65 protein-coding genes and 1 pseudogene (2 of these 66 only partly in view) are annotated in these 53,408 nt (G+C 61.8%); 39 read left to right on the forward strand and 27 right to left on the reverse strand.

Features of this window, described 5'->3' with window-relative positions; genetic code table 11:
* From ACL9RJ_RS25890 to ACL9RJ_RS25920, 7 genes are all read right to left on the reverse strand, one after another.
* Positions 1–151, reverse strand: partial view of a hypothetical protein gene (locus tag ACL9RJ_RS25890; protein WP_017123960.1) — the 5' portion only. It extends 116 nt beyond the left edge of the window; 151 of the gene's 267 nt are visible here — the first part of the coding sequence; its start codon is at positions 149–151; the stop codon falls past the left edge of the window.
* A gap of 66 nt (positions 152–217) precedes the next feature.
* Positions 218–511 (reverse strand): hypothetical protein, encoded by a 294-nt coding sequence (locus ACL9RJ_RS25895; RefSeq protein WP_422765803.1) that lies wholly within the window; start codon positions 509–511, stop codon positions 218–220.
* A 15-nt stretch (positions 512–526) separates the two neighbouring features.
* The gene (locus ACL9RJ_RS25900; RefSeq protein WP_422765804.1) at positions 527–3,322 is read right to left on the reverse strand and encodes a toprim domain-containing protein; all 2,796 of its coding nucleotides are present in this window, start codon (positions 3,320–3,322) and stop codon (positions 527–529) included.
* 3 nt (positions 3,323–3,325) lie between these two features.
* Positions 3,326–3,559 carry a hypothetical protein gene (locus ACL9RJ_RS25905; protein ID WP_017123963.1) on the reverse strand — a complete coding sequence of 78 codons (234 nt, stop codon included), beginning with the start codon at positions 3,557–3,559 and terminating at the stop codon, positions 3,326–3,328.
* Between the two features lie 75 nt (positions 3,560–3,634).
* Positions 3,635–3,997, reverse strand: coding sequence for a hypothetical protein (locus ACL9RJ_RS25910; RefSeq protein ID WP_017123964.1), 363 nt, complete (start codon positions 3,995–3,997; stop codon positions 3,635–3,637).
* Entirely contained in the window at positions 3,994–4,473 is a 480-nt protein-coding gene (locus ACL9RJ_RS25915) for a YmfL family putative regulatory protein (protein WP_275936908.1), read from the reverse strand. The genes ACL9RJ_RS25910 and ACL9RJ_RS25915 overlap by 4 nt, the downstream gene beginning before the upstream one ends.
* Positions 4,474–4,502: 29 nt before the next feature.
* On the reverse strand, positions 4,503–4,703 hold the full coding sequence (locus ACL9RJ_RS25920; protein ID WP_017123966.1) for a DNA-binding protein: 201 nt from the start codon (positions 4,701–4,703) through the stop codon (positions 4,503–4,505).
* A gap of 92 nt (positions 4,704–4,795) precedes the next feature.
* Between ACL9RJ_RS25920 and ACL9RJ_RS25925 the strand changes: the two genes are divergently transcribed.
* A complete protein-coding gene (locus tag ACL9RJ_RS25925; protein ID WP_083875250.1) occupies positions 4,796–5,143 on the forward strand; it encodes a helix-turn-helix domain-containing protein in 348 nt (115 codons plus the stop codon).
* 364 nt (positions 5,144–5,507) lie between these two features.
* Here the strand turns inward: ACL9RJ_RS25925 and ACL9RJ_RS25930 are convergent, their stop codons facing one another.
* The 3 genes from ACL9RJ_RS25930 to ACL9RJ_RS25940 all read right to left on the reverse strand — a co-directional run bounded on the left by ACL9RJ_RS25930 (position 5,508) and on the right by ACL9RJ_RS25940 (position 8,667).
* A complete protein-coding gene (locus tag ACL9RJ_RS25930) occupies positions 5,508–5,756 on the reverse strand; it encodes an ogr/Delta-like zinc finger family protein (RefSeq protein ID WP_017123968.1) in 249 nt (82 codons plus the stop codon).
* Positions 5,757–5,822: 66 nt separating this feature from the next.
* A complete protein-coding gene (locus tag ACL9RJ_RS25935; RefSeq protein WP_377650689.1) occupies positions 5,823–6,701 on the reverse strand; it encodes a phage portal protein in 879 nt (292 codons plus the stop codon).
* A complete protein-coding gene (locus ACL9RJ_RS25940; RefSeq protein ID WP_017123970.1) occupies positions 6,613–8,667 on the reverse strand; it encodes a terminase large subunit domain-containing protein in 2,055 nt (684 codons plus the stop codon). The genes ACL9RJ_RS25935 and ACL9RJ_RS25940 overlap by 89 nt, the downstream gene beginning before the upstream one ends.
* A gap of 163 nt (positions 8,668–8,830) precedes the next feature.
* On the opposite strand from ACL9RJ_RS25940, the gene ACL9RJ_RS25945 reads away from it, so the two are divergent.
* From ACL9RJ_RS25945 to ACL9RJ_RS26065, 25 genes are all read left to right on the forward strand, one after another.
* Positions 8,831–9,748 carry a GPO family capsid scaffolding protein gene (locus ACL9RJ_RS25945; protein WP_017123971.1) on the forward strand — a complete coding sequence of 306 codons (918 nt, stop codon included), beginning with the start codon at positions 8,831–8,833 and terminating at the stop codon, positions 9,746–9,748.
* A gap of 1 nt (position 9,749) precedes the next feature.
* The gene (locus tag ACL9RJ_RS25950; RefSeq protein WP_017123972.1) at positions 9,750–10,769 is read left to right on the forward strand and encodes a phage major capsid protein, P2 family; all 1,020 of its coding nucleotides are present in this window, start codon (positions 9,750–9,752) and stop codon (positions 10,767–10,769) included.
* Positions 10,766–11,488, forward strand: a complete 723-nt coding sequence (gene gpM, locus ACL9RJ_RS25955; RefSeq protein ID WP_103032904.1) for a phage terminase small subunit — start codon at positions 10,766–10,768, stop codon at positions 11,486–11,488. Before ACL9RJ_RS25950 ends, gpM begins: the two co-directional genes overlap by 4 nt.
* Positions 11,489–11,585: 97 nt before the next feature.
* Complete coding sequence (locus tag ACL9RJ_RS25960; protein WP_017123974.1) at positions 11,586–12,047, forward strand: head completion/stabilization protein; 462 nt, start codon at positions 11,586–11,588, stop codon at positions 12,045–12,047.
* The gene (locus ACL9RJ_RS25965) at positions 12,044–12,487 is read left to right on the forward strand and encodes a phage tail protein (RefSeq protein ID WP_017123975.1); all 444 of its coding nucleotides are present in this window, start codon (positions 12,044–12,046) and stop codon (positions 12,485–12,487) included. The genes ACL9RJ_RS25960 and ACL9RJ_RS25965 overlap by 4 nt, the downstream gene beginning before the upstream one ends.
* On the forward strand, positions 12,477–13,154 hold the full coding sequence (locus ACL9RJ_RS25970; RefSeq protein WP_017123976.1) for a phage virion morphogenesis protein: 678 nt from the start codon (positions 12,477–12,479) through the stop codon (positions 13,152–13,154). The genes ACL9RJ_RS25965 and ACL9RJ_RS25970 overlap by 11 nt, the downstream gene beginning before the upstream one ends.
* A gap of 11 nt (positions 13,155–13,165) precedes the next feature.
* Entirely contained in the window at positions 13,166–14,278 is a 1,113-nt protein-coding gene (locus tag ACL9RJ_RS25975; protein ID WP_017123977.1) for a DUF2586 domain-containing protein, read from the forward strand.
* Between the two features lie 7 nt (positions 14,279–14,285).
* A complete protein-coding gene (locus ACL9RJ_RS25980) occupies positions 14,286–14,735 on the forward strand; it encodes a phage protein (protein WP_017123978.1) in 450 nt (149 codons plus the stop codon).
* Positions 14,735–14,947, forward strand: coding sequence for a TraR/DksA family transcriptional regulator (locus ACL9RJ_RS25985; protein WP_017123979.1), 213 nt, complete (start codon positions 14,735–14,737; stop codon positions 14,945–14,947). Before ACL9RJ_RS25980 ends, ACL9RJ_RS25985 begins: the two co-directional genes overlap by 1 nt.
* Entirely contained in the window at positions 14,944–15,336 is a 393-nt protein-coding gene (locus ACL9RJ_RS25990) for a D-Ala-D-Ala carboxypeptidase family metallohydrolase (RefSeq protein ID WP_017123980.1), read from the forward strand. The genes ACL9RJ_RS25985 and ACL9RJ_RS25990 overlap by 4 nt, the downstream gene beginning before the upstream one ends.
* Positions 15,336–15,551 (forward strand): hypothetical protein, encoded by a 216-nt coding sequence (locus ACL9RJ_RS25995; RefSeq protein WP_017123981.1) that lies wholly within the window; start codon positions 15,336–15,338, stop codon positions 15,549–15,551. Before ACL9RJ_RS25990 ends, ACL9RJ_RS25995 begins: the two co-directional genes overlap by 1 nt.
* A complete protein-coding gene (locus ACL9RJ_RS26000; RefSeq protein ID WP_017123982.1) occupies positions 15,541–15,903 on the forward strand; it encodes a DUF1353 domain-containing protein in 363 nt (120 codons plus the stop codon). Before ACL9RJ_RS25995 ends, ACL9RJ_RS26000 begins: the two co-directional genes overlap by 11 nt.
* Before the next feature lies 1 nt (position 15,904).
* A complete protein-coding gene (locus tag ACL9RJ_RS26005) occupies positions 15,905–16,159 on the forward strand; it encodes a hypothetical protein (RefSeq protein WP_017123983.1) in 255 nt (84 codons plus the stop codon).
* The gene (locus tag ACL9RJ_RS26010; protein ID WP_017123984.1) at positions 16,152–16,439 is read left to right on the forward strand and encodes a putative phage tail assembly chaperone; all 288 of its coding nucleotides are present in this window, start codon (positions 16,152–16,154) and stop codon (positions 16,437–16,439) included. Before ACL9RJ_RS26005 ends, ACL9RJ_RS26010 begins: the two co-directional genes overlap by 8 nt.
* 20 nt (positions 16,440–16,459) lie before the next feature.
* On the forward strand, positions 16,460–16,603 hold the full coding sequence (locus ACL9RJ_RS26015) for a DUF6890 family protein (RefSeq protein WP_377650686.1): 144 nt from the start codon (positions 16,460–16,462) through the stop codon (positions 16,601–16,603).
* A gap of 6 nt (positions 16,604–16,609) precedes the next feature.
* Positions 16,610–18,595 (forward strand): phage tail tape measure protein, encoded by a 1,986-nt coding sequence (locus ACL9RJ_RS26020; RefSeq protein ID WP_017123986.1) that lies wholly within the window; start codon positions 16,610–16,612, stop codon positions 18,593–18,595.
* Positions 18,592–18,909, forward strand: coding sequence for a DUF2590 family protein (locus ACL9RJ_RS26025; protein ID WP_017123987.1), 318 nt, complete (start codon positions 18,592–18,594; stop codon positions 18,907–18,909). The genes ACL9RJ_RS26020 and ACL9RJ_RS26025 overlap by 4 nt, the downstream gene beginning before the upstream one ends.
* Positions 18,906–20,087: a baseplate J/gp47 family protein gene (locus ACL9RJ_RS26030; protein WP_422765805.1), complete on the forward strand. Its 1,182-nt coding sequence runs from the start codon at positions 18,906–18,908 to the stop codon at positions 20,085–20,087. The genes ACL9RJ_RS26025 and ACL9RJ_RS26030 overlap by 4 nt, the downstream gene beginning before the upstream one ends.
* Positions 20,074–20,598 (forward strand): phage tail protein, encoded by a 525-nt coding sequence (locus ACL9RJ_RS26035; RefSeq protein ID WP_017123989.1) that lies wholly within the window; start codon positions 20,074–20,076, stop codon positions 20,596–20,598. Before ACL9RJ_RS26030 ends, ACL9RJ_RS26035 begins: the two co-directional genes overlap by 14 nt.
* Before the next feature lie 8 nt (positions 20,599–20,606).
* Positions 20,607–22,202 (forward strand): phage tail protein, encoded by a 1,596-nt coding sequence (locus ACL9RJ_RS26040; RefSeq protein WP_422765806.1) that lies wholly within the window; start codon positions 20,607–20,609, stop codon positions 22,200–22,202.
* A 10-nt stretch (positions 22,203–22,212) separates the two neighbouring features.
* On the forward strand, positions 22,213–22,758 hold the full coding sequence (locus ACL9RJ_RS26045) for a hypothetical protein (protein ID WP_017123991.1): 546 nt from the start codon (positions 22,213–22,215) through the stop codon (positions 22,756–22,758).
* Positions 22,759–22,778: 20 nt separating this feature from the next.
* Positions 22,779–23,681, forward strand: coding sequence for a hypothetical protein (locus tag ACL9RJ_RS26050; RefSeq protein WP_422765823.1), 903 nt, complete (start codon positions 22,779–22,781; stop codon positions 23,679–23,681).
* Positions 23,678–24,211, forward strand: a complete 534-nt coding sequence (locus tag ACL9RJ_RS26055; protein WP_422765807.1) for a DNA-binding protein — start codon at positions 23,678–23,680, stop codon at positions 24,209–24,211. Before ACL9RJ_RS26050 ends, ACL9RJ_RS26055 begins: the two co-directional genes overlap by 4 nt.
* Positions 24,208–24,912: a hypothetical protein gene (locus tag ACL9RJ_RS26060; protein WP_422765808.1), complete on the forward strand. Its 705-nt coding sequence runs from the start codon at positions 24,208–24,210 to the stop codon at positions 24,910–24,912. The genes ACL9RJ_RS26055 and ACL9RJ_RS26060 overlap by 4 nt, the downstream gene beginning before the upstream one ends.
* On the forward strand, positions 24,885–25,862 hold the full coding sequence (locus ACL9RJ_RS26065; RefSeq protein ID WP_422765809.1) for a hypothetical protein: 978 nt from the start codon (positions 24,885–24,887) through the stop codon (positions 25,860–25,862). The genes ACL9RJ_RS26060 and ACL9RJ_RS26065 overlap by 28 nt, the downstream gene beginning before the upstream one ends.
* 1,051 nt (positions 25,863–26,913) lie before the next feature.
* Here the strand turns inward: ACL9RJ_RS26065 and ACL9RJ_RS26070 are convergent.
* From ACL9RJ_RS26070 to ACL9RJ_RS26080, 3 genes are all read right to left on the reverse strand, one after another.
* Positions 26,914–27,165 carry a hypothetical protein gene (locus tag ACL9RJ_RS26070; protein WP_422765810.1) on the reverse strand — a complete coding sequence of 84 codons (252 nt, stop codon included), beginning with the start codon at positions 27,163–27,165 and terminating at the stop codon, positions 26,914–26,916.
* Positions 27,166–27,704: 539 nt separating this feature from the next.
* On the reverse strand, positions 27,705–27,920 hold the full coding sequence (locus ACL9RJ_RS26075) for a hypothetical protein (protein ID WP_422765811.1): 216 nt from the start codon (positions 27,918–27,920) through the stop codon (positions 27,705–27,707).
* A 671-nt stretch (positions 27,921–28,591) separates the two neighbouring features.
* Positions 28,592–30,001, reverse strand: coding sequence for a DUF2252 domain-containing protein (locus ACL9RJ_RS26080; RefSeq protein WP_017123942.1), 1,410 nt, complete (start codon positions 29,999–30,001; stop codon positions 28,592–28,594).
* Between the two features lie 210 nt (positions 30,002–30,211).
* Between ACL9RJ_RS26080 and ACL9RJ_RS26085 the strand changes: the two genes are divergently transcribed.
* From ACL9RJ_RS26085 to ACL9RJ_RS26095, 3 genes and pseudogenes are all read left to right on the forward strand, one after another.
* Positions 30,212–30,679, forward strand: a complete 468-nt coding sequence (locus tag ACL9RJ_RS26085) for an anti-virulence regulator CigR family protein (RefSeq protein ID WP_422765812.1) — start codon at positions 30,212–30,214, stop codon at positions 30,677–30,679.
* Between the two features lie 287 nt (positions 30,680–30,966).
* A pseudogene (locus ACL9RJ_RS26090) lies at positions 30,967–32,001 on the forward strand (HAMP domain-containing protein); the annotation flags it as partial.
* 24 nt (positions 32,002–32,025) lie between these two features.
* Positions 32,026–32,856, forward strand: coding sequence for a methyl-accepting chemotaxis protein (locus tag ACL9RJ_RS26095; protein WP_377650683.1), 831 nt, complete (start codon positions 32,026–32,028; stop codon positions 32,854–32,856).
* A gap of 16 nt (positions 32,857–32,872) precedes the next feature.
* Here ACL9RJ_RS26095 and ACL9RJ_RS26100 read toward each other — a convergent pair whose 3' ends face one another.
* Positions 32,873–33,826, reverse strand: coding sequence for an alpha/beta fold hydrolase (locus tag ACL9RJ_RS26100; RefSeq protein ID WP_422765813.1), 954 nt, complete (start codon positions 33,824–33,826; stop codon positions 32,873–32,875).
* 98 nt (positions 33,827–33,924) lie between these two features.
* Positions 33,925–34,419: a DUF1543 domain-containing protein gene (locus ACL9RJ_RS26105; protein ID WP_017123946.1), complete on the reverse strand. Its 495-nt coding sequence runs from the start codon at positions 34,417–34,419 to the stop codon at positions 33,925–33,927.
* Positions 34,420–34,572: 153 nt separating this feature from the next.
* Between ACL9RJ_RS26105 and ACL9RJ_RS26110 the strand changes: the two genes are divergently transcribed.
* The 3 genes from ACL9RJ_RS26110 to ACL9RJ_RS26120 all read left to right on the forward strand — a co-directional run bounded on the left by ACL9RJ_RS26110 (position 34,573) and on the right by ACL9RJ_RS26120 (position 37,336).
* Positions 34,573–35,484 (forward strand): LysR family transcriptional regulator, encoded by a 912-nt coding sequence (locus ACL9RJ_RS26110; protein ID WP_422765814.1) that lies wholly within the window; start codon positions 34,573–34,575, stop codon positions 35,482–35,484.
* 143 nt (positions 35,485–35,627) lie between these two features.
* Positions 35,628–36,827: an NAD-dependent formate dehydrogenase gene (locus tag ACL9RJ_RS26115; RefSeq protein ID WP_017123948.1), complete on the forward strand. Its 1,200-nt coding sequence runs from the start codon at positions 35,628–35,630 to the stop codon at positions 36,825–36,827.
* Positions 36,824–37,336, forward strand: a complete 513-nt coding sequence (locus tag ACL9RJ_RS26120; protein ID WP_422765815.1) for an HPP family protein — start codon at positions 36,824–36,826, stop codon at positions 37,334–37,336. Before ACL9RJ_RS26115 ends, ACL9RJ_RS26120 begins: the two co-directional genes overlap by 4 nt.
* A gap of 21 nt (positions 37,337–37,357) precedes the next feature.
* Here the strand turns inward: ACL9RJ_RS26120 and ACL9RJ_RS26125 are convergent, their stop codons facing one another.
* Complete coding sequence (locus ACL9RJ_RS26125; RefSeq protein ID WP_422765816.1) at positions 37,358–37,786, reverse strand: TOBE domain-containing protein; 429 nt, start codon at positions 37,784–37,786, stop codon at positions 37,358–37,360.
* 149 nt (positions 37,787–37,935) lie between these two features.
* Between ACL9RJ_RS26125 and ACL9RJ_RS26130 the strand changes: the two genes are divergently transcribed.
* Positions 37,936–38,277: a DUF6388 family protein gene (locus ACL9RJ_RS26130; protein WP_422765817.1), complete on the forward strand. Its 342-nt coding sequence runs from the start codon at positions 37,936–37,938 to the stop codon at positions 38,275–38,277.
* A 21-nt stretch (positions 38,278–38,298) separates the two neighbouring features.
* Here ACL9RJ_RS26130 and ACL9RJ_RS26135 read toward each other — a convergent pair whose 3' ends face one another.
* Positions 38,299–38,502 (reverse strand): hypothetical protein, encoded by a 204-nt coding sequence (locus tag ACL9RJ_RS26135; protein ID WP_370591014.1) that lies wholly within the window; start codon positions 38,500–38,502, stop codon positions 38,299–38,301.
* 436 nt (positions 38,503–38,938) lie between these two features.
* Here ACL9RJ_RS26135 and ACL9RJ_RS26140 point away from each other — a divergent pair, with 436 nt between their 5' ends.
* Entirely contained in the window at positions 38,939–39,457 is a 519-nt protein-coding gene (locus ACL9RJ_RS26140; protein ID WP_103032903.1) for a DUF4142 domain-containing protein, read from the forward strand.
* Here ACL9RJ_RS26140 and ACL9RJ_RS26145 read toward each other — a convergent pair.
* Positions 39,442–39,729 (reverse strand): hypothetical protein, encoded by a 288-nt coding sequence (locus ACL9RJ_RS26145; protein ID WP_177118906.1) that lies wholly within the window; start codon positions 39,727–39,729, stop codon positions 39,442–39,444. The genes ACL9RJ_RS26140 and ACL9RJ_RS26145 overlap by 16 nt on opposite strands.
* Positions 39,730–39,944: 215 nt before the next feature.
* On the opposite strand from ACL9RJ_RS26145, the gene ACL9RJ_RS26150 reads away from it, so the two are divergent.
* Positions 39,945–40,205 (forward strand): DUF1652 domain-containing protein, encoded by a 261-nt coding sequence (locus ACL9RJ_RS26150; protein ID WP_017123955.1) that lies wholly within the window; start codon positions 39,945–39,947, stop codon positions 40,203–40,205.
* A 25-nt stretch (positions 40,206–40,230) separates the two neighbouring features.
* Here the strand turns inward: ACL9RJ_RS26150 and ACL9RJ_RS26155 are convergent, their stop codons facing one another.
* The 3 genes from ACL9RJ_RS26155 to ACL9RJ_RS26165 form a co-directional block, all read right to left on the reverse strand.
* Positions 40,231–40,611 (reverse strand): Rho termination factor N-terminal domain-containing protein, encoded by a 381-nt coding sequence (locus tag ACL9RJ_RS26155; protein WP_177118907.1) that lies wholly within the window; start codon positions 40,609–40,611, stop codon positions 40,231–40,233.
* A 64-nt stretch (positions 40,612–40,675) separates the two neighbouring features.
* A complete protein-coding gene (locus ACL9RJ_RS26160; RefSeq protein ID WP_177085043.1) occupies positions 40,676–41,014 on the reverse strand; it encodes a hypothetical protein in 339 nt (112 codons plus the stop codon).
* Between the two features lie 96 nt (positions 41,015–41,110).
* Positions 41,111–41,410 (reverse strand): DUF6388 family protein, encoded by a 300-nt coding sequence (locus tag ACL9RJ_RS26165; RefSeq protein ID WP_177085041.1) that lies wholly within the window; start codon positions 41,408–41,410, stop codon positions 41,111–41,113.
* Between the two features lie 194 nt (positions 41,411–41,604).
* Here ACL9RJ_RS26165 and ACL9RJ_RS26170 point away from each other — a divergent pair, with 194 nt between their 5' ends.
* Complete coding sequence (locus ACL9RJ_RS26170; protein ID WP_212810714.1) at positions 41,605–42,321, forward strand: HAD-IA family hydrolase; 717 nt, start codon at positions 41,605–41,607, stop codon at positions 42,319–42,321.
* Between the two features lie 144 nt (positions 42,322–42,465).
* Here the strand turns inward: ACL9RJ_RS26170 and ACL9RJ_RS26175 are convergent, their stop codons facing one another.
* A complete protein-coding gene (locus ACL9RJ_RS26175) occupies positions 42,466–43,665 on the reverse strand; it encodes an MFS transporter (protein ID WP_017125847.1) in 1,200 nt (399 codons plus the stop codon).
* 105 nt (positions 43,666–43,770) lie between these two features.
* On the opposite strand from ACL9RJ_RS26175, the gene ACL9RJ_RS26180 reads away from it, so the two are divergent.
* Entirely contained in the window at positions 43,771–44,661 is an 891-nt protein-coding gene (locus tag ACL9RJ_RS26180) for a LysR family transcriptional regulator (RefSeq protein WP_212810715.1), read from the forward strand.
* A gap of 98 nt (positions 44,662–44,759) precedes the next feature.
* On the opposite strand, the gene ACL9RJ_RS26185 is transcribed toward ACL9RJ_RS26180, so the two are convergent.
* Positions 44,760–45,518 (reverse strand): 3-oxoacyl-ACP reductase family protein, encoded by a 759-nt coding sequence (locus ACL9RJ_RS26185; protein WP_017125849.1) that lies wholly within the window; start codon positions 45,516–45,518, stop codon positions 44,760–44,762.
* A gap of 139 nt (positions 45,519–45,657) precedes the next feature.
* On the opposite strand from ACL9RJ_RS26185, the gene ACL9RJ_RS26190 reads away from it, so the two are divergent.
* Positions 45,658–46,584: a LysR substrate-binding domain-containing protein gene (locus ACL9RJ_RS26190; RefSeq protein WP_422765824.1), complete on the forward strand. Its 927-nt coding sequence runs from the start codon at positions 45,658–45,660 to the stop codon at positions 46,582–46,584.
* 66 nt (positions 46,585–46,650) lie between these two features.
* Here ACL9RJ_RS26190 and ACL9RJ_RS26195 read toward each other — a convergent pair whose 3' ends face one another.
* A complete protein-coding gene (locus ACL9RJ_RS26195) occupies positions 46,651–47,385 on the reverse strand; it encodes an aspartate/glutamate racemase family protein (protein ID WP_177085035.1) in 735 nt (244 codons plus the stop codon).
* Positions 47,386–47,458: 73 nt separating this feature from the next.
* Positions 47,459–48,994 (reverse strand): NCS1 family nucleobase:cation symporter-1, encoded by a 1,536-nt coding sequence (locus tag ACL9RJ_RS26200; protein ID WP_042935248.1) that lies wholly within the window; start codon positions 48,992–48,994, stop codon positions 47,459–47,461.
* A 485-nt stretch (positions 48,995–49,479) separates the two neighbouring features.
* On the opposite strand from ACL9RJ_RS26200, the gene ACL9RJ_RS26205 reads away from it, so the two are divergent.
* Complete coding sequence (locus ACL9RJ_RS26205; protein WP_042935249.1) at positions 49,480–50,532, forward strand: Ldh family oxidoreductase; 1,053 nt, start codon at positions 49,480–49,482, stop codon at positions 50,530–50,532.
* On the opposite strand, the gene ACL9RJ_RS26210 is transcribed toward ACL9RJ_RS26205, so the two are convergent.
* Complete coding sequence (locus tag ACL9RJ_RS26210; protein WP_422765818.1) at positions 50,529–51,440, reverse strand: hypothetical protein; 912 nt, start codon at positions 51,438–51,440, stop codon at positions 50,529–50,531. The two genes, ACL9RJ_RS26205 and ACL9RJ_RS26210, sit on opposite strands and share 4 nt — an antisense overlap.
* A protein-coding gene (locus tag ACL9RJ_RS26215; protein WP_422765819.1) for a dermonecrotic toxin domain-containing protein crosses the window boundary here: on the reverse strand, positions 51,437–53,408 show its 3' portion. It continues 2,282 nt past the right edge of the window; the window shows 1,972 of its 4,254 coding nt (coding positions 2,283–4,254); its start codon lies off the right edge, out of view; it ends in the stop codon at positions 51,437–51,439. The genes ACL9RJ_RS26210 and ACL9RJ_RS26215 overlap by 4 nt, the downstream gene beginning before the upstream one ends.

Genomic DNA, 53,408 nt, shown 5'->3' on the forward strand with positions numbered 1-53,408 from the left:
TCTGGCTGAGGTTTTCCAGGTGGGCCCGTGATTCCGGGGTTTTGTGGACTAGGTAGCCGATGACGGCGGCGCCGATGATCGCGGTGACCACCAGGTGCCTTGCCGGTGTGATAGCCTGCGTGCCGCTGCTGCTTTGGTGCTGTGCTTGCATGGTGTTGCTCCTCTGTGGTGGTTGGTGTCGGGGAGCTGCAACTCCTCGACACCGTTTCTTTCAAGATCAGTCCTTACGGGCCAGGTGGATCACCAGGTCATCAAAAAACGGCTCATGCTCAGCACATGATTGCCACTCCAGCACCCTCAGAATCTGCTGCCTGCTGCAGTCGTCCACCAGGATTTCACGCTGGCCACCTGCTGCCCGGACCTCCAGAATCTCCAGTAAGCCTTCCTCCCCATAAGCACCCGCCTGGATGATCGGCGCGCTTTGCCCTGTGAAGTCCAGACGGTCCTGAACTGACTGCAGCTTGCTTGTTTTGCCGTCGCCGGCATTGCCCATAAACACTTGGATCTGCATCGGTCTTGCTCTCCTTTACGCCTTGAATGTCCAGCACTTCACCGTTGTCGGCCGAGGTGGCGAACAGGGATTTCGATGGTTGAATGCGGCCCGCGCGGCGCTGTGCACGGCCTTGTTGCTGTCCAGGAACTTGCGGGAGCGGGACTCCTTGAGCAGGTCGCGCAAGGTGCCCACGTCCGCCAGCTTCTGCTTGTGTTCTGCAGCTCGTTCGCAGAATTCGTTGAGGTTGATGGCGATCACGGTCGGATCGCTGCTGTGGTCGACCACGGGATCTTCGCTGAGGGATTCGAGGTAGTCGTAGACCTCCCAGAACTCGGCAACGGCCGTATGGTCGGAGCTGATCGAGGCCTGGCGCTCGATGGCCATCCGGACGATCTGGCGCTGGGTAGCGGCGATCTGTGGCTGACTCAACTTCAGGACCAGGCCCAGGCTGTCCAGCAGGGCGAGCAACTGAGCGTGATTCTTGCTGATCCGCTCAACGCGGATGTACCCGCGCAGGTCATAACCACAACTGCTGCAGTTGCCCTGGTCGCTGATGTAGGCTGTGTCACAGGCGAAACAGTGAGTGTGCAAGCGGCGCAGCTTCGATTCATGTTCGGGCATGCCCTGGGCGAACAGATCGATCACCGCGGACTCTTTGCCGACTGCCCGTAACAGGAAATGGCTCAACGTGTCGCCATTCAGTGCGTTGAGCTGGTCTGCAGCTGCACGGCTTTCGGGGGTGACGACCGGACGAACGAAGTGCAGTTTCACGATGCGCGTCATGATCGCCTCATGGGCGACCACTGCCGCGTTCTGGCTGATGGCGATCGTTCCGCGAAATGGCGGTTCATATGTCTCGTTGCCGGCGGTCTTGACGCCTTTCGTGGCGAGGGTGCCACCGCCGAAAAAGTCTTTCAGCTCGTCCCACTCGAAGGTTTTCGCGTGGGCCCGGTCCTCGCTATGACGGTCCGCTTCAAGGAACACCACCGGCATGCCTGACACCTGTCCCATCAGGCGAGAGCGCCCGGCTTTGGTCGACTTCATCGGGTCAAACCCTTCGTATCCCTCGCGGCCGAGCAGCTTCCACAGCAGGTTGAGCAGGGTCGTTTTGCCGGAGCCGGCTTCACCGGTGGCTTCCAGGAAGGGGAACGACTGGTAGCGGGCACGGATCTGCTCGCAGAACAGCGACCCGAAAAAGAACACCAGGGCGACAATTCCCTGGGCGCCGAAGCACGTCCACAGTAACTGCAGCCATTTCTCGTCGAAACCCTTCGCCTCGCGCTGCAGTTTGATGGTGACCCCCTTCTGAAGGGTCTTCAGACGCAGCTTGCCGAACTCGAAATAGTCTTCGCTGTTGACCTTGTAGGTGGTGCCGTCCTTGATCGCGAGATCGCCGTAGACGTAACAAGCGTGTTCCTTGCTGTAGCCCACGTAGTCGATGGTCGACACGGTCTTGATGCCGTACAGCTGATCCTTCATGAGCTTGTCGAGCTGCTGGCCGCTGCCGGTGAACATGGCGCCGGCAGCCATACCAAGTAGCCGCTTCTTGAACTCGCTCGCGGCCGACAGCTGTCCGCTAGTGAAGGTGTTTTTCACGCTCTCCGAGTCGTGGGGGAAGTCGACGCGCAGGTAGTACCAGGACTCATCCGTCACCTCGTTGCGCTGGAAATACAGGGCTTGGGGGTAGCAGTTGGCGATCTCTACCACGCTGCCGGATTGCTGCAGAGCCTTTTCGCGTTGTTGCGATTGATTGAGCAACTGATCGTCTTGCTGTTCGCTATCCTCCAGGTCCTGCATGGCCCGGTTGTACTTGTCCAGGTCCAACTTGAACCAGTACAGCCGATTACCGAAGCCCAGGTGGAATTCCCCACGCTTGTTCCACTCGTACATCAGCAACGCCTTTTCGGCGGCGCTTTCAGCCAACAACAGGGCACCCTGGTGGCGGGCCTGCTTGAGGTCTTCAGCGATCTGTTCAGCACGCTTTTTCTCGTCCTGGATAAAGCCCCAGCGCTGATGCAGATCGTTCCAGTCGGTCTTGCGACCGTCACGCTGGGGGATCTGCGCCGCCTCGCAGACGAAGCCCAGGGCGCGCGCATCCCGAGCCCAGCGCCGGGTGTACACGTGGGCGCCAGGCTCGTTATCGAGAGCCCAAATCAGCTTCGGGAGTTTCCCTTGGTGGGCCTCGGTCAAGGCCTTGAGTGAATCCACGGGGAATGCATTCGACGACATAGCCGACACGGCCGCGATGTCGTTGTGCACCAGGGCGATGGCGTCGAAGATTCCTTCGACGATCCAGATTTCCTTCGCTTCTAATAGGTCAACGCAAGGTGGGCACCACCAAGTGCCGCGATAGCTGTCCTTGGACTTGAAGCGGGCCTTCATCTTGCCAAACCGGTGCGGCTGATCGATCAGGCGTTCCCACCAGCCTCCTTTCTCCAGGGCGAACCGCACAGTGGCGCTGCCGGCGTCGTGTTCGCGGGAGTAGAAGCTTTCTTGGGTGAACCACCCCTGGATCAGCTCAAAGCGAAAGCCCCGGGCAAACTCCAAGTAGGCGCGTGCGGTGGCATTGGGGTGTTGTTCGGTGGCGGGGGCTCGCTTGCTCCAGTCCTCGAACAGATCGTCGTACAGCTCCTTCACGTGCAGGGTATGGCCGCATTTTTCAGGTCGGCCACAGATCACCATCCATGGCGTATCGAACCTGGAGTACAGCTCTTTTTTCTTGCACTTGGGGCAGGTGCCACCGCGCATATAGTCGGTGCCGGTACGGTGCTTCAGCCCGAAGTCGGACTGGAGGCGTTGCAGCACGTCGTGACGGAGGTCGTCTTTCATGGGTTACTTCACTGCTTTGAGACTGAGAGATAGGGCTGCCATCAGGCGTTTTTGTGCGGCCATCACTGGCGTTTTTGCGAGGATCGAGCTGTGCCGTTCATCTGTCGGGATATACCGGTACTCGTCCGCGTACCAGTAGTCGTTGAGGCTCAAACGGTATTGCTCACGCATGTACGCCAGCAGGGCCTGAGCCTCTGCCGGGGGCATCTGAGCGTTGAGAACTACGGCGTTTACCATGGTGAAACCTCGATTTCGGGCGCAGCTCACCCAAACCCACGGGGTGCGGGGCAGGCGTTTGTTTAGGAGTGGGTGTTACGAGAAGGTGGCGCGATAACGCCCGTTGTCCGGCGCTTTCAGAATTCGCTCATAGATCTCGTTGACCGGAACGCACCAGCAGTACCCTTTGACCGGATCCCTGATGACCAGGGCGGTGTCGGTGCTGAAGGTCAGATCGATTCGCTGGCGTAGCGAAATTTCCATGTGCTCGATGTGAGCCTGCGAGGCCAGCCGCGTCGCCAGCGGCTCAGCAACGTTGAAACTGCTGACCAGGTGACTGATCGTGCGATCGAGGAGTACAGAAATATCGCTGAGGTGCTCGCCTTGATGGCGCTCGAGGAAGGCGAGGGCGGCGGTACGAATGCAGTCCTGATAATCCGCGTTAACTTGGTTGGTCATTGTGCTTTCCCCGATTTGGCGCGGTAGAGATCGATGGCGGCATATACCTCGGCGGTACGTGCTGCCAAATGCAAGGTGTGGGCATTGAGGATCAGCTGTGCTTCATCCTCGGTGATCACTCCATCTTCGAGTGCCTGGGCAATGATCTGGTCGACCGTTCCCTGTTTGGCCGAACTCTGCATGGCGCGGGCATACATCTCCACGTTGTCCAGGCTCCCTGGATCTGCAACTGGTACGAACATGCCGCCGTACATCGACGCCACGTAATTGGCGAAGTGCTGGGTGCCTGTCTCTTGCTCCAACTGGAAGACCTGGACGTCAGTCAGGGGGCGGCAGTTGTTGTTCTCATAGGCGTGGTTGTCGAACTTCTTCAGCGACAAGCCGATTCGAGCTGCAGCGCATTCACGCCCGCCCGGGTAGGTGCAAATAATTGCACTGACAACTTCCCGCCGCGTTTTTAGAACCTTGGTTTTCATCTTCTGCTGTTCCCTCAGTGAGTTGGCCATTACTGTTCGATCACGCCGTCCTTGATCCCCAGCAATACGGCGGCGCGATGTGCCTCCCCCCGGCGACCTTTGATCCGACCGTTCAATAGGTCGCTGACTAAATTTTTGTTCAATTCGTGTGTGCGACTGAACTCCGCGATGCTGACTCCCTTGCGATCAAGCTCAGCACGGGCTTGCTCGGGCGTAACGGTGGCGGGCATGATGTCTACTCTGTTCGTTTGTGGTTGTTTCTGTTTGTCTGTGGTGATTCTTGGTCAATATTTTGATCAAGTCAATGGTGGTGGATAAAAAAATGCTCATAGCTGATGGAGTAGGTGATCGCCTAAGGGAAGAGCGCGAGCGCTTAGGTCTGAACCAAACTGATTTTGGTACGTTGCTTGGAGTCAGTAGGGGAACTCAGAAAAACTACGAGCTTGGCGCGAATTCGTTGGATCTGCGCTACGTCGCCGATCTTGTGGAACATAGAGTTGACGCGGGCTACGTGCTGACTGGGCATCGTTCGCCACCGCCAGGACAGGGACTTGATCCTGTGGAGGCGGATCTTGTCGAAATGTACAGGTGCTTGACACCAGATGATCAAAAAACTGTACGTCGCATCGTTAAGTCGATGGCGGCCGAGGCAGTAGAAGCTCCGAAGTAAGTTGTAACTAGTTGTGTCGCACACCTGAAATACCTCCGTCAGAAAGCCAATGGCTGCCCGATAACGTCTGTTCAGCAAAATGCATCAATGGAGCGGTACGCATGTTGGACAGCACAAAGCTTGAAGTAAGTTGTCGTGAGTCAGTTGGTAATCAGTGGCTTGAACTGACAGACTCGGAAGTACGCCTTATCAGGCTTTATCGACAAATGTCTGAAAGTGATCGTAAACAAATTCGACGTATTTCCGGATATCTCGCAGAACCTGTTGAAAGCGAATGACTCTGTTGTCCCGAGTTAAAGCTCGGGCTTCCTCAGGGCCGCATGACCAAGCGCGGCCCCTTATGCTGTCGGTGCCTTGAGCCTGTTCATGCTGCGCCCAACCGATCGAAAAGTTCCTGTTGCTTCGCCCTTGGCATATCTCTTAAGCGATCAAACAGCATTCTTTCGTATGATTGAGCCGAAGGGCTGAGCGTATGAGAAAACGTTAAGTTCGCCACCCAGGTATGCCCACAAGTTGCGTCTAGGCACTGGCAGTACAACTTCGCGAAGTCCCGTGACAACTCTTCTCTCGAAGCAATCCGCCCTTTATGTCCGCACTTGCATACAACTCTCATTGTGTCCCTCCCCAGGGGCAGCCTATAGCCACTATTTTGCCATAATGCGTAGTGGTATTGGCTCTATTAGCCAGATTGGGTAGTGCTTTCAACTGGTATATTGGCTGATGTCCAGGTGAAGCGCCTGTCTTCTCGCAACGTGTCGTTGACTTGGTTGAACAGCTGACAGATCGGCCGGATTTCGTTGCTGGTGTACACCCGATCGATCTTCTCGATGTCGCCGAAACCACCGCTGTTCTCCGGAATGATCCCGGCCAGCGCCGGGTTCATGCGCCAGGCCGCGATCACGTCATTGCGGGTGATGTTCTTCACCTTCTCCAGCTCGTCCTTGGCCTGGAAGTCGCCCACGGGAATGATCTGAATCGCGTTTTCCTTGCCATTCGGGATGTTCACGAACATCGAGCGGAAGTTACCCACACCCTTACTCGCGCTGATCTGTGCCTGCAGGTTCTCTTCGTCTTCCTCGGTCAGGTCCGGATCGTTGGTGTAGAAGATGTAACCGGCGTGCGCGCCGTTGCTGTAGTAACGCCGGCGGAACAGGGTCGCGGCTTCGTTGAGTAATAGCGCCTGCATGCCGCCCAGGTAGTCCGGAACGCCGTAGATGTTCTGTTCAACGTCGTAGTCCAGAACGTGTTCGATTTCGTCCTGGTCGAAGTCCATGAACTTGTTGTCCGGCATCAGCATCCGGAAGCCACCGTCTACCTTGACCCGCATATTGATCGTTGGCAGGTGCTGCAGCTCCAGGACCTGGCCAAATGCGTTGGTGTCGCGGTAGAAAAACGCCTCTCCGAAGACCATGTAGTCGAGGCCGGCCCGGCCCATGGTTTGCGTGCTACAGCCCGCGGATTGAATGAACTCACGCAGCAGCAGGTTGCGCTTGAACTTCGGAATGGCGCCGTGGTGTGCGTTGGCACGCAGCAGCTTGGCCAGGCCCGGACGCGACACCGGCGGCTTGTAGATCTCGCCGTCGTCGCTGGGGAACACGCCCAGGTACTCGCCGATGTTGCCCGACAGCACCTGTTCGGGCTCTCCGAAGGTGAATGTCCGCATTGGCTGTGGCTGTCGCGCCTGCTGGGCGACCTTGCGATTGTGTCGTGGCTTGGGCATGGCTTCCGCTCGTAAGGTAGCGGCTCCGGCGCCGCTTGTTCGTGTTCAAAGGTTCGTTGGCCAGGGCGTGCATCACCGCCCAGGCGATATCGGCGTGGCCGGTGGCGTCGGTGCGTGACGCGCTGTAGGTGACCTGGCCACTGTTGGTGGTGCCACGCTTGATGGTCAGGAAGGCCTGGGCGATGTCGGTCCAGCCGGCGTCCCACTCGATACGGCTGCCCTGGATCGTGTCCTGCGCCTTCAGCACCAGGGCGTTTTTCGCCTCAAGGCTGTAGTGGATCGGCGTGGCCTTCGCGTAGAAGTCGCGCACCAGGTCGAACACGCCGTAACCCACGCCAGTGACATCGATGCCGATGTGCTGGACGTTGAAGCGCTCGGTGAGCTTCTTGACCTGGGCGGCCTGGTAGGTGAACGAATGCCCACGCCAGCTGTGTTTCTCCAGGATTCGGAACTTCGCCCCGGGTTCCAGCGGCGGCGCGATGACCACGCAGGTGGCATCGTCGCGGGTCCGGCTTGGGTCGTAGCCCAGCCAGACCGGGCTGTTGCCGAACGGCCGATCGTCGTCGGGCTTGTAGTCCTCCCACAACGACAGGTCGGAATAGCAACGCTCCAGGTCCTTCAGACCGAACGCGCTCTGCGTGCTGTCGATGAATTTGCAGTAGAACAGCTGCTGGAACTTGTCTTCGTCGTACTCCAGCTGCAGCTGCTCCAGGTCGAACAGATCGCAGCCGCCGTCGATCGCATCCTGGATGGTGATCGTCTTGCGCCATTGGCCGTCCGGGCACAGCGCGCCAGCGGTGTACGCCGACTCCACCGGCCAGGTGCCGCCGGCCTTTTTGCCGCGCTTGCTGTTGCGGAACTCCTCGCCGGTCCAGAACGGGTAGGCCTGGTGCGACACCGCGCTGGGCGTCGAGAAATAGGTTTTCCGCCACTTCTTGTGTGTGCCCATCGCGCTGGCCACGGTGCTGAGCTTCTCGAAATCGCGGATCCAGAAGTATTCGTCGACGTAGACGTGGCCGTGATAGCCCTGCGCCGTGCTGCTGTTTGTCGACAGGAAGCGCAGTTCGGCGCCGTTGCTGAGCACGATCGGGTTGCCGGTCAGCTCGATGTCGAACCACGATTTTGCGAACTGGATGATGTAGCTGCGGAAGATCTCCGACTGCGATCGGCTGGCGGACAGGAACACCTGGTTGTCGCCGCTGAGTACCGCGTCCATGAACGCTTCGCCGGCGAAATAGTAGGTCAGGCCCACCTGGCGGCTCTTGAGGATGTTGCGGATCCTGCAGGTCAGCGGGTTCTGCTTGGCGGCGAACAGTTCCTGCTGGTAGCGGTACATCTTGCTGATGAACTTATCCAAGAAGTCGACTTCGGTCAGCTCGCTGATGTCGTTCTTGGCCTTCTTCTCCTTTTTCTTGCCTCCACCCTCGCCACGGCCGGAACGTTCGCCACGTGAGCGCTGGCGCGGTTCCTGGGGCTCGCCCTGGTCGTCTCTGGTCGGTACTGCCGCCGGCGCCGGTTTGATCGCCTGTTTCAGTAGCCGTTCGCGAACGGCGGTCAGCCGGTCCAGCTCGTTCAGATCGTCCTTGGACAGACTGCCTACTTTGTCCAGGAGCAGGGTGATACGCCGGCCGACAGCCGTCAGCGGCTCTTCGTCCGACAGCATGTCTTCCCACCCGCCCTGGCGGATCCAGTAGTACACGATCCGGATATTGGGCAGGTTGAGTTGCGCCTGAATTTCCTTTGCCTTGCAGCGGCGCAGAAACAGGCGTTTGGCGGCTTCTTTAACTTCGGTCGAGTAATACATGGGCCGCAGTCTATGCGGCGAAAACGCTGGAAACGCGAGGTTAAATTCCGTGATTCACCTAGATGTCGAATCTAGGAGAAACGCGCATTTGAACCGTTTGTTCGAGGTCGATCGGCTCCCTATCGTGGCGGCTCAAACCACCGATTGAGCGCAGTTATCACTCATGCCCCGTTCCCTTGTCTCTTACTGGAAACGTGTTGCCACCAGCGGTCCTACCGTTGATGGACGCGAGATCACTCCCCAGGAACTGCGCGATATCGCCGAAACCTACAAGCCGTCCAAGTACACGGCGGTGATCTGGTGCGACCACGAACGGTGGTCAGGATCTCACGGCACCGTCTTTGCGGTGCGTCTTGTTGAGGAGGGTGACGACCTGGAGCCAGGTCAGATCGGCCTGGAGGCGCAGCTAAAGCCCAATGACCGACTGCTCTACCTCAACGACCAGGGGCAGAAGCTGTTCTCCAGTATCGAGATTTGCCCGAATTTCGCCGGCAGCGGCAAAGCCTATTTGACCGGCCTGGGCATCACCGACGAACCGGCCAGCCTGGGCACCCAGGAACTCTACTTTTCGAGGAAAACCCACAAGGCAGCGTATTACGCCGCCCCGGTTGAACTTGGCTCCCTGCGTGACCCCCAGCCTCAAAGCGAGCTGCCGAAGTTGTTCGCCATGTTTACCAGTCTGTTCAAGCGCTTCGGCCTTGAAGAGAGCCCCACCGAACCCACCCCCACCGAGAGCAAAACCCCAATGGATGAAGCTACCGCAACGGCCTTAAAAGCCCTGCTGGCGCAGCTGCTGGTCGTCGCTGCCGGCATTCAGGCTGTCGTCGAGCCTGCTGCCGAAGAAGCACCAGAACCCGATCAGGCTCCGATCGACGACGTGAGCGCAGCGGTTGACGAGATCGTCGCTACCGCTGAAGAAGAACGTGAGTTCCGCCGCAAGGGCGGCGCCTCGAACAAGGCGGTTCTGAATGCGCTGGCGAGCCTGCAAAAGCAGTTCACCGCGATCCAGAACACCCCTAATGGTCGCCAACTGCCGCGCAATTCCGGCCCGGTAGCCACTGTCAAGAAGCGGGTGCTCTGATATGGCACAGCCACTGAGCGCCAATGGCGCCGAAAAATACGCCAAGCTGCAGGCCGCCCTTGCAGAAACCTACGGCGTCGAGAGTGCCAGCAAGCAATTCAGCGTCGAACCGTCGGTTGCCCAGGAACTGAACGACTCGATCACCGCCAAGGCCGACTTCCTGGAGCGCATCAACGTCGTGCCAGTGTCGGAGATCAAGGGCGAAAAGGTGTTTATCGGTGTCAACGGCCCGGTTACCGGCCGTACCAACACCAAGACCACCGATCGTGAAGCCAAGGATGCTTCGGCGCTGGAAAACACCACCTACGAGTTGGCTGATACTCAGTCGGACGTCGGGTTGCCGCACGCCAAGATCGACGCCTGGGCCAAGTTTTCGGATTTCCAGGACCGCTATTCTGCCGCCGTGCAGAAGCGTATTGCTCAAGACCGCATCGTGATCGGCTTCCACGGCACGCACGCAGCGAACCAGACTGACCTGGCCGCCAATCCGAAGCTCCAGGACGTGAACAAGGGCTGGCTGCAGCAACTGCGTGAGCAGGCCCCGCAGCAAGTGCTCAAGGAAGGCAAAATTGCTGGGAAGGTCACCCTCGGCGCCGGTGGTGACTACGCGAACCTCGACGCCCTGGTGCACGACACTAAGCAAATGGTCGACGAGATCCTGCGCGAAGACGGCGACCTGGTGGCCATCATCGGCAGCGACCTGTTGGCCGCCGACAAGGCCAAGCTGTACACCAAGCAGGGCGACACCCCGACCGAAAAGGAGCGAATCGAGAACGCACAGGTCATCTCGACCTATGGCGGTCTGCCGTCCTTCAGCGTGCCGAATTTCCCGGTTAACGCCGTGCTGGTCACCAGTTGGGACAACCTGTCGATCTACTTCCAGGACACCAGCTGGCGCAAGCAGACAATCGACAATCCGAAGCGCTCCCGCGTCGAGGACTACAACAGCCGCAATGAAGGCTATGTGATCGAGCAACTGGAAAAGATCGCACTGACCGAAAACGTGGAGCTTGTAGCGTGAGCCTGGCCCTGGCGCACAAACGCCGCGTCCTGGCCCAGGGTGTGACCGCCGCCACCGTGGCGCTGTCGGCGGCTGCCGTTCCGTACTCCCCGGCTGAGGCGTTGAGCAGCCCGGCCAATGCCCGCAAACACCTGGCGCTGCAGGAGGCGGCCCTGGACGAGGACCTGGCGCGACTGAGCGCGATCAACGGTCTGGCGGGACGGCAACTGCTTAAGCGCAGCGAGCTGCTGCCCAAGTACCAGGACTACGTCGCCCGCTATTGCGAATCGGGTCTGAATTTCCCGAACCGAGTCCTTGTGCAGGTCATGGTCTGGTTGTTTGACACCGAGCAGTTCGACGATGGGCTGGAGTTGGCTGAGTTCGCGATCGTCCAGGGCCAACCGATGCCGGAGCGCTTCAAGCGCCGCGACATCCAGACCTTTGTCGCCGACGCAGTGATCGAGTGGGCCTATGCCGAGTACAACGCCAAACGCAGTCCGGAGCCCTACTTGTCGGACCTGCTGACCCGCGTCGACGGCGAATGGCATCTGACTGAGCAGATCCCTGCCAAGTACCACAAGTTGGTGGGAATCCGTGCCATGGAGTCCAAGGACTGGGCTCTCGCGCTTGTTCACTTCGAACGTGCCACCACGCTGTACCCCAAGGTCGGCGTGGACACGCGGATCGAGAACTGCCGACGCGCACTGAAGAAACAACAGGCTGAAACGCCTTCCGAATAACCGACTACCCCCCCCAGCGGGAACCTGTGGACGTGTGTTGACCATTTATGGCCCGCCCCACGAAAAACAGGCTTCCCGCCCTTTTCGAGTGATCAGCATGAGCTTTTCAGGCAAGCCCACCACGGTTGTGGACCAGACCATCGAGAACAACGGCTTTTGGCCCGACCTCTCCCTGGCTGAGTTCCAGAAGGCTTACCGCCTTCCGGGCGAGTACCTGGCGGATCTGCTGGTCACTCAACTCAACATGGCCATGTACCAGGTGAACCAGGATCTACACCGCCTCACTGCCAAGTGGCAGGCGCTAGGCATCACCAACGTGGCCACGGCTGATTCGAGACTACTGCCTGAACGATCGCACCAGGTCGAGTTGTACAAGCGTGCGGTGTACTGCCGCGCCAAAGGCGCCTTGCTGACCGACTTCGCCACCGTTACCCGGCGCGAAAGCGCCGAGAACACGGGCAAGGAAGCCCCTGAGCGCGGCGAGAAGTACCAGGAGTTCAGCCAGCAGGCTGTCCGTGCCCTGCAGGGCCGCAGCCGCATCACGGTGTCGCTGCAGTGAACAAGCTGCGCGCGCTGACCGCGTATCTCCTGGAACAGAACCTGGTGCTTCCGGAGCAGTTGGACAGCTTCACCGAGCAGGTAAGCCTGGACCTGATCTGGAAGCCCAGCGAAAGCGGCATGCACATGGGGGATATGCGCTATCGCGCCGTCCTGGTGATGGAGCGCTTCGCCGAAAGCCCGGTGCTGCTGATGGCCCTGGTCGGCGCCTGGCTTGAATCCTTTGACCCCGATCGGGACGGCTTGCCGGCGCCGAACTTCGCTGTTGAGCCCCTGGACAGCGATCTGTTCGACGTGGAGCTGACCCTGGAGTTCGAAGAGGCCCAGCACCTGGCCGAGGATCCGGACGGCCCGATCAAAGTCGGTGACAAGTACTACGGCCTGACCAAGTTCGAGCTGTGGACCGCTGAACACGGCGAGGTGCGCAGCCATGGCACGTAGCCTTTTCGAACTCGATGCCCGGGGCCAGCTGGGGATCCGCGAGCAATTGGCCTTGCTGAGCCTGCCTCCGCAACTGCGCCGGCGGCTGCTGAACAACGTCAGCAAGCGCGTGCGGAGCATGAGCCGCAAGCGGATCCGCGATCAGCAGAACCTGGACGGCTCGCCCTTCGAGGCTCGCAAAGGCGACAGCAAGGGCAAAAAAAAGATGGAGGCCGGCCTGGGCAAGCTGCTGCAGGTCACCAACGTGAGTCCCGACGCCGCAACCCTGGGCTGGCGTAACGGCTTGACCTCATGGGTCGCCGCGCAACAGCACAACGGCGCGTCCGAGCGCCGTACTGCCGCGCAGATGCGCCGCTGGAACAGGGTGCCCGAAGGTCTGGCCGCCACAGACAAACAGGCCAAACGCCTGCGCAGGCTTGGTTTCAAGGTGCGCCAGGCGGGCAAAAAGACCCTGACCAGGCCGTCCGTGGCGTGGATCAAGGAGCACGTGAACTACGCCAAGGCGGGGCTGCTGATTCGCATCCTCTCCGATGAAAAAGCCGAGAGCACCGGTGCCCAGAGCTGGGAAATCACCCTGCCTAAGCGCCAGTTCCTCGGCAGCAGCGACCAGGAAACCAGCCAGCTGGTTAACCAGGTGCTGCAACAAATCCTGAATTCCACCCGCTAACGAGGCACTGCATGGCACTTGGCAAAGTCAGCGTCAACAATCTCAATCTCGGCCAGGGCGCCGTGACCGAGATCGAGCGCTATTTTCTGTTCATTGGCCCGGGGGCCAAGAGCGTCGGCCAGCTTCTGGCCCTGAACACCGACAGCGACCTGGATGCGGCCCTGGGCCTGCCTGACAGTGACCTGAAAACCCAGGTCAAGGCGGCACGGCTGAATGGCGGCGACCGCTGGGCCTGCCTTGCGGCGCCGATCGGCGCGGACGGCAACTGGTCGAACGCCCTGGAAAAGGCCCAGCAGCAGGGGTTCTCTGTCGAAGCGGCTGTGATCACCGCACCGGTGGCGGCTGCAGCGGATCTGTCGGTCATGCATGACGCCGCTGTCGCGGTCAGCAACACCTACGGCCGTCGCCTGTTCATCATGGCCAGCACCGCCGGCATTGGTGCAGACAAGTCCTGGTCGGAGTACCTGGTGCTGCAGAAGGCGATCACCAAGGATCTCGCCGCGCCGCGTGTCTTGGTTGTCCCCCAGTTGCACGGTAATGACCTTGGTGTTCTTGCCGGGCGCCTGGCCAACGCTGCCGTAAGCATTGCCGACAGCCCCATGCGGGTGGCCACCGGCACCGTCCTGGGCCTGGGCCCAACCCCCAAGGACAAGGAAGGTATCCCGCTGCCGTCCTCGATCCGCGCCGAGCTGGACAAGGCCCGTTTCTCTGTCTCGCAGACCTATCCGGATTACCCGGGCGTGTTCTGGGGCGACGGCAACATGCTCGATGCGCCGGCGAGCGACTTTCAAGTGGTCGAGTACCTGCGCATTGCCGATAAGGCCGCCCGGCAGGTGCGTCCGTTGCTGATCCAGCGCGTTGCCGATCGGCGCCTGAACAACACGCCCAACAGCATGGCCGCCGCTGTCAGCGCCTTGATGAAGCCGCTTCGTCAGATGGCCAAGTCCTCGATCTTCGCCGGTCAGCAGTTCCCCGGCGAGATCGAGGCGCCCAAGGACGGCGACATCGTCCTGGTGTGGAAGAGCAAAACCGTGGTGGAGCTGTTCCTCAAGGTCAAGCCCCTCAACTGCCCGAAAGACCTGACGGCGAACATCGCCCTCGATCTTTCCAACGATTCGGAGTAACCCCCATATGTCCCGCATTGGCGGTAAGAACTTCGACATCAACCTGGGGGATCTCCAGGTCCATGTCGAGAGCTGCACCCTGGATATCACCGACAACAGCGCGGTTGCGCTGACCAAGGGCGTGCCAGACGGCCATGTCGATGGCGACGTAGCCGGTGCCGGCGAATTCGAGTTCGACACCAACAACTTCAATCTGCTGATCGAGGCCGCCCGCTCCGCCGGCAGCTTCCGCCAGTTGGAACCCTTCGATGCGGTGTTCTTTGCCAAGGCCGGCGACGAAGAACTGCGTATCGAAGCCTTCGGCTGCAAGTTGAAGGTGTCCAGCTTGCTCAGTGTCGACCCGAAAGGCGGCGAGAAGTCCAAGCACAAGGTCCAGTTCAGCGTCGGTAGCCCTGATTTTGTCCGTATCAACGGCGTGCCATACCTGGCATCGACCGAGATCGAGGGCCTGCGCTGATGGTCTGCCCGTTTGACCGCGCCCAGGCCCTGGAGCAACGCCAGCGTGACCAGGCGATCGCCGCCCAGTTGGCCACGCCGCGGCCGATCGGGCCGAGCCGTAGCCACTGCCTGGACTGTGACAACCCCATTCCGGAGAAGCGCCAGGCGCTGGGCGGAATCGTCCGCTGCACCCCGTGCCAATCCCTTTTCGAGCAAGGACAACGCCGATGACCCTGCGCACCTGGAAGAACTTTTCCGCCGCTGAGCTGCGCTGCAAGTGCGGCAAATGCAGCAGTGACGGTAGCGAAATGGATCCGGCGTTCATGGACCGCCTGCAGCAGCTGCGCGAGCTGTTCGGCAAGCCCATGGCATTGAGCAGCGCTTTCCGCTGCCGCCGGCATCCGGAAGAGGCCAAGAAGACCGAGCCGGGCGAACACAGCCAGGGACAGGCCGTCGACGTGCGGATTCGCGGTGCCGAGGCGCTGCAGCTGCTGCAACTGGCCTTGAACCTCGGGTTTACCCGGATCGGCGTCAGTCAGCGCGGCAACGCTCGTTTTCTGCACCTCGGCACCGCCCCGGTCGGTGGCCGTCTCCCCAGTCCAATGATCTGGAGCTACTGATGAATCGCCTGTTTATCGCTGTCCTGTTCTTCGGTGTCGCCCTGGTGGGCTGTGCCTTCAGTGATGCCCGCCTGGTCGTGGCCCAGAGTGCCGCCACGTTGGTGGGGGCGTACTGCAAGGCGCCGATGCCGGCCCGGGCGCTGCTGCGTCAGCAGATCGCCGCCGATACCGCGCCGAACAAGGTCCGGGTGGAGTGCGCCGCCGATGCCCTTTGAAAGCGACCTGGAGCTGCGTCACCGGCCCGGCCACACACGGTGGCAGGTGGTCCGGCCGCTGCAGTACGTGACCCTCGACGGTCGCCGTATCCAGGTGCCGATCGGCTACCTGTCGGATCTGGCCAGCGTGCCGCGCCTGGCGCGCTGGTTGATTGATCGGGAGGAACCCGCTGCGCGTCGACCTTCGGTGCTGCATGACCGGATCTACACCCACGAAACCCACCGGTTCACCAAGGCCGAGGCCGACCGGATCTTCTACGACGCCCTGCGCGAGGAGGGCATGAACACCGCATTGGCCTGGCTGATGTGGCAGGCCGTGCGTATCGGCGGCCGTGGCACCTGGAGCGCCTGACATGGAAATGCTGGAGAGACTGATGGCCTTGCTGCCTGAACTGCTGTTGACCGCCGTGATCGGCTTCCAGGCCTTTCTGTTCCGCCAGGTCAGTGAGTCCCGACGCGAACACCTGGAGCTGCGCGTGGAGATCGCCCAGAACTACCCGAAACACAACGACATTGAGCGGGCCATGGACAAGCTTGAGCACAGCTTGCGGGCCCAGCTCGATACCCACTTTAAAACCCTGAACCAACGGATCCGCAACCATGACTGAGACACGCGAAATTACCCTGGAAGTCGGCGCAAAGGACTTCACCTTCACCCTGACGCCCCAGGACATCAGCAAGTACTTCAACGCCATGACGGCCAACAACAAGGTGGCCCCGTCCAACAACCTGTTGATCAACACCGTTAAGCCGGCTGAGCGCGCCGACCTCAAGGTCGTGCTGGCCAACCCGGTGATGGTGATGCAGATCGCCGGCGCGCTCCTGGAAGAGTACTCGCCGGATGTCGAGATCATCGTAAAAAAGCCCTCGACCACGCCGAACGACTGACCGAAGACGGTCTGGGCCAACTGCTGGCCCTGACCCACCGCTGGTTACCTGGAGCCGAACCCACCATAGAAAACATGGGCACGGCCAAATGGTTGGAAGACGAGCATTGGCGGCGGATGGAGTTCGCGGTAGCGAACGGCATCGCCCACGCCCTGAACGGATAGGACTGCATGGCTGATCGTAGCGCCCGCCTGGACTTTATCCTGGCCCTGACCGACAAGGTCACTGCACCGTTGGGCAAGGTGAAAATGGGCTTTGCTGAGCTTGCCGATAAGAGCCAGAAAGGCATCACTCAGATGGGCATCGGCGCTGCAGGCCTGGCCGGTGCGTTCTACGGTATCAGTGAGTCATTAGAGCCGGCCCTGGAGATGAACCGCGCCCTGGGCGAAGTGCGTTCCCTCAGCGTGGCAGAAGATGCCTTGAAGTCGCTGAACCGCTCCGCGCTGGAGTTTTCAGTGAACTACGGGGAGAACGCCCGGGACTTTGTGGCATCGGCGTATAGCATTGAGGGCGCCATCAAGGGTCTGACCGGCAACCAGTTGGCGGTCTTCACCAATGCCAGCAACGTATTGGCCAAGGCTACCAAGTCGGACGCCGACACCATGGGCGCGTACGTGGGCACCATGTACAACCTGTTCAAGGGCCAGGCCGATGCCATGGGCAAGGATGCCTGGGTCGAGCAACTTGCCGGGCAGACCGCCACGGCAGTGCAGCTCTTCCGCACAAGCGGCGATCAGATCGGCGAGGCCTTCAAGGCCGCCGGCGGCCTGGCCAGCACGGCCGGGGTCAGCCTGGCCGAACAAATGGCGGTGCTTGGCACCCTGGGCAGCACCATGGACGGCGGTGAGGCCGGCGGCCTGTACAAGTCGTTCTTCGAGAACATCAGCGGTGCTTCGCAGAAGCTGGGGATGAAGTTCGTCGACCAGCAGGGCAAGTTGCTGCCGATGATGGACATCCTGGACAAGCTCAAGGGCAAGTTCGGCGACCTGTCGATCGAAGCCAACGGCAACAAGCTGCGCGATGCCTTCGGCGGCGAAGCGGCGCGCCTGATCAGCACCCTGATGGCCGATACCGATCGGCTGAAAAATGGCATGGATCGCCTGGGCAGCGTACGCGGCCTGGAGAACGCCGAGAACATGGCCAAGATGATGGTCGACCCTTGGCAACAGTGGTCATCGTTGGTCGAAGGCATGCGGGTGCTATTCGGCCAGGTACTGCTGCCATCGATCACGCCAGTGATGCAGAGGCTCGTCGATACCGGCAAGGTGCTGATGCGTTGGACCGAGATGTTCCCCAACATCACCCGCGTGGTGGGTATCACGACGCTGACAATCCTCGGGATCGTCGCTGCCATGTCGCTCCTGACCTTCATTGTCGGTGTCGCCCGCGTGACATGGTTGGGCCTGGTTACCGTTTGGAAGATCGTTCAATTGCTTCACCTGCGCTCGATCGCGGGATTCCTTCTGCAGGCGGTGGCGATTGGGCTGTACGTGGCCGGCCTGCTTCTCTTCCATACCACGCTCGGCATCATTCGAACCGCCATGTTGCTTTGGCAGGGGGTGATCTGGTTGGTCAACGTCGCGCTGACGGCCAACCCGATCGGCGTGGTGGTCATGGGGATTGCCGCCCTGGTCGCGATCGTGATCGCAGCCGTCTACTACTGGGACGAATGGACCACGGCCCTGATGGAGAGCGAAGCGTTTCAGTGGGTCCTGGACAAGCTGCAGGCGCTGACCGACTGGTTTAACGGGATGGGTGGCTGGGCCGGCATGGCCAAAGGTGCCTGGGACGCGATCGTCCAGGTGTTCTACAAGGCGATCAACGGCCTGATCGAGATGCTGAACAAGCTCCCGGGCGTGAACATCGAAACCCGCTTCGGCGACTTGCCCGAGCTGCCCGGTACCGACGTGGCCATGGGCGCAGCAGAAAGAGCCGTCTCTGCCCAGCAGGCGCAGCAGAACATCAATGCAGCCATTCCCAGCCTCTCGCCGGCGCGACCTAACGCCGTGCCCCCGGGCGGGCTGCTGACCAGCATCCAGAACAACAACAGCAGCCAGAACAAGGGTACCCACGTGGAAAACCTGAACATCCATACCGGCAAGCCAATGACCCCACTGGAGCTGGAAAACATGATGGCCATGGCGGTACCAGGATGAGCGAGTACATCGACCTGCTGATCCGGGACAACGACCTGGTGCTGGATCCGTCGCGTCAGCCGCGGCTGATCGAGGACCGGGCAAGCATCGCCCAGGACATCGCCCACATGATCCGCGACAGCGGCCTGTTGGTGACCCTGGTCGCCGAGCGCGATCGGCTCAGGCAGCGCGACTGCATCCAGCAACTGGAACTGCTGGTGGAGGCGGATGAACGCCTGGTGCCGGGCACCGCGCTGATCACCCAACTGCAGCCCGGCCATTACCTGGTGACGGCGACCACCCTGAAATTCGGCACGATTGAGGTAACGCTGTGAGTGATGTGGATTTCAAGCAGGCACTGAGTGATGCCGGCATCCCGACAACCGAAGCCGGCCTGCGCCAGGCGTGGGAGGCCGAGGTGGCCGCCCAGGACTGCAAACTGAGCAATACCAGTGCCTGGTCACCATTCTGGCGGGTAGTCACCGCCCTGGTGACCAAGCCGGTGCTGTGGATCCTGGATTTCTTCGTTGCCACCGTGCTGCCGAACTTCTTCGTCAAGACGGCTAAGGGCGCCTGGTTGGACATGTTGGCCTGGGCGGTCAACGTTGAGCGCAAGGGGGCGAGCAAGGCCCGGGGCCGCTTGCTGTTCACCCGAACAGTTGCTGGCGGCGCGATGGAGGTCCCGGCCGGCACGGTGGTGCAGTCCGCCGCTATCAACGGCCATGTGTACCAGCTGGTGACCACCGCCCCGGGTTCGTTCACCGACGGCCTGATGCAGCTGGAGATCCCGGTGGAGGCGGTCGACACTGGGTCTGGCTACAACCTGGCCCCGGGGTACTACGCGATTCTGCCAGTCCCGGTGCCGGGTATTGCCCAGGTGGTGAACAAAGACGGCTGGCTGAGCACACCAGGTGCAGATCCGGAACCCAATGACGAACTACGCCTGCGCACCCGTAACCAGTTCTCGGCGGTCAACCAGTGGCACACCGATGCGGTGTATCGAGCCATGATTTCGGCATTCCCGGGCGTGCGGCCGGACGGTGTGTATTTCCTGCATGGCGCACCCCGGGGCCCGGGCAGTGCCAATGCCTATGTGCTGTTTGACGCCGACGTGCCGGCAGCGACCTACCTAGAGCAGATCAACGCCCATATCCGCGACCTGGGCAACCACGGCCATGGTGACGACCTCCTGGTCCTGGTCATGCCGGAAACCCAGCACGCGCTGTCGGTGGAGGTCTGGCCTCGCTCGACGCTGACCGCCGAGCAGCGCCGGGCGCTGCAGGACAATGTTGCTCTATTCATCCGTGCGGCGTTCCGCGAGAGCACGGCCGGCGACTTTCGGCCGACCCTGACGTTTCCGCAGGCGCGGTTCTCGTTCAGCCGCCTCGGCGAGGAACTGCACCAGCAGTTCGCCGGGATTGAGTCGTTGCACTTTGCCAATGCCGACATTGTGTCGGAGCTGACCATCCCTCGAATCCAGAGCCTGCAAGTGGTGCTTCGTGATCAAGCTTGAGCTGAAATTCTGGCTTGCCGGCACTGAGCTGACAAAGCTCAAGGACGCCGCCCAAGGCTGGTGGGAAAAAGTTGAGGGCTGGCTACGTTGGCCGCTGCTGCAGATGGATGCCGACACCTGCCACCTGACCGTGCTCGATCTGCTGGCCTGGCAGCGCGATATCACCCGTTTCAAGGGCGAACCCGAAAGCCTCTACCGGCTTCGGGTCAAGTACGCCTTCATCAACGCCGTGGACGCCGGCAGTACGGCCGGTATGAAACGCATTCTGCAACGCCTGGGCGTCGGCTATGTCGAGATCGAGGAGCGTCAGGAGGGCCGGGATTGGGACGTGGTGCTGCTGCGTTTCACCGACTCCCAGCTGTCGCAGAACCCTGAGCTGTTGCGCGTCCTGGTGCAGCAATACGGCCGCACCTGCCGCCGTTATGACTTCTCGACCATCACACCGGTGCCGCTCCAGGTCGCCCTTGTCCACTTCAACGACGATCAGCAAACGCTGGTCGCCCGAATTTAGGAGCCCTCATGGGAGCCAGCATTACCCTTGCAGGCGAAAGCCTGATCGCTCAGAAACAAGCCGCGCACGCTGGATTGAAGGTCTCTCGCTTCATCTTTGCCAACGTTCCCGGGCTGGATGCGAACGGGCCAGTTGACCGTGCTGCAGGCAAGCCTGTGGCCGGCCAGATCGTTCATACGCACCAGATCCTTGACGGTAATGCGGGCTATGTGAGCCCCAACCAGGTGGTCTACAGCTCGCAGATCGGCTCGGACGTGGGGGATTGGGATTTCAACTGGATCGGTCTGGAATCCGTCGAAGGTGTGTTGTTTGCCGTGGCCTACGTGCCCCTGCAGCAGAAGCGCCGGAACATCCCGCCCCTGCAGATCGGCAACAACTTGACCCGCAACTTCCTCCTGGTCTTCGACGGCGCCCAGGCTCTGACAGGGCTGACCATTGACGCCAAGACCTGGCAGCACGACTTCACCGTGCGCCTGGCCGGCATCGACGAGCGCGAGCGCCAGAGCAATCGGGACGTGTTCGGCCGAGCCTGTTTTTTCGGCAGCTCGCTGCAGGTGGAAAAGGTCGGTGGTGTTTACCAAGTCAACCCCGGGACGGCTTACATCGAAGGTATTCGTCTGCAGCGATCGGCCGTTCTGCCGATCGTTCCGCCGGCGCTGCCGGTCACGGTGTGGCTGGATGTGGCGCTTCAGCGTGAACTGAGCGACGTGGTGGCCAGCTGGCAAGTGGTATTTGGCGCGCAGAGGCCCGACTACACCGACAGCGCCGGCGTGCAGCACTACTGCGTCCCCGTGGCTGATCTATCTAGCGGCGGCCTGCTGACCGATCGCCGGTCAGTCGAAGCGATCGATGGGCCTCTGGTAACCCACTTTGCGGCCCGTATTGGAGACTATCCGCAACTACGTGCTCGAGCTACGACCAAGGGCGATGTGGGGCTGGACCAGATCCCCAACGCGATCAGCGATGACCAGGACGTCAACAGCAGCCAGATCCTGGCGACCACCCGGGCATTGAAAGCCGCGACCGCCACTCTTTGGACGGCCATCGCCAACGTAGTGTCAGGCGCTACTGTAGTGGGGAGGGCTGCAAAGCTTGCCACGGCGCGAACCATTTCGGTGGCTGGCGCGGTAGTCGGCTCGATGAGCTTCGACGGCTCCGATAATGTCACGCTCAGCGTAGTCGCAACCCCTGCCACTGAAAGCGGCGCCGGCGCCGCCAAGGTTGCTACCCAACTGCAAACAGATGCCGGCACCGACGACACCGCCTATATCACTCCCAAGAAAATGCGTTGGGGGTTCTCGGCCAGCCTGACCGCGAATGGTTACCTGGAGCTTCCGACCTGGTTAGGTGGCTTGCTGATCAACTGGGGAACGACCGCCCTTGGTCCGGAGGGTATCGAATCCCTGAACATCACTTATCCCAAGGCCTACAGCAGCTTCTGCCGAGTACTCCCGAACCTTTGGTTCACTGGTTCGCGTATTGAAAACTCGAACTATGCGCAGATCCGGGACCGGACCCTGACGGGATTCAAGCTGGATAATCAATGGACGAACAACGGCAGCAACCTATCTGGGACCGTCGATTGGATTTCGATTGGAAAGTAAGGAACCGAGCATGTACGCAACCTGGAACGAAACAGATCAACGCTGGGCCTTCGGTATCAAGGGACCTGGATATGTTGAGATCACAGTGAACACCCACAGCGCCCTGTTTGCCGCCCAGGCCAGCGGTAAGGGGATTGCTCGGGGTGATGATGGCTATCCCTGCATAGGCGAGGCTGTAAAGCTGAGCATCAATGAACACCATGCGCTGCGCACTCTTCAGATCAATCAGCAGTGTGAGGCAGCCGTAACAGGTGGATTCTGGTCGACCGCCTTGGGCCGTTCGTATGAATACAGCAGCCAGATGGATGATCAGTTGAATCTGACCGGTGTCATTCTGGCCGGGCTCGATAGCCTTTATGCGTGTCGTGATGAGCAGGGTTTGAAGGAATTTCGGCCGCACACCGCCCAAGAGATACGCCAAGTGGGCGACGACTTCACGGCGTTCAAGCTGCAACTGCTGCAGAAGGCCAACCGGCTCAAGCAACTGCTCGATCAGGCGTTGGTCGCCGGAGATCGGGCCGCACTTGAGTCTGTGACCTGGGAGGTCGAGCCTTGAACACCTGGGCACCGGTGACCATGCGCTGGCCCGAGCAGGCTACGGCTTGGATGGGTGAACTGGACGCGGCCAAGGGCCTGGCCGGCAGTGAGCTGGCGAACACTGCCCGGCGCCTGGCCGGGCTCGACGGGATGACCAGCACCAACCCGGGGCCGGTCGGCGATGCCGCCGCCGGCGCGATTGCCAACGGCCGGGCCGCGCTGGCAGGACAGATGGGCGAGGCGCCGGCCTGCCTGGTTGTGACGCCGTTCCAGAGCGGTATCGGCCAGGGGCGGGGCCACCAGCGCTTTTTGTCGGCGCCGAACCTGCTGCAGCATCTGGTCGGAAAACTGGTAGACAACACCGACACCGGGCGCCCGGCCGGGCCGCAATATGCCCTGTCGCTGATGTTCCTGGGGACGCGCTTCGACCAACTGGCCGACACCCTGCAGCGCTTTAATGCGTTGCTGCCGATTCCTGACCTTGTGCGAACCGAGCGCCGCGCGCGGAACCTGTCGCGCCTCGAGACGGAAAAATGGGAGATCCCCAGCGCTGGCCCGCTGCCTCGGTGGCAGTCGTTGCCCCTTGAGCGCTGCACGGTGGTCAAGGCGGCCAAACAGTCCATGGCGGGCCAGTTGGCAGTTCTGGAGAGTTATGCGGCCGACAGCTCGCCTATGGGCGACCTGGCCGCACTGGCCGGGCGCAAGGCCGCCCAGCAACAGGGACGTGATCAGCAGTTGAACGACCTGAAAGCCCTGCTGGCCGACGGCAATGCCGATCACAGCATGCGTGCGCGAATGATCGGCCCGGGGGACAGCAGCGAACTGCGCCGCCAGTTGCTGGCCGGTGAGGCACCAGGTCATGAGTGGGTGCTGTCCGCCGGCGTGCTCCTGGTCGGGTCGCTTGAGGGGTTGAGCTTTGTGCGGGAGTTGGTCGGCCTATGACTCTTCTTCTCGACGGCCAGCAGATCCGGGGCAAGCGCATGAAGGTCACGGCCACTCTGCGTATTGAAAGCGACGACCTGTCCGGCCAGACCAGCAACACCGATACCGCTCACAAGGGCTTCAAACCCAAGACCCTGGCGGTGTCATTGATGATCCCGTTTGCCGACCAGGAGCACCTGCGCGTCATCATGCGGCTGGCCGAAGCCACCGCCGGCGGCGGACAACTCAAGATGTACCGTATCGTCAACGACAGCGCCGCCGCCTTCGGGATCCGCGAGGTGCAGTTTTCTGAAGGGGTCAGCGCCCGGGAGGACGACACACTGGCTGCCTGGCTGGTGCAATTCACCTTGGCCGAAAAGCTCTCCAACCCGGAGAAGGTCGAGCAGCGCAAGGCGGCGAGCGACGTGAATGCCCAATCCGCCCCAGGGCGGGGTGTCGCTGGCAAGGACGGCGAAGGCGCCCCCCAGGAGCTGAGCGGCTTCGAGAAAACCTTGAAAAAGCTCGATGACTACCTGGCGCCCAAGTCATGAAGTTGCACAAGGTCTTGACGATCGCCGGCACCACGTACCCGTTGATTAAGGACGAAGTACGCCTGGACATCAAAAGCCCCGGCCGGGCGACGTTCACGGTGCAGGCCGGTGCCCCGGTCAAAGGCCTGGTGACGCTCGATGTCGGCTACAACGACAGCACGCTGCAGCGGCACTTCCTCGGCTACGTCGAGCGGTCAACCGCGGCTAACAACGTGCAGCAGGTTCTGGCGTGCCGCGAACTGGCTTCGATCCTGACCCATCCATTGCCCCTGAACCTGCGTCACGTCGACCTGCAAGCGGTCCTGGCTGAGATCAGTACCAAGACAGGCCTGCGCTTTCGGGTGCCTGACAAAGCCTATGCGAAGGTCAAGGCGCCGTTCTTTTACAGCCTGGCGTCGGGCTACCTGGCCATGGACAGCCTGGCCAAAGTGTTTGGCGTCCCCGACTTCATCTGGCAGCAGCAGGGCGACGGCGAAGTCTTTGTAGGCAGTTGGGCCGACAGCTTCTTCGGTACCCGGCCCGCACTGCAGTTGCCCGTTGAACTGTTCGACGGCTACCAGGGCAATCAAAGCGCCGTGATCGCGCCCCTTCCCGGGCTGCGACCTGGTGCAACCATCAACCAGGGCGAGCGGATCACCAGCGTGACGCTCGCTGGCAACCAAATGGCGATCAAATGGACGACGCAATCCGTCGCAACGTAGAGCGGCAATTTCCCGAACTTACCGGCGGTTACCATGTGCCGCGCTTCGGCCGCGTGGTGGCGGTACCAGATGCCCCGGCGGCGCCTGGCGTATGTGATGATTTCCGGCCACGCTTCGGCGTCGACGTGGAAGTGCTGCTGCCTGATGGCGAGCCAGATCCGGATCTGCCGGTCCTCACGGGCCTGCCGCTGCCGGCGCCCATGGGCGGGCAAGAGGCGGGGATATTCGGCTTTCCGGAGGAAGGCACCACGGTCGTGATCAGCTTCGCCTACGGCCTGCCGCACAAGCCGTTCATCACGCAGATCCTGCCGCACGGTCTGAGCCTGCCCCGAGTGCCGAAGGGCGATCAGGTGTGGCAGCACAGCGAGGCTTGCCAGCAGCGAGTCGACGCGGACGGCAACTGGCTACGCCAGACAGACGGCAAGATCCAGGACAAGGCGATCGAGCGGGAGGTGGACGTCCTGGAGAACACCGAGCGCTTCCAGAGCCACACCAGGACGGTGGACGATCACTCGATCGAAAGTGTCGGCGGCATCAAGAAGATCGAAGCCCTGGGCGCGCTCAAGCTGCTGTCGGGCGGATCCGCGAGCCTGGCGGCCGTGGACGATCTGCACCAGGCCACTGGCCGGGATCTCAACCTGGTGGTGGGGCAGAAGCACAACGCGACCGTGGGCGGTGATATGCAGGAGCGGATCCAGGGGGTGCGGCAGAGTGTGGCGTCGGTCAGTCAGCGACTGCAGGCGCCGAAGACCTGGCTGGGGTCGGAGTCGGTCAACGTGCTGCAGATCCTCTGCGACCTGCTCGACCTGGTGCAACAGATGAACGCCCAGCTGGCGGCACACACTCATTTACCAGGGCCTACACCAAGCCCGGCAGACGTGGCGGGCTTTACGGCAAAAGCTGCCTTGGCTCGCCAGCTAGCAGTGAAGCTGCAACCCATTACTCAATAAATAGAGCGCTGAAGTTTTCTATATACAGAGTGATGCTAGTTCTGCCCTATAAAAAAATAATAGCGTTTTATTGTTTTGTGTCGCCGGCCACGAGAAGCAACGCCCGGCCATTTGATACAACTCCCCCGGGGACGACCGTCCGTCGGTTGGTCCCCCGTAAAGTTTTCAACTATCAGTTGAATAGCGTTACTCGGATTTGAGTAACGGCCTAGCGGAAACCCTGCTAATTAGCGGGAATCGCCAATCGGCCGGGCGACCAGAAAGCAGAAAGCCCGGCGGGGCCGGGCTCTCCTTGGACATTTTCGGGTTGATCCGTTGCCGGAAACCTGTGTACAGTCTTGCCCAATCACTCAGAAGTCATGCTTTTTCTTACTCGCAATTCGAAGGGTATGGCTCTGTGACTGACCCGTCAAGCTGCTGCAGGTTACGAATTGCCGTTAGTTACGGTTAGTTGTTGCTTGTTTAGCACTTGCTAAACTTCCGAAAAGTTTACCGATATCGGTAAACAAACTATGAAGGGGGGCGTTGCTAGGTTGAGTGGGAGGCCCTGCGGAACCTTGTAGGTATGCGCAGGTGTTACCAACCTAAGAGGAATATCCGATGAGGAAATTTTTATTAAAATTTTTCCCTGAAGAATTGATTCGGTTGCTGCAGACGATCTATTTGGTCGGCGGCGTGCTCCGTGTCTTTCAGCAGTTCTAACCTGTAATCGGCGGGGGCCTAAGGCCCTCGCTTCCTCTCGCTAGCCAAGTCGACACCACCAGGACTGCGCATAGGCGCATCCATCTATGAACTCAATGTCGGTTAACACGAACCCGTTCGGAGCCATCCCGGACAACGTGGCATCGATCAGTGGAGGTAGCAGCTCGGGATCGAGCGGCATGCCATTGATCAGCCTGGCGACATTCGAGCTGCGCCCCATACCTGTATCTAGCTCACAGTTCACCCTGACGTCGCCTCTGATGCCTCGACTATGGCGCCGGGCGTTCAGATCCAGGGCCACGCCCTTGTGGCGCATTGGGGTAACCAACATGTGCATGGGACACCCCCTCTATTCGCCGCTGGGCTGATCCAGCAGCGCTTCGACGGCATACGCCAACGCACCGTCCGCTTGTTCCAGGAGATCACTTAGACCGTCGCGGTCAACGACTTGTATCTGGTGCAGCATATGAGCGCCTTGAACCAAGGCCTTATGGTGCGCCCCTGGGTTGTCGAGTAGCGCGGTTTCATCCTGCAGCAGCTCATTCCAGGCCGCGACCGTACTGACCGTGCGACCCAACGCCAAGGTGTGTTCTTCATTCATCTCCAAGCCCTCGCCTGCTCGTCGAAATACTGTATGTTCGTACAGTTTATCGGGAGGCAGGCGCGTGGCCATATCGGGCCGATGAAATGCCCGGTTGGGGGCCGGGATATGGCGGCAAGATCCTGAATTTTCTCGGGGGAGAAAAAAACGGGCCGAAAAAGCACTTATCCCCCTCCCGCCGACGGGGTTCGCGTTCTTTTTTTGTGCAAACCCAGATGTAGTGCAAACAAACCGGCAGCCCAGGCGGGCCGGGACGCTCTGCGGGCGACCGGCAGTTTCACAGATTGCAAAGTTTTGAAGAGAAGTGCAGGGCGGTTGCACAGCGGTGCAGCAGGCGATCACGAACGGGGCAGGGCTGGAGGCCCCGAGTTCATTGATCGGAAGAGAGAAAAACATAGAAATACGGGAATTTTCCGAAACGAGACAGATCTTTTTTCCCGCCGTCCGTGGCTGTCTTCGATGAGGTCGAAAGCTGGCATAAGCCACGAAGCGTGTGGGTCTCGTCGAGATTGGGGCACTTCACAATTTGTCTCGTTTCCTTAAATGGCTCCTGACCTTTTCAGGCGAGCCAGACCTTGCTTGATATGCCCCGCGTTCTCACCGATTGCCTCTAAGGCACCACGTACGTTTTCACCTACTTCTACTGAGCCTTGTTGTTCCAGACGTAGAGTGAGCTCCATCACAGCTGCTTCAAGGGCCAACTGATTCTCATACATCCTTTCAAGTACATCTGAGAGCGAATACTCATGCGCCATACGAAGGTCTCTATCGTGAACTCTCAGACTAGCCCCAAGCTGCAGGATTCGCCTAGCAGATGGCTATTTTGGAACTAGGGCTGGGAAAAAGGTAATTTTGGTTAGGAAAGGCACTAAACCTGCTGCAGCCCGCGTAGTTCGTGGGGTTGACGCATTACCCTGAGGGGTAATATTTGGTAATGGCGAAGGTAATATTCGCCCAAGTACCCGATTTTGCTGGGGGTTGAGCTTGTCAGGAATTACCCGATGAAAAGGTAATGACTTAACCTATAAATTACCAAATTATTACTTTTCTAAATATCTATCAACCCATTGAAAATAAAGGGTTTTACTCTGATTTATCAAGTGTATTACCAATATTACCTTTTTCCCATGCCTCAACATAAACTGGCCGGAGTGCCGTTTTTAACCACCTTCCAGCCCTCGTGCACTAATCTGGTGCGAAAGCCATGGGACTACTATGGGACTGAAAATGCCGATTTTTTGGAGGGGCCGTATCGCTGGAGCCCGCGTAATCCTGTTGCTTGCATAATGAAAGTAGCTTTGTGGGTAGTTTCGAATCTCTCCTTCACCGCCACATTCTGCAAACACAAACCCCTGATTTTCCTAGAGAAAGTCGGGGGTTTGTGGTTTTTGGCGTTTGAAAAAGGGCGATATGGGAACATTGAACCTCAAGGCAAATGATCCGCAGCAAAATCCGCCTCCGAACGCGCCTGCAAACGCCCCTTGCGGCAGGCCTGCTGGAAGTGTTCGAAGTCCCGTTCATTCTGCGTCGCATAGGTCTGGGCGTATTTGAACAGGGCTTCGGCCAGGGTTTCGCTCTTGCCGATATAGCCGCTGATCAGCGCCGCCTGGCCGGATGATTTGGCGTGGGCCTGGGCCAGGGCGCGGCCGCAGATGCGTCCATAGGCGGCGAAGGTTTCGGCGTCGAAGGTTTCCAGTTCCGCGGAGATCTTCATGTCACGCAACTGGCGGACATAGAAGTGCCGGCCGTTGGGGCCGGTGGTCCAGCCGAGAAACAGGTCGCTGGCCGATTGCATCAACCGTTGTCCTTCCACCACCCGCTGGCCGTTGTGCCGGGGCCGGGACTTGCCACGCACATAGTCGGCGAGCACCGAGCGCCGGGCCTCCTTGAACTGCAGGAACAGCGGTCGTTCCTGGGTATCGGTCAGCAGGGCCACCAGGCAACGGGTGCCGACACTGCCCACGCCCACTACCTTGAACGCCAGGTCCTGGGCTTCGAAACGGGCCAGCAGGTCGCGGCGATCGGCCTGCAAGGTGCCGCGATAGTCGCGCATGAAGGTGTCATACAGCGGTCGCCAGTCCTGCAGGCGCATCCAGTCATCGTCGGGATCGAGCAGGGTGGTGGTTTCGTGCAGGTGGAAGATTTCCGGCAGGTCGTCGCGAATCAGCAAGCGGCCATGCTGATCACGCTCGCAGATCTTGGGCAGCAACTCGGCGTGGGTGCGACGCTCGGCTTTTTCGATGGCCCGTCGCACATGTTCCAGGGTGCTGCTGCCGCGGGCCTGGTCCAGCAGGTCTTCGTAGGTGGTGGCTTCGTACCAGATATCCAGGGCGCTCTGTTCGGTGCAGGCGGCCATGGCCCGCTGGTAGGCGCCGACCACATGGCGGCAGAGTTGTTCTTCGACAACGGCGCCGTGGCGCAGGTCGCGGGCAGCCACCACGAAGCTTGCCACCAGGCGCTTGAGGTCCCATTCCCAGGGACCGGGATGAACCTCGTCGAAGTCATTGACGCTGAACAGCAGGTTGCGCTCCGGGGTGGCGAAACCGCCGAAGTTCATCAGGTGGCAATCGCCGCAGATGATCGATTGCAGGCCCATGTCCGGGGTGCCGGCGAGGTCGTGGGCCTGCAGCATCGCGTTGCCACGATAAAAGGTGAAGGGCGAGACCAGCATGCGTCCGTAACGCAGGGCCACCAGGGATTCGACCCGGCCGGCACTGGACGCTTCGATCAGCGGGATGGGGTCGCGCTTGATCTGTCCCGGCGTGGCCTGGGAACTGCGCGGGCAATCCTTGCGGGCGTCCTTGCCCTGTTTGAGACGGTCTTTGACGGTGCTCATGGGGTTCCTCTACTGGCGGGAATACGGACGAACCGGGTTGCAGCAGGGCCGTTCCATCGTGAGCATATATGGGATCTGGCAAGGTTCCAGTCCGGGCCGGTTCGGGAAGGGGTGTAGGGGAAGGGGGGAGGGGTAGGGAGCGATTCTGCAACTTCTTCGCCTTATACCGTCTACATTGCAAGGAGGTTTCCCTCTTTCGAGGAACGGATGATGCTCAAGTCGCGCCCGGTTATTGCTGCGTTTGCCTGTTTCGCCCTGGTGACTGGTTCCGTTACGGCGTTGGCCGATCCGGGTAACGGCAAAGGCCAGGGAAATGGCAAGGGAAACTCGCAGGACTATCAGGGCCCTGGTCATCAAGGCGGCCACGGCAAGGGGAAAAAATCGGCGGACGGCAACTGGGCACAAGGGCCGAGTGTCGATCACGGCGTCGTCCTCGGCGTGCTGGGCGGGTACCGGGACTACTGGCGTCCGGGGCCGGCATTGCCGCCCGGTATCCAGAAAAACCTGGCTCGTGGCAAGCCTCTTCCTCCCGGTATCGCGAAAAAGCTCGATGGCCGGCTGTTGGGGCGCCTGCCTCACTATGAGGGTTATGAATGGCAGCAGGCGGGGACGGACCTGATCCTCGTAGCCATTGCGAGCGGCATCATCTACGAAGTGCTCAGCGGGGCATTGGACTAGTTCCGATCCTTGCCTGGATAGCTGTTCACAGAGGAAGACGAGGCGTTCTGATGTCTGACGATTGTCCGCCTCGATGTTCGGTCAAGGACCGCGCGCTCATAACAAATACCCTGCCTTTACGTTCAACTTTTCTTGTTCGACAACCCCTCCGCCTGCCCCTACCTTACGCGACGAGCCGCTGATCACCCGACCTGTGCGCATCGCCCCTGGGCCATGCCCGCGATAGTCCCCTGGTCACGCGACTTCGATAAAAACAGCGCGCTTGCACGCCAGGAGAGATTTTCAGCATGGGCACCGCCTTGAAGTTCGGTCACAAGATTCTCCTGGGTGCCTGCTCGGTGCTGATTGTGGTGTTTCTGTGCTTTGCGCTGTTCAACGACTACCGGCAGACCGCGACCACCCGCGACACCCTGCACAGCAATATGCAGGATGTCGGCAAGGTCCTGGGTGCCAACATCAACAGCTGGCTGTCGGGCCGTATCCTGCTGCTGGAAAGCCTCGCCGAGGCCATCGCTGCCAATCCCGCGCCGGAGGCCATCAATCGGGTTCTGGCACAGAATGTGCTGAACGCCACGTTCGTTGCCAGTTATGTCGGGCGGGAAGACGGCACCTTCAGCATCCATCCGACACGGGTGATGCCCGAGGGATTCGATGCCCGCCAGCGGGCCTGGTACAAGGACGCCGTCCACAACAGTGGTCCGACACTCACCGAGCCCTATATCGGTGCCGGTACCGATTACCTGGTCATGACCCAATCCGTACCGATCAAAAAGAACGGTCAACCGCTGGGCGTGCTGGGGGCCAACCTGAATCTCGACAAGCTGGCGCAGATCATCAACGCCGTGGACATGAACGGTATCGGCTACGCCTTTCTGGTCAGCGCCGATGGCAGGATCCTGGCCCACCCGGACAAGGCGCTCGTCACCAGGACCCTCGCCGAAGCGTTCCCGCAATCGCCGCCCGCCATCAATACCGGGTTGAGCGAGGTGACGGAAAACGACAAGGCCCGCCTCCTGACCTTCATGCCCATCGACGGCCTGCCTTCGGTGAAGTGGTTTATCGGTTTGTCGGTGGACAAGGACAAGGCCTATGGGGCACTCCACGAGTTTCGCCTGACCGCGCTGATCGCAACGCTGAGCGCGGTGCTGGTGACGATTGCGCTGCTGGGATTGCTGATCAAGGCCTTGCTGCGCCCGCTACGGCGCATGGGCCTGGCGATGCGGGATATCGCGCAGGGCGAGGGCGACCTGACCCAGCGCCTGCCTGTTCAGTCGCAGGATGAGTTCGGCATTCTGGCGGGTTCTTTCAATCAGTTCGTCGAACGCATTCAGCAGTCGATCCGCGAAGTGTTGCTGTCCAGCAGCCAGCTCACCGAATTGGCCGCACAGGTCAGTCGGACTTCGCATTCTTCGTTGCAAAGCTCGGATACTCAGGCGGCCCTGACCCATAACGTCGCCACAGCGATCAATCAGCTGGGTGCCGCCGCGGACGAGATTGCCCGTAGCGCGGCGCATGCGTCCAGGCGTGCGTCCGATGCGCGGGAGCAGACCCAGGACAGCCGCCAGGTGGTCGAGCGCAGTATTGCGGCGATGTCGGAGCTGTCCGCACAGGTGGTTTCGACCCGCAATGAGATCGAGGCGCTCAATGGCAAGACTCTCAAGATCGGGCATATCCTGGAGGTGATCAAGAGCATTTCCGATCAGACCAACCTGCTGGCGCTGAATGCCGCCATCGAAGCGGCCCGGGCGGGGGATGCGGGGCGTGGATTCGCGGTGGTTTCCGACGAGGTGCGCACGCTCGCCCACCGGACCCAGCAATCGACCCTGGAAATCCATACGATGATCGAAGAACTCCAGGCCGGTGCCGGCAATGCGGTGAACGCCATGCTGGCCAGCCAGCGTCACAGCGACGATAACGTCAAGGTGGGCATTCTCGCCGGGCAACGCCTGAGCACCGTCATGGCGGGGATCGGCGAGATCGACGAGATCAACCTGTCCATGGCCACCGCGACTGAAGAACAGACCGCCGTGGTGGGCAATCTCGACAAGGACATCACCCATATCAACGGCCTCAACCAACAGATGGTGAACAACCTGCAATCGACGCTGACCGCTTGCACCGACCTGGAAAACCAGGCGCTGCGCCTGCAGAATCTGGTCAATACCTTCAGGATCTGATGGTGCAGGAGGCGCTCTACGGGGCAGCATAGACCCGCGCAAAAAACTCGAGCATCGCCGCGTTCACTTCGTCGGGTTTTTCGCTTTGTATCCAGTGCCCGCAATCCTTCAGCACCTGTTGTTCCAGATGCGGCACCACGCCCGGCATGCGTTTGAGGGTATGGGCTTCCAGCGCCCCCACCGGATCACGGTCGCCGATCAGGAACAGCGTCGGTTGTTGCACCTGGGCGCCGGCCAGGAACCCGGTTCGCTGCCAGTTGCGCTCGAAGTTGCGGTACCAGTTCAAGGCGCCGCGAAAGCCCTTGTCGGCGAAGGTCTGGCGATAGGGCTCGAAGTCTTCTTCCGTACACCAGTCCGGCAGGGCTGGCGGTACGCTTACGCCGTCGAACAGTCTGGCATCGGCCGCCTTGGCTTGCAGAAACACTTCGGTGTCGCCCATGAAGGCCCGCAAGGTCCGGTCGAGATCCGCGTCGAGTTCCTGTTCCGCGACGCCCGGCTGCTGGAAGTAGAGGATGTAGTTGAAGCGATCGGCAAACACTTCGCGCATACCTTCGATGGCCGGGCGTTTGGCGCGGCCGGCGAAGGGCACCGACAGCGTCACCAGGGCCTTGACCCGTTGCGGTTCGAGCAGCGCCAGGTGCCAGGCCACCGGCGCGCCCCAGTCGTGGCCGACCATGGCGACCTGTTCATGGCCGAAGACCTCCATCGCCCCACGGATATCGCCGCACAGGGTCAGCAGGTCGTAGGCCGCGATATCTTCAGGAGCGCTGCTGCGGCCGTAGCCGCGCATCTCCGGCACGAAAACCCGATAGCCGGCCGCGACCAGCGCCGGCACCTGCTTGCGCCAGGAATACCAGCACTCGGGGAAACCGTGCAGCAGCCAGACCGGCTTGCCGTCGAGCGGCCCGGCCACGTGCACACTCAACTCGATCCCGTTGACCGCTACCACGTGCTGTTCGAATGCATTCATCCTGCGTGCTCCCTTGGCCCATCCATCGACCGTAGCAGAAGGGCAAGACAGCGCTAATCACCATTCACGGGTCGAATGACCCCTGACATATCGTGGGTTCAGGGCAGGATGATGTAGTCATTGTCCTGCACGATGCCGCCATGGGGCGCTTCCACCAGTTCGATGTAGCGACCGTCGACCTGGTCGATCGGCAGGCAGTCGTCGATGTCGAGCACCGCGTCGGTATGGGGTTGTTCCCAGCCGCGGAACATCAGTTGTTTAGCCTTGGCCCTGGCCTGCACGAGGTTTTCGGCGACCACCAGCAGATAGCGATGGGCCTCGCCAAAGACCTGCGTTTCATAACCGCCGAAGTTGATGAAGAACAATCGCGGCGAGCCGGGGGACGGGGCCAGGTCGCTGAACCCGACCTTCCACCGCTCGACGCCGTCGACCCGCATCCAGCCATCGATATGCAAGCCTGCCTGGCTGCCGAACCAGTCCTGGCGCAGTTGCCCATAGGTCGCTTCAAGACTGTCACCGCGCACGAACGTCACATCGTGCACTTCGATTCTGGCGCGGGGGTGTTTGCCCCCGAGCATGACCACCCACAACATTGCCGTTCCTTTTCGCTGAAGGGCTGGCGCAGTCGCCGGCCCGTGGTTCCAGTGCTCTGGTCGTTATGTTATTTACTATATAGCGATTCGATCGGCGGCTTTCGCCGCCACACCGGATTCGGCGCCCATTCTAATAAGAGCAGCCCAGCGCGTATGTTACTTCGTCAATTGACCTACCTTGTGACCCTGGCCCAGGAACAGCATTTCGGTCGGGCGGCGCAGAAATGCAATGTGTCGCAGCCAGCGCTGTCCGGAGCGATTCGCAGCCTGGAGCAGGAACTGGGAATCTCCGTGGTACAGCGCAGCCGGCGCTTCGAAGGTTTCACCGCTGACGGCGAGCGCGTGCTGGTATGGGCCCGACGGATCCTCTCCGATTGCGGTTCGTTGCGCCAGGAGGTCGGCACCCGGGAACTGGATCCGGCCGGTGTCCTGCGTTTCGGCGCGATTCCCACCACACTGTCGATGGTGCCGTTGCTGACCGATTTCTGCCTGCAACCCTATCCGAACATGCGCCACGAGGTGTACACCCTCCCGGCCTCGCAGATGCTGCAGAAAATCTCCGATTTCGAACTGGACCTGGGCATGACCTACCTGTCGGACGGGCGCCTGCGGGAGTTCCAGACGATGCCGTTGTTCAAGGAACGTTATGTCCTCATAGCCCGCGACGACAGCGCCCTGGGTGGGGCGAGCAGCCTGTCCTGGGAGGAGGTTGCGCGGCTGCCGCTGTGTCTGCTGACCGCCAACATGCAGTGTCGCCAGGGGATCGACAGCGCTTTCGACGCCGCGGGCGTGCGAGTCGTGCCACGGGTCGAGACTGACTCGATGATGGTGCTGTATGCCCATGTACGCTGTTCCGGTCTGTACAGCATCGTGCCCCACAGCGCCTTGTCGCTGATCGAAATGCGCCAGGAGATCACCGCCTTGCCCATCGTCCCGGAGCTGCAACGGGAAATTGGCCTGGTGATGCTGCGGCGCGACCCGCAACCGTTGCTGCTGGCCTCGGCGCTGGTGATTTTCCGCACGCTGGACCTGCAGGCCCGCGTCGACTCCTTCCTGCATTGTTGATAACCCACGCTGATCTATAGATCAGCGCAAGCGATTAGCCAGTGCCGGGCTCCTCGCGGACTATCGGTGGCGCAGCAGCATGATCTGCTCACCCGCGCCAGGACGGCGGCGCGGGTCCATTCCAAGAAGAGGAAGGTGCCCCCATGGCGAAAATCATTTGCGTGCTCTACGACGATCCCGTCACCGGCCAACCCGAAACCTACGCACGGGACGACCTGCCGCATCTGGAGCGTTACCCCGACGGCCAGACCCTGCCCACGCCCAAGGCCATCGACTTCCAGCCCGGTACCTTGCTGGGCAGCGTTTCCGGTGAGCTGGGACTGCGCAAATACCTGGAGTCAAACGGCCATCAACTGGTGGTCACCTCCAGCAAGGACGGCGCCGACAGTGTGCTCGAACGGGAACTGCATGACGCCGAGATCGTGATTTCGCAGCCATTCTGGCCGGCCTACATGACCGCCGAACGGATGGACAAGGCACCGAAGCTGAAGATGATCGTCACCGCCGGTATCGGCTCCGATCACACCGACCTGCAAGGGGCGATGGACCGCGGCATCACCGTGGCCGAGGTCACCTACTGCAACAGCAACAGCGTCGCCGAACATGTGGTGATGAGCGTGCTGGCACTGGTGCGCAACTTCATCCCTTCGCACAACTGGGTGCTCAAGGGCGGCTGGAATATCGCCGACTGCGTGGCGCGTTCCTATGATGTCGAGGGCATGCACGTGGGCACCGTGGCGGCAGGGCGCATCGGCCTGCGTGTATTGCGCCTGCTCAAGCCGTTCGATATGCACCTGCACTACATGGATCGCCATCGCCTGCCCGAGGCGGTGGAAAAAGAACTGAACCTGACCTATCACTCGACCCTGGAGAGCCTGGCCAAGGCCTGTGACGTGGTGACGCTGAACTGCCCGTTGCATCCGGAAACCGAGCATATGATCAACGCCCAGTCGCTCAAGCACTTCAAGCGCGGTGCCTACCTGATCAATACGGCCCGGGGCAAGCTGTGCGACCGCGATGCGATTGCCGCCGCGCTGGAAAGCGGGCAACTGGCGGGTTATGCGGGGGATGTCTGGTTCCCGCAACCGGCACCGGCCGATCATCCATGGCGCAGCATGCCGCACCACGGCATGACTCCGCATATCTCCGGTACCAGCCTGTCGGCCCAGGCGCGTTATGCCGCGGGCACCCGTGAGATTCTCGAGTGCTATTTCGAGAACCGGCCGATTCGCGACGAGTACCTGATTGTCCAGGGGGGTGAACTGGCCGGTGTCGGTGCGCACTCCTACAGTGCCGGCAACGCGACCAAGGGCTCCGAAGAAGCCGAACGCTTCAAGCGATGACGGCCTCTTCGACCGAGGTGGGCCAGAAGGTCGGAGCGGTTCGGCGCCTGAAGATCGTTTCGCTGCTGTGGATCGGTCTCGGGGCGTTCGCCGGCCTGGCGGGATTGGGCGGGCTGGTCATGGCGACCGGCCAGCCCTGGCTGATCGGCTCGTTCGGGGCTACCGGGGTGTTGCTCTTCGCCTATCCCGAGGGACCGTTCTCGCAGGTGCGCAACGTGATCGGCGGGCATTTCCTGGCCTCCCTGGTGGCACTGCTCTGCCTGCAGCTGCTGGGGCCCGGGTTGGTGCCGATGGCGTTGGCCGGTGGGCTGGCGACGGTATTGATGGTGGTCACGCGCACCGTGCATCCGCCGGCGGGCGGCAACCCGGTGATCATCTTCATGATGCAGCCGGGCTGGTCCTTCCTGCTGGTGCCAACCCTGGGTGGCGCCTGTTTCCTGATGCTGCTGGGCTGGCTGTACTGGCGGCTGGTCAGGTGGTTGCAGCTCCACGCCCGAGCCACTTCCTGAGCCTGGAGTGGGGGTGGCCGATCAGGCCGGTACGCCGAGAATGATATGGGAGGCCTTGATCACGGCAGTGGCGCTCACACCGGGCGCCAATCCCAGTTCGGCCACGGCATGCCGGGTGACGATGGCGTAGACCTCGGTCCCGCCGGCCAACTGGATCACCACTTCGGCGTTGACCGCACCGTCGTTGACGCTGACCACTTTGCCCTCCAGGCAGTTGCGCGCCGACAGACGGATATCGCCGGCTTCGGTCATCAGCATCACCCAGGGTGCCTTGATCAGGGCGATCGCTTCCTTGCCCACGGCAATCCCCAGGCTCTTCAGGCTTTCCAGGGTGACCACCGCCACCAGCTGTTCGCCGCCTGGCAGTGTCAGGCCCACCTCGGCATTGACCGAGCCTTCCTTGACCTGGCTGACGATGCCTTTGAAAACATTGCGTGCACTGACTTTCATTGTCCGGATACTCCGTGGCGGATGGTGTGAATCGTCCGACCATGATACGGAAATATCGCGGTATCTTTGTAGGCATTGATTAACGCGAGCGGCGTTCTACCCTTGAGCGAAGCGCTGCTTTCGACGCTACCCGACCACGGAGTTTCCAGTTGTCCTCACCCGAACAGCATCCCCAGCAGTATGAACTGGCCCTTGAACGCTTCCTTGCCGCACATCCGAGCGTGCGTGAAACCCTCGACCATCTCAATCCGCTGGCCGCCCAGGCCAGGGGCGAGAGCCTGCAACGCTACCGCGAGGAACGCCTGCATGAAGCATTCGAAGCCGAAGCCGAGCGCCAGGGGCTGTTTGCCTGGGAGCTGACGTTGCAACTGACCAGCGGCAGTGCCGAAGAATTCGAGAGCCGACGCCTCGAGGTGCACAGGGAGGTGGCGGAGATGGCCGGGATGGAATGGTCGCAGTACTGCACCCTGCATGGCTTGAGCGCCGGGTAGCGATCCGGGGGCCGCGCTGCCTTACGGCGTGATCAGGGCGCTGTCGGTTTCCCCCGCGTCTTTGCGGACATTGGCGGGAAGCGGGTGGTGAAGCCAGCACAGGCGGATCTCGTTGACGCTCACCCAGTTGCCGTTCACGGGCGGGGTGCGGCAACTCTTGAAACCCAGGCAGATGCCGTTCTGGTCCAACAGCGCGAAGTGTCGGGGCGAAGAGGGATAGGTCAAGATGAACCTTGGAGGCGTCATGGCTGAAAATCCGCTGGGTATAGGCCCTGTATAAGCGATTTTCCGCGCACAGCCTCATGAAGACTTGTGTAAGTCTGTAGATATCCAACTGATGAAAATGACTCTCTGATGCTTGTTTCGGGATAGGCCGATTCAAGAGGCGGTCATGATGACCTGGAGCACGTCGGGTCAAAGATGAAAATTCTTTCACTGTGAGCTGTTCATCCAGCCTTTATAGTGCCCTCGCTCGTTCAAAAGCTTCCCTTAGCCCGCTCTCCCGCGGGCTTTTTTTTGTCGTTTTTTCCACCGCTGGCGCGGTGGGCGGCGGCGGCCCAGGCTCCGTTCGTCGGTCCCGGCCCGGTTTTTCTAAACCTTTGCCGCCCCGGCCATTCCCATTCCTGTAGAGGACAGATTTTTTCCCCACAGGAGGACAGCCATGAGCCGCAAGGCCCAACGACTACGCCCGATGTTTTTCAGCCTGATCCTGGGCGCCAGCCTGACCGCCCATGCCGTGGCGGGAACCCCCGCCGAGTTTATCGACAATGCTTCGGCGGCCGGGATCGCCGAGATTGAAACCAGTCGTCTGGCGATCCAGAAAACCACGGCCACCGATATCAACAGCTACGCCGTGGAAATGATCAAGGATCACACCGACGCCAACCGCGACCTGAAGGCGATCGCCACCCGGCACAACCTGCCCATGGCCTCCGATGCGCAAATCATGGACCAGGCCAGGAAGCTGATGCTGCAGGTGCAGGAGGGCGAGTCGTTCGACGTGGCGTATGTGGCCAACCAGATCAAGTCCCATGAGCAGGTCATCAAGTTGTTCGAGGACGAGGCCCGCGACTCGCAGTCGCCGGAGCTGAAGGCCTTTGCCCAGCAGACCCTGCCGAAGCTGGAGATGCACCTGGACATGGCCAGGAAGCTCGAGATGACTCATCACAAGGGCGATTGACCGGGTTTGTCCGTCAGCGCCTGCAGGCGGCTGGTCCGGCTGCCCTGGCGCGACAGCACCATCTCCTCGAGGATCTCGCGGGCCAGCCGGGACAGGGATTCGCGGCCCTTGTAGTCGGCCCTGACGATGCCGGTCACGGCAAAGTGATCGGCATTCGGCCCGCTGAGGAGGGCCGACAGCGTGCCGTCGGAATGCAAGGTGCATTCGACTTTGTAGCTGGGCAACCGGGAGGCCAGTTCGGCCTCGATTTCCGACTTGCTCAGTGATTCCATTGCAGATGCTCCAGGTCGACGAGGGGGCTTATTCAGCAGAATAGAAGCTCCTGCGCGCAGGGGCGCAAGAATATTTGTCGTCTCTGGAAACACTGTTTTTGCCGCCGGCGGGGACAAACCCCTTGCTGGCGGTTATGGCCTGCTAGGCTCACTCACAAGCAATGATTGCTTGGCTGTTCCATCTGCTTCATCACCTCTATTAGGGATGTGTCGACGTGATTTCCATTCTCGAACTGCGCAATATCATCGAACTCGGGTTTCTGCCGCTGCGCTGCCAATGTACGGTGGACCACGATTCTTCGTTGACGGTAAAGGTCTTCGATTCGCAAACGGGCAAGGTGGATCTGCTGGTGACGGGGATCTCCAGCCGTGCGCTGACCAGTGCCCGGGCGATCTCCAACCTGATGGGCCAGTTGCGCGGCGAATTGTCGGCCAACCAGGCGCTATCGGGGCGGCGGGAGCGGATGGCGGGCTAGGCGCCCGCCTGGGTCCGGGAGCGAGTCAGCCGGCTTTCTGCAGGGCCTCGATCAGCTCCTGCTTGCGCATGGTGGAGCGCCCGGCGATGTTGCGGGTCCGGGCTTCCTGCAGCAGGCTGGCCTTGCTCTGGGTTTGCAGCGAGGCCTGGCTGTCACGGGGGTAGCCCTTGCGGCTGGCCGCGGCGCGCTTTGATGAGTCCGACCGGGCTTTCGCCTTGGAGGCGGGGGCCTTGTCCCGACCTGAGCCGCCAACGCGCTCGCCGCCCCCCGACTGTTTGTTGACCGTGGCCCAGGCCCGTGCCTCGGCTTCCTCGCGGGACAGGCCCCTGGCTTCATAACTGGATTCGATATGCGCCGCCTTGCGCTTTTGCGCGGCGGTGTATTTGGCTTTGCTTGCCCGTGGCATCTGAAGACTCCTTCCGCTCGTTGCAAGGAAGGCGACGGCACCTCGCCGTGCCGCCGCCGGGGATCTACTTGACCGGGGAACCGCTGGTGCCGCCCGAGCCCATGCCCTTGCTTGAGCCGGGCGCGGTATCGTTGCCGATGGGACCGTTGCCATCGGTATTCACGCCGCCCTGGCGACCGGTGTCGTTGCCCTGGTTGCGTGGGTCGATGCCGTTACCGGGGGGCAGGGCGCCATTTTTGATGACGCTGTCATTGTCGGGGTTGATCCCGCCTGGAAGCTGCGGCGGCTTCGGTTCCTGGACCGGATTGGTCGGCCCCGTGGTGGGTTGCGCGGCGAAGGTCGCCAGGGACACCGATGACAGCAGGCCGGTCAACGCCAGCATCGCGAGTTTTGACGAAATCATGGTGAGTCTCCTTGTTTGAGAGTCCTTACCTGATATTGGTCTGTGCGTGCCGGGCGTTGGTGCCGATGGAGCGACGAATGGCCAGGGTGTCGTGGCTCAGTCTTCGACGATATCGTTGAACGAGCAGTATTCGTCCCAGTCCATGCCCAGTGCCTCGGCCACTTCGCGGTGGACTTCCAGGCGCATGGCCTGCAGTTGCGCGGGTGTCTCGGCGACCAGTTGCAGGGTCAGCTCCCACGGCTCGATGCCCTGGTTCTCGGCTTCGTCGTCGAAAGCCCATTGGAATTGCTGCTGTTGTTCCGTCGGGCTCAGGCCCCGGGTTTCTTCACGCAGGTGCGGGTGAGCGTCGAGGAACTTGGCGAGGGCGACCTCGCTGCGGGATTCTTTGGGGATCATGCTGGAGTCTCTGTGCGATGCGATGGTCCGGCGCCCTGTCTTGCAGGCTGCGCTTCGACCTGGAAAAAAGCTGCGGTCATGCTAGCGAGTTCATTCAACGATGGAAAGAATCGCGCGGCTCTGCGAGGCTAGCACTTCGCTGGCCGCACCTGAGCCGCCCTGACCTCAACCTCCTTGTATACGGATCGGATGCGATGACTGCTGCAGACTCTTCCTGGAACGCCTCTTCCCCGGGCCCGATAAAGGCTGTGATTTTCGATATGGATGGCTTGCTGCTCGACACCGAGGGCATCTATTCCGAAGTGACGCAGATGATCGTCGGGCGTTACGGCCGGACCTTCGACTGGAGTCACAAGCAGAACATCATCGGGCGCGGCGCCGGCGACCTGGCGCAGTATGTGGTGGAGGCCATGGAACTGCCGATCAGCGCAGAAGAGTTCCTGGCGGTGCGCGAGCCGCTGATGCGCGAGCGGTTTCCCAAGGCCGGTTCCATGTCCGGCGCCGAGGCACTGGTGCGGCACCTGTCGGCCCACAATATCCCGATTGCCGTTGGCACCAGCTCGTCGCGGGGATCGTTCGAGCTCAAGACCACCCTGCACCGCGAGTGGTTCGCGTTGTTCGATACCATTGTCACCGCCGACGATCCGCAGGTGGGCCAGGCCAAGCCGGCGCCGGACATTTTCCTGCTGGCGGCCAGCCGCCTGGGCGTTGCGCCCGAGGATTGCCTGGTGTTCGAGGATTCGCCGTTCGGCGTGACCGCGGCAAAGGCCGCCGGCATGTACGCGGTGGCGGTGCCCGACCCGGCGATGGCAGCGGAGAAATACCATCATGCCGACCGCATCGTGACCTCGCTCAAGCACTTTGCCCTGGAGCCGATGGGCTTGCCGGCGATCGACTGGGAACTGCGCTAGACGCGGGTTGCCGTGCTGTCTTTGCGGGCCTCTTCGCGGGCAAGCCCGCTCCCACAGTGTTCGAGTTGAAACGAAGGTTTATGCCTGACTCGGAACTTGTGGGAGCGGGCTTGCCCGCGAAGAAGTCGGCCCAGGTACGCCCGATCAGGCCGACACTGTTATCCCCAGGCGCCGCTGCACGGTGGCCCAGACGCCCAGCGCCAGCGCGGAAATCAGCCCGCCGGCGACGACTATGCCACTCCAGCCAAACGGGCCGAACAACTGCGCACCCAGCAGTGAACCCAGTGCACCGCCGATGAAATAGCAGGTGATATAGCCTGCATTGAGGCGGTTGCGCGCGGTTGGCCGGACCTTGAACACCGCGTTCTGATTGCTCACGTGCACCAGTTGCACGGCGAAGTCGAGCAGCAGCACGCCGATCAACAGCGCCACCAGCGAATGCCCGGCAAAACCCAGCGGCAACCAGGACAGCAGCAACGCCAGCAGCCCGATGGTGGTGGCGAACTCGCCCTTGCCCCGATCCGCCATGCGCCCGGCGAGGTTCGCGGCCATCGCGCCGACGGCACCGGCCAGGCCGAACAGGCCGATCACCGCATCGGAGTAGTGGTACGGCGGGTTGGCCAGGAGGAATGCCAGCGGTGTCCAGAACAGCGCGAACAGGCAGAAGGTCAGCAGGCCGAGCACGGCCCGCAGGCGCAGCACCGGTTCTTCGACGAACAGGCGGAAGACCGAACCGAGCAGCGCCGGATAACTCAGCCCGGCATTCTGCCGGTGCTGCGGCAAGGCGCGAAACAGGGCGAAGGCGCAGATGAACATCAGGCCGGCCGCCAGCAGGTAGATCGCCCGCCAGTCGCCGAACGACGACAGCGCCCCGGCCGCCGTGCGCGCCAGCAGGATACCCAGCAGCAGCCCGCTCATCAGGGTTCCGACCACTCGCCCGCGTTGTTCCGGCGGTGTCAGGCTGGCTGCCATCGGCACCAGGACCTGGGCCACCACCGAGAACAGTCCGGTCAGCGCGGTGCCCAGCAGCAGCCAGGGCAAGCCGGGGGCGAAGGCGCTGATCAGCAGGCCGAGGGCGCTGAGCAGGGTCATGACCACGATCAGCCGGCGCTGCTCGAACAGGTCCCCCAGGGGCACCAGCAGCAACAGCCCGGCGCCGTAGCTCAACTGGGCGGTGATGACGATGGTCCCGGCGGTGGCCATGCTCAGGCCCAGGTGCTGGGCGATGGTGTGCAGCAGCGGCTGGGCGTAGTAGTTGCTGGCCACCGCAAGGCCGGTGGCGGTGGCCATCAGCAGGATCAGGGCAGTGCTTAAAGGTCGGGTGTTGGCGTGGGCGTCGGACATTGCCTGTCTCGTTGTGGGGTATCGATGTGCGAAGTATTGGGAATGTCTTAACATGACGCCAATGCATTGTTTTCATCTCATCCATCTTGAAACGAGATACACGCGGTGAACCTGAAACAGATCGAGTACGCCCTGGCGGTGGCGGACGAGGGCAGCTTTACCCGGGCGGCGGAGCGCTGCCATATCGTCCAGTCGGCGCTCAGTCACCAGATCGCGCGCCTGGAGGAATACCTGGGCACGCCGCTGTTCGAGCGCAGCTCGCGCAAGGTCCGGCTGACCGCCGCTGGCGAGGCATTTGTGCGCAGTGCCCGGCCGGCACTGGAAGCGACACGGCGGATCGTCGCTGAAGTCGCGGCGGTTTCCGGGGAGGTGCGCGGCAGTCTGTCCATCGGCAAGATTTCCTCGTTGACCGAAGTCGACCTGGTGGAGTTGCTGGCGCGTTTCCATGGCCTTTATCCACAGGTGGATATCCACCTGAACATGAGCAAGAGCGAACTGCTGATGGCTGATGTGCGCGAGCGGCGCCTGGACCTGGCCTTTGTCGGGCTCTGGCCGGGAGAGCGGATCGAGGGCTTGGCGATGCGTTTGCTGGCCGAGGAGGAACTGGTCGCCGTGCTGCCGCCCGGTCATCCGCTGACGAAGTGGGAGCGTTTGCCGTTGGCACAGCTGGAGGATCAGACGCTGGTGGATTTCCAGGCCGGGACCGCCGGGCGTCGGCAGACCGATGAAGCCTTCGCCGCGGCGGGATTGCGCCATCGGGTGCAGTTCGAGGCGGGCAACGTGATGCTGGTGGGGGAGTTCGTGCGGCGTGGCCTGGCGCTGGGGCTGGTGCCCAGCAAGATTGCCGAAGGTTTCAGCGGGGTGGTGACGGTACCGGTGTGTGACGCGCCGTCGCGGCATCTGTATGTGGTCTGGTCCCATCGACCGACGCCGGCGGCCGCGGCGTTCCTGGTGTTGTTGGAGCAGGCGCTGGCGAAACGGGAGGTGCTGGCGTGACTTGATCGTTCCCACGCAGAGCATGGGAACGATCAATTATGAGCGCGGGCTCGCCGGACCACGGCGAAGACGTCAGACCCGCTGGCGGATCATCCGAATCAGGCGCTGAAGCCGCCATCGATGGTCAGGCTGGCCCCGGTGATGTAGCCGGCTTCCGGCCCCGCCAGGTAGGCGACAAAGCTGGCGATTTCTTCCACGCGGCCATAACGACCGCCGGCCATCAGGCTGATCAGGCTGTCGGCGAACTCGCTGTCGGCCGGGTTCATGTCGGTGTCCACCGGACCCGGTTGCACGTTGTTGACGGTGATGCCGCGCGGGCCGAGGTCACGGGCCAGGCCCTTGGTCAGTCCCACCAGCGCCGACTTGCTCATGGCGTAGGTGGCGCCACCGGCGAACGGCATGCGTTCGGCGTTGGTGCTGCCGATATTGATGATCCGCCCGCCGTCGCCCATATGCCGCGCGGCTTCCTGGGTCGCGACAAACACGCTGCGCACGTTGATCGCCAGGGTCCGGTCGAAATCTTCCAGGCTGAAATCTTCCAGGGGTCCCATGGCCAGCACACCGGCGTTGTTGACCAGGATATCGACGCGGCCAAAGGCTTCTACGGTGGCGTTCACGGCGTTGCGGATCGCCACGGCGTCGGCGCTGTCGGCCTTGATCGCCAGGGCCTTGCCGCCGTCGGCGATGATGCTGTCCTGCAGTTCCTCGGCCTTGGCCGCCGAGCTCACGTAGGTGAAGGCCACCGCCGCGCCCTGGGCTGCCAGGCGCTTGACGATGGCGGCGCCGATGCCGCGGGAGCCACCCTGGATCAGGGCCACTTTGCCGTTGAGGTTGCTGTTGAAGGTGTTGTCGGTCATGTCGTTCTCCAAAGTTCAAGGCCGTGAGAGGGAAAGGGTAGTGGCCTTGTTGTTGGAAGCGAGTATCGACTGTGGATTACTGCCTGTGTAGACGGTAATTGTTATAGTCTGTGTAAACCAGAAGTTGTGAATGGCGATCATGGAAACTTTCAGCAGTATCGAATGTTTTGTCCGCAGCGCCGAAGTCGGCAGCTTTGCCGAGGCGGCGCGGCGCCTGAGCCTGACCCCCGCGGCGGTCGGCAAGAGTGTCGCCAAGCTCGAGGCGCGCCTGGGCGTGCGGCTGTTCCAGCGCAGTACCCGCAGCCTGACCCTGACCGAGGCCGGGCAGCTGTTTCTCGGCGAAGTCGGTGCCAGCCTGCACACCATCCAGAATGCCGTGGCCAACCTCGCCAGCGCCAAGGGGCGGCCGGTGGGGACGCTCAAGGTCAGCATGGGCACGGTGTTCGGGCGCCTGTACATCGTGCCCTTGCTGGGGGAGTTCATGCGGCGCTTCCCGGATATCCGTCCGGACTGGAATTTCGACAACCGTCAGGTGGACCTGATCGGCCAGGGCTTCGATGCCGCGATCGGCGGTGGCTTCGAACTGCCCCAGGGCGTGGTGGCACGCAAGCTGACGGTGGCCCACCGGGTCCTGGTGGCGTCCGCCGAATACCTGGCGCAACAGGCTCCGATCGTCACGCCCGACGACCTGCGCCGTTGCACCGGCATTCTCATCCGCTCGCCCCAGACCGGTCGCGTGCGCACCTGGCAACTGACCGGTCGAGATGGGGAACACCAGCCGTTGAACCTGACGGCGTGCATGACCATGAGCGACTCGGAAGCGGCCTGTGCGGTGGCTGCCCAGAGCCTGGGCATCGCCCTGGTGAGCATGCCGTTCGCCCTGGCCTGGCTGCGGGTCGGCACCTTGCAGCGGGTGCTGCCCGACTGGTATGTCGACGACGGCAATATCTCGATCTACTACGCCGAGCACAAACTGCTGCCGGGCAAGACCCGCGCCTTTGTCGACTTCATCATCGAACAGTTCACCGAGCGGCAATGGGCGACCCATTTCGACGCCCGGCAGTGACCCACGCTGCCCTTGCAGGAGCCGAGCTGGCTCGCGAACCGCCGAAGGCGACCATTCAACCGCCGGCTAGCGACGCTCCCGCAAAGGCAACGGCCAACCGGTAAAGGTCTTGGGCCGTGGCGTGGCATAGGTGCGCACCTTGGACGTCGACAAGCCCAGGCGCACCAGGGATTCGGCGATGGTCACCGCCGCCGTCACGCCATCCACCACCGGCACGCCGGTACGTTGGCGAATCTGTTCATCGAGGCCGGCCATGCCGCCACAACCCAGGCAGATCACTTCTGCCTTGTCATCCTGCACCGCCCGTTCGGCCTGGCGCACGATGGCGTCCACGGCCCGTTGCGGATCCTGCTCCAGCTCCAGCACCGCGAGGCCGCTGGCCCGCACCGAGGCGCACCGCTGATAGAGCCCGGCCAGCTTCAGCCGGTCCTCGATCAGCGGTACGGTGCGGTCCAGGGTGGTGACCACCGAATAGGCATGGCCGAGAAACATCGCGGTGCTGGCACCGGCTTCGGTGATGTCCACCACGGGTACATCGAGCAGTTCCTGCAAGCCCTCGCGCCCGTGTTCGCCATAACCGGCCTGGATCACCGCGTCATAGGGCTGGTCGTAGGACAGCACCCGGTCCATCACGGCAATGGCCGCCAGGTAGCTTTCGAAATTGCCTTCCACCGAGTCGGCGCCGAAGTAGGGGGTCAGGCCGACGATCTCGGTGCCTGGCGCAGCGACGGCCTGGGCCTGGCGGGCGATGGCTTCGGTGATCGAGGCGGTGGTGTTGACGTTGACAATCAGAATCCGCATGCAGCAATCCTTTTTTCTTCGGCAGTGGGCACGGCCCGCAGCGGGCCGGCCGTGGTTTGTCAATGACAGAGGTTCAATGACTGAGGTTGTCGACCGCGATGGCTTCGCCGCTGACATCGGCGTAATGCGCCTGGCGTTTGGCGATGATCAGGTAGAGCAGGCCGGCGATTCCGGCACCGAACATCCAGGAAAACGGCGAGACGGCGGCGAACCCCGGCACCAGGGCCAGGACAATGGCGATCAGCGCCGCCGGAATGAACGCGGCCACCGCCCGCAGGTTGACCCCGTGGCTGTAGTAATAAGTGCCGTTGGGATCTTCGCTGTAGAGTTCCGGCACATTGACCCGGCCTTTGCGCAGCAGCCAGTAGTCGACCATGATCACGCCGTACAGCGGCCCCAGCAGGGCTCCCAGTCCGGACAGGAAGTAGACGATCACCAGCGGGCTGTTATAGAGGTTCCACGGCAGGATCAGCACGGCAATCGCGGCGCTGATCAGCCCGGCTCGGCGGAAGGTCAGCAGTCGCGGAGCGAGGTTGCTGAGGACAAAGGCCGGGGCGACGAAGTTGGCCATGATGTTCACCGCCACGGTGACGATCAGGAAGGCCAGGCAGCCCAGTACCAGGAAGAAGGTATTGGGGATCGAGGCGATGATTTCGGTCGGGCTCTGGATCACATGGCCGTTGATCTGGAACTGCGCGCCGCAGAGCAGCACGGTGATGCTGGCAAACACCAGGATGTTCACCGGCAGCCCCCAGAAGTTGCCGATCAGGATGGTCCGGCGGCTCGGCGACGAGCGTGCGAAGTCACAGAAATTGAGGATCAGCGTGCCGTAGATCGACAGCCACAAGGCGCCGCCGGCAAAGATATTGCGCCACATCTCGGCACCGCTCAGCGGCTCGCGGATCGACCAGGCGATGGTGGCGCCGGCCTGGGTGTACATCCACCCGGCCAGGGCGGCGACGGTGCACAGGATCACCGGCCCGGCGAAGCCCTCGTAGCGGCGGACCATCTCCATGCCATAGGCGAGGATCAGCAACTGCACGAACCAGATGATCACGAAGCAGGCCCAGCCGAGGGTCGACAGGCCGAGAATCGAGTTGTGATCATAGTCGGCGAAACCGGGGTGGATGGCCGTCAGCAGCACCCGGAAGACCACCGAGGCGAGATAGGTCTGGATGCCGAACCAGGCAATGGCGATCACCGCCCGGATCAAGGCGGGAAGTTGTGCGCCATGGATGCCGAAGCTGATACGGCTGATCACCGGAAAGGGCACGCCGGTCTTCTGTCCCATATAGCCGGAGAGGTTCATGAAGAAGTACACCAGTGCCGCGCCGATCCCCAGGGACAAGAGGATCTGCCAGCCGCCCAGGCCCAGCGCGTAGAGGCCGATGGCAAAGGAATAGTTGGCGATATTGTGTACATCGTTGGTCCACAGGGCGAAGAGGCTGTAGCCGCCCCAGCGCCGGCCCGCGATCCGCGTCGGCGCCAGGTCCGGGTTGTGCAGGCGCGGGCTGAGGACCACGGCTCCCGCTGGGGTATCCGGGCCGGGCGAGTGGGGCGATGAGGCGGGCAGATCCAGTGCGGCATGGGGGGAGAGACTGGTAGACATTCCGGCTAGCTCCTGGCCCCGGACGCCGACCTCGCCGGCGAACAGGCGGGACAACGCTCGGTGATCCGTATGTATGTAGGTTTTAGTTGAATTGTATACAAACTGCTTGTTGAGCTAAGCCAGTTCTATGCCAGTTTCCGATCTATAAAATTCGTCGATAATTTCGTTTTCTTATCGATTAAAACTAACCGCATGAAATTAAAGAGATATAACTTGACCGTTTGAACAGCTATCAATTCGACGGGCTGCGACTGTAGAAAACCTGTCTCGACAAGGCCGGGCGCCGGGCTGTCACTTTTTGGTGCGGGGATGGTAAGTGTGCACATTGATGTGACACTTATGGTTACAGTGATGTGTACATTATTTCCGATGCTTTTCCGCAGGATTTGACAGTTCCCCGATGGCCGCCCGATAGTGCCTGCGGCTGCCCAGGCCCTGCCTTTCTCTCGTTCTTCCAATAAAACCAATCGGAATCGGAGTTTCGGATGTCTGCACCTCGCGATACGGCTACTCAACACATTGCCTACGATGATCTGGTTGCGCTTCTGCAGCAGGTCTTCCAGGGTCATGGCACTTCTGCACAAGTGGCGCGGGTCCTGGCCGAGAACTGCGCCAGTGCCGAGCGCGATGGCGCCCACAGCCACGGTATCTTCCGCATACCGGGGTATGTTTCGACGCTGGCCAGCGGCTGGGTCGATGGCCAGGCGGTCCCGGTGGTCGAGGATGTGGCTTCGGGATTCGTGCGCGTCGATGCGGCCAATGGCTTTGCCCAGCCGGCATTGGCCGCTGCCCGCGAGTTGCTGGTGGAGAAGGCTCGCAGTGCCGGGATCGCGGTCCTGGCGATCCGCAATTCCCACCATTTCGCGGCGCTCTGGCCGGATGTCGAGCCGTTCGCCTATGACGGGCTGGTGGCTTTGAGCGTGGTCAACTCGATGACGTGCGTGGTCCCCCATGGCGCCGAGCGACCGCTGTTCGGCACCAATCCGATTGCTTTCGCCGCGCCCCGCGCCGGCAGCGATCCGATCGTCTTCGACCTGGCGACCAGTGCCATGGCCCATGGCGACGTGCAGATCGCGGCGCGCAAGGGCGAGCAGTTGCCGGACGGCATCGGCGTCGACCGTGACGGCCAGCCGACCCGCGATCCCAAGGCCATCCTCGATGGCGGCGCGTTGCTGCCGTTCGGCGGACACAAGGGCTCGGCGTTGTCGATGATGGTCGAGTTGCTCGCGGCCGCCCTTACCGGGGGCAATTTCTCCTTCGAGTTCGACTGGTCGCAACACCCTGGTGCCAAGACGCCATGGACCGGACAGTTGATCATTGTCATCGACCCGGCCAAGTCGGCGGGGCAGGATTTCGCCGAGCGCGCCCGGACCCTGGTCGGCCAGATGCAGGGTGTCGGCCTGCAACGCCTGCCGGGCGACCGGCGGCACCGCCAGCGCGGCGAATCGCTGCGCGAGGGGATCGCCCTGGCGCAGAGCGACCTGCAACAACTGCGCGCGCTGGCCGCACAACCGGCCCAGTTGCCACACGGCGCCTAGTGCAAGGGATGAAACTCGGGCGACCGCCCCAGGTGAGCGAGCAACAGGGCCAGGGAGTCGGCGTTGCTCAGCATCACGTCGACCCGCTTGTCCGCATCGGAAAAGAACACCCGGCGGGCTTCGTCCAGATCCCGCGTGCCGGTCAGTTGCAGCACCCGCTGTAACGGCGCTCCGACCAGGTCGTACCAGCGCAGGTCGTAGTCGTCGAGTTCCCGGAACAGTTGTGCGGCGGGTGTGCTGCTCGACAGGGCGTGTTTCTGAATCTGTTCCAGTGCGCTGTAGCGCTGTTTTCCCTCGGCCGTGACGGTCTCCAGCAGGTCGAGGAAGGGACGATTGGCATCCACGTAGACCAGGTCGAGCGTGTCGAAGGCCAGGTGGCTGATTTCATGCAGCAGGACGGTCGCCATGCTGTGCCCCAGCAGGTCGAAGGTCCTGGGGCGCAGGGGCAGGTAGGCATCGAAGCCGGGATCGAAGAAGCGCTCGGTCAGGTAGATTTTCCGGATGGGCTCGTTGAGCAGGGTGAAGGCCTGGACGCTGTGTTCGGGATGGATGGCCGTGCCGACCACATAACGCGACGAGGTTTCGGGGTTGAGCGAGGGATCGAGCAGTTCTCCCAGCAGCCGGTGTGCCAGGACCCTGATCTTGCCCAGGGTGAAGGCGCTCACCGAGGGCATGTCGAAGAACTGTTCGACAAAGAGCCGGCGTCGGCGATCGAGGCGGGCGCTGGAAAAGAGCTTGTCCAGGTTCAGGAGGGCTTCGGTCACATAGGCCAGCGCCTGTTCATGGCCGCGCTGAATCAGCCGGGCGCGGTTGGGAAAGAGCCTGCGGATACAGGGAATGCCGATGGCCTGGACACGGATTTCCTGGCTGATGGTGCGGCGATTGAGGCAAGAGTCGAGCAGTTTCATGGCCGCGATCCTTCGATGCAGTGGCCTTCCAAATCGAACGACCAGCGTTTGTCCGCGCCCTGTTTCAGCCAGGGGCCCAGGGCCTGGTCCTTGACGATGCGCCAGCGCCGAAGATCCCCCTGTACCTCGAAGACCCTGCCGCCGACCGCGACGAATACGCGCTGGCTCGTCGCGTCGCGGTAGAGCCCCGTGGCCGGGTCGAGGGTCATGTCCTGCAAGGTCACTTCGCGGGCTTCGTGGTCGAGGATCGCGGACTTTTGCCCAGGCGTCAGTTGGCTGTCTGCCCAGGGTGGCGTGGGGAAGGGCGATTCGACGACCGCCGCGCCGTTAGTGGGTGTCAGGCTTGCCACTTCCAGCCCGCGCGCCCCTTTGCGCGCCACGGCCAGTTGGGCCAGGCTGACGACGAATTCTTCGATCGCCTCGCTCCAGCGACCTTGCCAGCCCTTGTCCGCGGCATCCTTGAGGCGTGTCAGCGTCTGCCAGATCAGCAGCGGCAGGCGCAAGCGCCCCAGCAATTGGCTCTGCCCCTGGTAAAGACCACCCTTGAGCCAGGACAGGACGTTGCTCCAGACCGTGCCCTGATCCTGTACGTTCTGCTGGCCGAGCATGTCCTTGAGCAGCGCGCTCGTATCCTGGTAGAGCCGGTGGAAGAGATTGCCTCGCACGGGGTTGTCACTGATTTGCATGATCGCCCGCTGTGCCGCGAACACGTGCTGCGCATAGTGGTCGCGCTTGTCGTGGGCCAGTCTTTCGAGGATTCGTCGCTGCAGCTCGCCCGAGGTCTTGAGGTCGTCGATAAAGGTGGTCTTGTCGGCATACTCCTTGAACACCGGCAATGTGCCCTGGGGGCTGAACAGGATGTGCGGGCCGGGCTCGTCGGGGGGCGGGCCGATCATGTAGAAACCCGCGACGGGCTCGGGAATCGCATGGGTGGTGCTGATCAGTTCCAGCGGACGAAGGTCGATCCTGCGCCCGTTCAGAGGCTCCCTGGCGAGGCCGTCCGGCATCGCCAGCAGGTGTTTGATGAAACCATGAGCGACGGCGGACAGGCTGTTGTCGATCACCTGGGTGAAGGCGTGCATCAGCCCCTGCCAGTAGCAGTGCCGGGCAAAGGCCGGGCGACGCCGGGTCAGCGCCTCCCGACCCCCGCTGAGGAAGGCGTCGAGCAGATTGGCGAAGTGACTGCCAATGGCCGCTTCCTTTACCAGCGTCCTCAGATGGTTGGCGGTCAGGTCTTGCGGGAAGGGACCGTCCAGCGAACGAACGATGAGCAGGCTCTGGTCGATATCGTCGAAGTGGCGCAAGGCGAAGTCGGTCAGCGACTCGGAGGTGGTGACATCCTGCCGTTTCAGGGAGATCCTGATCTTGTCGGGGTCGAGGCGGGTTGCCGGAAAGTCCCGCGAGAGCAGGCTGATGATCCGGGTCCTGGCGTTGTCGCGGATATCGGGGATGTCCTGGTGGTAGTCCCCGGTCGTGGCGGCCTGCTGGCGGTAGCGGTCGAGCAGGCTGGCCAGGGCGAACTGGCGGTGCTCCGTGGTGCCAGCCAGCCAGGGCGGCAGGGCCAGGTGCAGCGCGGTACTTTCCGCGGCCTGCAGGGCTTTCTCGAGAGGGGCGATGGTCAGGTGGGCATCGAGACAGGCCTGCAGGTGCCGATGCAGGTTTTCCCCCGAGTACGGGGCGGTCAGCGCATGAGTCAGGTCCGCCAGCACCTTGTCGATCAGCGAGTGTTGTCGATCGCCGCGCAAGGCGTCCTCGATCAGCGCGAAGCCCAGGGCCGGGTAAGCGCGGCGATGGGGGTTGCGGTTTGGCGCGACGGCCAGTTTCGGCGGCCGTTCGCCCCTGGCGATGTTCTCCAGCAGGGACAGGCGCTCCACGGGGTCATGCAGGCGCCGCTGCAGTTCGACGTCGGCATCATGGACCGAATGAAAGGCTTCCGCGCCCTGGGCCGGTGTCCAGAGCAGCGCGGCC

The sequence above is a fragment of the Pseudomonas sp. Mn2068 genome (assembly GCF_049319725.1).
GTDB classification, from domain to species: Bacteria; Pseudomonadota; Gammaproteobacteria; order Pseudomonadales; family Pseudomonadaceae; genus Aquipseudomonas; species Aquipseudomonas gingeri.

Coding starts and splice junctions, on each gene's coding strand:
- ACL9RJ_RS25895 (WP_422765803.1), bottom strand. CDS start 511: ATGCAGATCCAAGTGTTTATGGGCAATGCCGGCGACGGCAAAACAAGC.
- ACL9RJ_RS25900 (WP_422765804.1), bottom strand. CDS start 3,322: ATGAAAGACGACCTCCGTCACGACGTGCTGCAACGCCTCCAGTCCGAC.
- ACL9RJ_RS25905 (WP_017123963.1), bottom strand. CDS start 3,559: ATGGTAAACGCCGTAGTTCTCAACGCTCAGATGCCCCCGGCAGAGGCT.
- ACL9RJ_RS25910 (WP_017123964.1), bottom strand. CDS start 3,997: ATGACCAACCAAGTTAACGCGGATTATCAGGACTGCATTCGTACCGCC.
- ACL9RJ_RS25915 (WP_275936908.1), bottom strand. CDS start 4,473: ATGAAAACCAAGGTTCTAAAAACGCGGCGGGAAGTTGTCAGTGCAATT.
- ACL9RJ_RS25920 (WP_017123966.1), bottom strand. CDS start 4,703: ATGCCCGCCACCGTTACGCCCGAGCAAGCCCGTGCTGAGCTTGATCGC.
- ACL9RJ_RS25925 (WP_083875250.1), top strand. CDS start 4,796: ATGCTCATAGCTGATGGAGTAGGTGATCGCCTAAGGGAAGAGCGCGAG.
- ACL9RJ_RS25930 (WP_017123968.1), bottom strand. CDS start 5,756: ATGAGAGTTGTATGCAAGTGCGGACATAAAGGGCGGATTGCTTCGAGA.
- ACL9RJ_RS25940 (WP_017123970.1), bottom strand. CDS start 8,667: ATGTATTACTCGACCGAAGTTAAAGAAGCCGCCAAACGCCTGTTTCTG.
- ACL9RJ_RS25945 (WP_017123971.1), top strand. CDS start 8,831: ATGCCCCGTTCCCTTGTCTCTTACTGGAAACGTGTTGCCACCAGCGGT.
- ACL9RJ_RS25950 (WP_017123972.1), top strand. CDS start 9,750: ATGGCACAGCCACTGAGCGCCAATGGCGCCGAAAAATACGCCAAGCTG.
- ACL9RJ_RS25960 (WP_017123974.1), top strand. CDS start 11,586: ATGAGCTTTTCAGGCAAGCCCACCACGGTTGTGGACCAGACCATCGAG.
- ACL9RJ_RS25970 (WP_017123976.1), top strand. CDS start 12,477: ATGGCACGTAGCCTTTTCGAACTCGATGCCCGGGGCCAGCTGGGGATC.
- ACL9RJ_RS25975 (WP_017123977.1), top strand. CDS start 13,166: ATGGCACTTGGCAAAGTCAGCGTCAACAATCTCAATCTCGGCCAGGGC.
- ACL9RJ_RS25980 (WP_017123978.1), top strand. CDS start 14,286: ATGTCCCGCATTGGCGGTAAGAACTTCGACATCAACCTGGGGGATCTC.
- ACL9RJ_RS25985 (WP_017123979.1), top strand. CDS start 14,735: ATGGTCTGCCCGTTTGACCGCGCCCAGGCCCTGGAGCAACGCCAGCGT.
- ACL9RJ_RS25990 (WP_017123980.1), top strand. CDS start 14,944: ATGACCCTGCGCACCTGGAAGAACTTTTCCGCCGCTGAGCTGCGCTGC.
- ACL9RJ_RS25995 (WP_017123981.1), top strand. CDS start 15,336: ATGAATCGCCTGTTTATCGCTGTCCTGTTCTTCGGTGTCGCCCTGGTG.
- ACL9RJ_RS26000 (WP_017123982.1), top strand. CDS start 15,541: ATGCCCTTTGAAAGCGACCTGGAGCTGCGTCACCGGCCCGGCCACACA.
- ACL9RJ_RS26005 (WP_017123983.1), top strand. CDS start 15,905: ATGGAAATGCTGGAGAGACTGATGGCCTTGCTGCCTGAACTGCTGTTG.
- ACL9RJ_RS26010 (WP_017123984.1), top strand. CDS start 16,152: ATGACTGAGACACGCGAAATTACCCTGGAAGTCGGCGCAAAGGACTTC.
- ACL9RJ_RS26020 (WP_017123986.1), top strand. CDS start 16,610: ATGGCTGATCGTAGCGCCCGCCTGGACTTTATCCTGGCCCTGACCGAC.
- ACL9RJ_RS26025 (WP_017123987.1), top strand. CDS start 18,592: ATGAGCGAGTACATCGACCTGCTGATCCGGGACAACGACCTGGTGCTG.
- ACL9RJ_RS26040 (WP_422765806.1), top strand. CDS start 20,607: ATGGGAGCCAGCATTACCCTTGCAGGCGAAAGCCTGATCGCTCAGAAA.
- ACL9RJ_RS26045 (WP_017123991.1), top strand. CDS start 22,213: ATGTACGCAACCTGGAACGAAACAGATCAACGCTGGGCCTTCGGTATC.
- ACL9RJ_RS26050 (WP_422765823.1), top strand. CDS start 22,779: ATGCGCTGGCCCGAGCAGGCTACGGCTTGGATGGGTGAACTGGACGCG.
- ACL9RJ_RS26055 (WP_422765807.1), top strand. CDS start 23,678: ATGACTCTTCTTCTCGACGGCCAGCAGATCCGGGGCAAGCGCATGAAG.
- ACL9RJ_RS26060 (WP_422765808.1), top strand. CDS start 24,208: ATGAAGTTGCACAAGGTCTTGACGATCGCCGGCACCACGTACCCGTTG.
- ACL9RJ_RS26065 (WP_422765809.1), top strand. CDS start 24,885: ATGGACGACGCAATCCGTCGCAACGTAGAGCGGCAATTTCCCGAACTT.
- ACL9RJ_RS26070 (WP_422765810.1), bottom strand. CDS start 27,165: ATGAATGAAGAACACACCTTGGCGTTGGGTCGCACGGTCAGTACGGTC.
- ACL9RJ_RS26075 (WP_422765811.1), bottom strand. CDS start 27,920: ATGGCGCATGAGTATTCGCTCTCAGATGTACTTGAAAGGATGTATGAG.
- ACL9RJ_RS26080 (WP_017123942.1), bottom strand. CDS start 30,001: ATGAGCACCGTCAAAGACCGTCTCAAACAGGGCAAGGACGCCCGCAAG.
- ACL9RJ_RS26085 (WP_422765812.1), top strand. CDS start 30,212: ATGCTCAAGTCGCGCCCGGTTATTGCTGCGTTTGCCTGTTTCGCCCTG.
- ACL9RJ_RS26100 (WP_422765813.1), bottom strand. CDS start 33,826: ATGAATGCATTCGAACAGCACGTGGTAGCGGTCAACGGGATCGAGTTG.
- ACL9RJ_RS26105 (WP_017123946.1), bottom strand. CDS start 34,419: ATGTTGTGGGTGGTCATGCTCGGGGGCAAACACCCCCGCGCCAGAATC.
- ACL9RJ_RS26110 (WP_422765814.1), top strand. CDS start 34,573: ATGTTACTTCGTCAATTGACCTACCTTGTGACCCTGGCCCAGGAACAG.
- ACL9RJ_RS26115 (WP_017123948.1), top strand. CDS start 35,628: ATGGCGAAAATCATTTGCGTGCTCTACGACGATCCCGTCACCGGCCAA.
- ACL9RJ_RS26120 (WP_422765815.1), top strand. CDS start 36,824: ATGACGGCCTCTTCGACCGAGGTGGGCCAGAAGGTCGGAGCGGTTCGG.
- ACL9RJ_RS26125 (WP_422765816.1), bottom strand. CDS start 37,786: ATGAAAGTCAGTGCACGCAATGTTTTCAAAGGCATCGTCAGCCAGGTC.
- ACL9RJ_RS26140 (WP_103032903.1), top strand. CDS start 38,939: ATGAGCCGCAAGGCCCAACGACTACGCCCGATGTTTTTCAGCCTGATC.
- ACL9RJ_RS26145 (WP_177118906.1), bottom strand. CDS start 39,729: ATGGAATCACTGAGCAAGTCGGAAATCGAGGCCGAACTGGCCTCCCGG.
- ACL9RJ_RS26155 (WP_177118907.1), bottom strand. CDS start 40,611: ATGCCACGGGCAAGCAAAGCCAAATACACCGCCGCGCAAAAGCGCAAG.
- ACL9RJ_RS26160 (WP_177085043.1), bottom strand. CDS start 41,014: ATGATTTCGTCAAAACTCGCGATGCTGGCGTTGACCGGCCTGCTGTCA.
- ACL9RJ_RS26165 (WP_177085041.1), bottom strand. CDS start 41,410: ATGATCCCCAAAGAATCCCGCAGCGAGGTCGCCCTCGCCAAGTTCCTC.
- ACL9RJ_RS26170 (WP_212810714.1), top strand. CDS start 41,605: ATGACTGCTGCAGACTCTTCCTGGAACGCCTCTTCCCCGGGCCCGATA.
- ACL9RJ_RS26175 (WP_017125847.1), bottom strand. CDS start 43,665: ATGTCCGACGCCCACGCCAACACCCGACCTTTAAGCACTGCCCTGATC.
- ACL9RJ_RS26185 (WP_017125849.1), bottom strand. CDS start 45,518: ATGACCGACAACACCTTCAACAGCAACCTCAACGGCAAAGTGGCCCTG.
- ACL9RJ_RS26190 (WP_422765824.1), top strand. CDS start 45,658: ATGGAAACTTTCAGCAGTATCGAATGTTTTGTCCGCAGCGCCGAAGTC.
- ACL9RJ_RS26195 (WP_177085035.1), bottom strand. CDS start 47,385: ATGCGGATTCTGATTGTCAACGTCAACACCACCGCCTCGATCACCGAA.
- ACL9RJ_RS26200 (WP_042935248.1), bottom strand. CDS start 48,994: ATGTCTACCAGTCTCTCCCCCCATGCCGCACTGGATCTGCCCGCCTCA.
- ACL9RJ_RS26205 (WP_042935249.1), top strand. CDS start 49,480: ATGTCTGCACCTCGCGATACGGCTACTCAACACATTGCCTACGATGAT.
- ACL9RJ_RS26210 (WP_422765818.1), bottom strand. CDS start 51,440: ATGAAACTGCTCGACTCTTGCCTCAATCGCCGCACCATCAGCCAGGAA.